Genomic DNA, 57,671 nt, shown 5'->3' with positions numbered 1-57,671 from the left:
TCAATTGCTGCCCGAGCCCCATAAGGCCGCCACCCTCTGGGTCGTCGCCATGATACTTCGCTACTAATTCCGAAGCTCCCGGAATGGCCTCGATCATGCGCGCGCCGGGACCGTCGGCCGCGTGGCTCCGCAGGAAACCCAGCATTAACCCAACGGCCTTCTCTGCGACAGCCGGGCCGATGCCGGCACCAGTGGCGATGCGCGGTAAGATTTCTTCCATGCAGGGTCTCTCTCTGTTTGATTACGTTTACAAGGGGCCGGTCCGGCGCCCCGCGCCTTTGGCCGAACCACAATTGAACTCCACAAAATAGGCCAGCGGAGGTGCTATTGCGCCTAAAACCGCCTCTGTCAACGCAAGCTGCGTCGGACGTGCGTGTTTCCCAAACCGAAGATCATTCCAATTCACTTCATTACGCACTGGCAACCGCACAGTTTGCGGTGGCTCGCTTATGAGCCAATGCCCCGCGCCCGTCAAATGATGACGACAACATGGTCATCGCCTAGGATCTGTGTATCAAGGTGTGAGGCAGTTGCAGCGGGTGGACCTGCTCAAGCGCCGCGCCATCCTCGCGTGATGGGATGTTCGTAGAAGCGGAGCTATATGCCGGTGTGACGATCGATGAAGGCAGAACGGCTATTCCGCTACGACCTCCATACTGTCGCATAGACCGTCGCTGCTTAGGTATTGAAACCGCCATCGCTGGTGACATCACAATGTGCAGTCGGCGGGTGTCGACGAGGCCGATTCACGCAATCAGCAGGTCAGGAGGAACGAATGAACCCTGACGTTTCAGAAGCTCACTTTTCGCAAGGCGTGCAGCGCACATCGTGCAAGAGATTGCCAGTCTTGCGGATGCTGTCGACTTTCTCAACCTTGGCTGGAAGATCGCAGTGACCGAATCTACGAAGCCGCCCTCAGGGCGTGCTTTGATGCATAAAACCGGTTGCCAACCAGGGATACTCCTCCTCCCTGAAGTCCAATCGAGAAGAGCGATCACTTCCAGAGGGTCCCAGCTCAGCTGCGAAAACAGGTGTGAGACCCCGTCCTCTCCCTCAAGCTGATCTAGCTCAGGGCGTTCATGAGCCGCAGATCGCATAATGGCTGCGTGGACGACGCAGGAAGACCAATTATGAAAATCCTATTCAGTACGATGGCTGTCACCTTGCTGGCACCCACCGCCTTTGCTGCGGATTCGATCCCCACCGACCTCAGAGATACGGCATTGGCCACCTTCACGGCTTTGCCATCCACCACGCCGACAGTCGCCAACAACCCGATCACCCCGGAAAAGATCGCTCTCGGCAAGGCACTGTTCTTCGATCCACGCGTCTCGGCGTCAGGCGTCTTGTCGTGCAATTCATGCCACAACCTGGCCACCGGCGGCGACGACAATCACGAAACCTCGATTGGCCATGGTTGGCAGAAGGGACAGCGCAACGCGCCGACTGTACTGAACGCTGTCTTCAACATCGCCCAGTTCTGGGATGGTCGTGCCGAAGACCTGAAGGCTCAGGCGAAGGGACCGGTCCAAGCCGGGATCGAAATGGCCAATACACCGGGCCAACTCATCGCCACTCTCAAGTCCATGCCGCAATATGTCGAGTGGTTCGATGCAGCTTTTCCGGCTGAAGCCGATCGGGTCACCTTCGACAACTTCGCCAAGGCGATCGAAGCCTTCGAGGCGACACTGGTCACACCTGCCCCGTTCGACAGCTTCCTGAATGGTGATGAGGTTGCCATGACTTCCGAACAGAAACAGGGCCTGGTGCTTTTCATGGACAAAGGCTGCTCGTCCTGCCATGCCGGCATCAACGTTGGTGGGCAAGCCTATTACCCATTCGGCCTCGTGGAACGGCCCAGCGCCGAAGTCCTGCCGGACAAAGACAAGGGCCGATTTGAGGTCACCAATGCAGCCGACGATTCCTATGTCTTCCGCGTGGCGCCGCTGCGCAACGTTGCACTCACCGCGCCATACTTTCATTCGGGCAAGGTTTGGGATCTGAAACAGGCCGTCGCCATTATGGGGACCACCCAGCTCGGCGTAGTACTGGCGGACGAAGAAGTTGACCTGCTTGTTGCCTTCCTCAACTCGCTGACCGGAGAGGCACCTGACGTCGCCTATCCCATCTTACCCTCAGAAACGGCGACAACGCCCCGGCCTGTAACGCAGATCTCAGGAAAATAAGGGCCAACTGGCTGCGGACTCGCAATCGAAAATGATTGGCGATTTTTACTTGGCGACACGAATTGCGACGTCCATCTCCGAATTGGCGGGACGCTAGCGATACCCGAACCCTGCCACCTCGCCCGTAGTCTGCGCGATCAACTGGGGGCGGACAGACGCAGCACCATATATTGTCGCTGCCTGAGCGAACGCGCCAAGCAGTCTACTTTGAGAAACGACGCGTGTCCGATTTGTTCGAGGCGCGGGGCCTGTATGTCCCCAAGGAACCGATATTATAGCGTAGTGCCACATTTATATTTCTGCGGGATTAAGACACGTCCGTAGGGAAATTGCGCATTTGCGCCGAGTGGCTCATTTCCAAGAGTGTGATCGGTTTGGCATATTCCCGGCCGACATCCGCCAGCCGGCAACTCCCCACACGGTGAGGAAGAGAAGCCTCACGCCTGCACTTTCTGCCGGAGCGCGCGTGCTGCAGCGACCATGTTAATGAGGGCAGGGCGGACCTCCTCCCATTTGCGTGTTTTGAGGCCACAGTCCGGGTTTATCCACAGTTGGCCGTCGGACAGTCGCTCGCGGGCAAGCATGACTAAGTCCGAAATCTCGCCGACTTCCGGGACGCGTGGCGAGTGAATATCATAGACGCCAGGACCGATTTCGTTCGGATATTTGGAGCTCGTGAAGGCGTCCAACAGTTCCATCTTCGAGCGCGACGTCTCAATCGAAATGACATCCGCATCCATTCCAGCGATCGCGTGAATGATCTCGTTGAACTCCGAATAGCACATGTGGGTATGAATTTGAGTCGCGTCCTTTACACCCGTTGAAGCGATCCGGAAACATTCGACAGCCCAGTCGAGATAGACTTTCCAGTCAGATTGGCGCAGTGGCAATCCTTCGCGAAACGCGGCCTCATCGATCTGGACCATCCTTGCGCCGGATCTTTCGAGATCCGTCACTTCGTCGCGGATGGCGAGCGCGATCTGGCGGCAGGCTTCGGAGCGGGGTACGTCGTCGCGAACAAAAGACCAGTTGAGAATGGTGACTGGGCCTGTGAGCATTCCCTTCACGGGCTTTTCCGTAAGCGACTGGGCGAATTGCCACCAGCGGACTGTCATCGGATTGCGCCTCGATACGTCGCCGAAAATGATGGGGGGACGCACGTAGCGCGACCCATAGCTTTGTACCCAGGCATGCTGGGTGAGCGCGAAGCCGGACAACTGCTCGCCGAAATGCTGTACCATGTCGTTTCGCTCGAACTCACCATGCACCAGCACGTCCAGCCCGATCTCTTCCTGCCAGCGAATTGCAGCCTCGATCTCCTTCTTCAGGAACGTCTCATAGTCGACATAGCTCAGCTGGCCCTTCGCATGAGCGGCCCGCGCCTTGCGTACCTGCGGCGTCTGCGGGAAGGACCCGATGGTCGTCGTCGGGAACGGCGGCAGCCCGAGTGAGCCGGCCTGGACTCTGGAGCGCTCGCCAAAAGCGCTCTCTCGTCGCTTCGCGCTGTCCTCAATGCTAGCGATCCGCCCCTGAACAAGCGGGTCATGGATCCTCGTGGATGTCACGCGCGTGGCGGCAGCCTCGGCAGACGCTTTCAACGCGCCTTCCACCGCATCCCTGCCTTGGGACAGGGCCCGGGCCAGCAAGACCAGCTCGTCGGTCTTCTGGGCCGCGAAGGCGAGCCACGACCTGATGTCCGCGTCGAGTTCCGTCTCCATGCGCAGATCAATCGGCACATGCAGCATCGAGCAAGAAGGCGCGATCTCGACGCGGTCCAAGGGCCAGCCGGCGACGATCGGTTTGATGCGGTCGAGAATGGCGGGCAGGTTCGCACGCCAGACGTTGCGGCCATCGATCAAGCCAAGCGAGAGCACCAGATCCTTCGGAGCGAGCCGAGCCACCGTTTCCAGCTGCTCGGGAGCGCGCACGAGATCAATATGCAGGCCGGCCAGGGGCAGAGAAATCGCGGTTTCGAGATTGTCTCCCAGCGACCCGAAATACGTAGCCAGCATGATCTTCAGCTCGGGCGCGGCTTTCGACAGCTGGCCATAGGCGAATTCGAACGCAGCTCGTTCGTTCGGGTTCAGATCGAGGACAAGCGCTGGCTCATCGATCTGCACCCAGTCGGCTCCCGACAGCTTCAGCCTCTCCAGAAGCTGCTCGTAAACCGGCAGCAGCCGCGGTAGGAGCGCGATGGGACCGAACCCCTCGGCAGGCGATTTCGCCAGCTTGAGGAAGGTGATGGGTCCAAGGATGACTGGGCGTGTGTGAATGCCGAGAGCTTTAGCCTCGAGGAAGTAATCGACCGGCTTCGATGACGAGAGGGCGAACGTCTGATCATCATCGAGTTCCGGCACAATGTAGTGGTAGTTGGTGTCAAACCACTTGGTCATTTCCATCGCGGTTACACCAGGTCCATGAGCCTCCTCCTGGTAACCAGCGTGTCCACAATCCTGCGTCTGACCCTGGTAGCCGCGCGCCATTGCGAAGTAGATGTCAAGTGGGACCTCGCCGCTATTCCAGCCGTAACGGGATGGAACGGCCCCGACCATGGCTGCGGTGTCGAGCACATGGTCGTAAAGCGAGAAGTCGTTCGACGGGATTTTCGACACGCCGCGATCGCGCTGCTCTTCCCAGCTAGCGGCACGGAGCGCCTTCGACGTCGTGAGAAGGTCGCCAGCGGACGATGTTCCGGACCAGTAGCTTTCAAGCGCGAATTTCAGTTCTCGCCGACGACCGAAGCGCGGCACGCCGAGCGTTGCTACAGGAATTTGCTGAGAGACAGTCATGTCATACCCCGATGATTGGGGCGTCGGTGACAAGGAAGGCGCTAGCAGGCCGGCATCAACGCCGGGTTGCAGCGGCCACCGAGACACCCCGCCCGTGGACGTAATTCGCGTGGCAGGTCTCCTGGCTCGCGGGGTCATAGCCTCTACCCGTCTTCCTGAGGGTATTCGCCTCAGTGACATGATTGGGGTTGGCTCGCCGCTAACAGTTGCGGGGGCAGCGCCGGCATCGCACCGGCTTCCCTCTTAGCTCCGCTGCGGCAGCGCCGCACGCGAGAACCACGACACGCAGACAATCACAGCTGTTCGCCCTTTTGTCAATGACGCATAACGAAATGTTTATGTCGTTATGTGATCGCGCTTTTACGCCTTTGTCTAGCATTGTGAAATATTCAGTCTGCTGCCCGCATTCGGCATCGTGGGACGTGATCGCAAGTCAAGTCCGACGGACGCCGCGAGTTCTCCGTTACCTCAGGAACCTTACTGGCCTTCACCAAGCTGAGCTTCTGGAAAATGCTGGTGACGATCTGGATGACGGTGAATGCCGTCATGGCAAGCACGCCTTGCACCGCTCCTCCAGCGAGCTTCACGGCAGCAGCATGGGTCAGTTCTCCGAAGCGAATGGCTGTCGCTATCAGCGAGCTTTGACACAGTTCCGCCACTGCGGTCATCGCGTCAGTAGGGCGGCTGGTTAGTTGCCGGCGCATCTACAGCAACCCAGCCCCTTCCGCCTCGCGGCGCAAATTCTGCCTTGGCCTTGGGCCGATCTGCTGGATCACCAGGCCGGCCGCCAGCGAGCCAAGGTCGCCGCAGGTCTTGAGGTTGCGGCCCTGCGTGTAGCCATGCAGGAAACCGGCGGCGTAGAGGTCGCCGGCGCCGGTGGTGTCGACCAACTCCTTGATGACGGTCGCCTCGATGACCACGGTCTCGTCGCCGCGCACGATCACCGAGCCTTTTTCGGAACGGGTGACGGCGGCAATCTTGCAGTCCTTGCGGATCTGAGCCAGCGCCTCGTCGAAGGATTTTGTCTGGTAGAGCGACTTGATCTCGTGGCTGTTGGCAAAGACGATGTCGACAGTGCCCGAGCGCATCAGCNGCTCGAGGAACTCGTCCCGGTAGCGGTCGACGCAGAACGAATCCGACAACGTCATCGACACTTCGCGTCCGGCCTCGTGTGCGAGCTTCGCCGTCTGCCGGATCGCCTCCTTGGCGCGCGGCGGATCCCACAAATAGCCCTCGAAATAGGTAACCTTGGCGCCGGATGCCTTGTCGGCCTCGACATCCTCAGGGCCAAGCTCGACGCAGGCGCCGAGATAGGTGTTCATCGAGCGCTCGCCGTCGGGCGTGACGAAGATCATAGAGCGCGCCGTCGGCGGCTCGCCCTTGAGCGGCCTGGTGTCGAAGGCGACACCCTGGGCATGGATATCGTGCGCATAGATTTCGCCCAGCGCATCGTTGGAGACCTTGCCGAAGAAGGCGGCGCGTCCGCCGAAGCTGGCTACGCCGGCCGCCGTGTTGCCGGCACTGCCGCCGGAGGCCTCGATCGCCGGGCCCATGCGGTTGTAGAGCAGTTCGGCGCGGCGCGTGTCGATCAGGTTCATCGCGCCCTTGATGATGCCGTTGATCTCGAGGAATGCCTCGTCGCACTGGGCGATGATGTCGACAATGGCATTGCCGATGCAAAGCACGTCATAATCCGGCATCAATGTCTCCGCCAAAAAACCCGAGCCGGCTTCTCGCCACGCCTGCCAGGCGCGGGTCTGCCCGGTGGAAATGGGCTTTCCGCTTGCCAATCCGTTCGCCGGCGGCTCTCACGGGGCGGCGAGTCCTGCCTCGCGACGCAATTCCTCCGCCCTGTCTGTCTTCTCCCAGGTGAAATCAGGCTCTTCACGGCCGAAATGGCCATAGGTCGCTGTATTGCGGTATATAGGGCGTAAGAGATCAAGCATCTTGATAATGCCTTTCGGTCTGAGATCGAACAACTCAAGAATGAGGCGCTCGATCCTGCTTTCCTCAACCCTGGCTGTCCCGAACGTGTTGACCATGACGGAAACCGGACTGGCCACGCCGATTGCGTAAGCAAGCTGCACCTCGCACACGTCCGCAAGTCCGCTAGCGACGATGTTCTTTGCGACATAGCGGGCTGCATAGGCAGCCGAGCGGTCAACCTTGGACGGGTCCTTGCCCGAGAAGGCGCCGCCGCCATGACGACCCATCCCGCCATAGGAATCGACGATGATCTTGCGTCCAGTGAGACCGCAGTCGCCGCGCGGCCCGCCGACTACGAACCGCCCCGTCGGGTTGACCAGAATTCTGATGCCTTCCGTCTCCAGGTGGGTCGGCAGGACAGGCTTTATGATTTCCTCAATGACGCCCTCGCGGACAGTCTCTTGCGAGACCTGCTCGTCATGTTGCGTCGACACGACGATGGTATCCAGGGCGACCGGGCGCAACCCCTCATAGCGCACTGAGACTTGGGATTTCATGTCAGGACGCAACCAGCCAAGCTGTTGTGCCTTCCGGACATACGCCTGCCGTTTCGTCAAGCGATGAGCGAGCTGGATCGGCAAAGGCATCAGGGTATCGGTTTCGCGGCATGCGTAGCCGAACATGAGGCCCTGATCTCCCGCTCCCTGCTGGAGGTCTTGCCCTCTTCCCTCGTCAACGCCTTGGCTGATGTCGGGCGACTGCTCGGTGAGGGCATGAACGACGGAGCAACGCCGGCCGTCAAAGCCGACGGCCTCGTCGTCGTACCCAATGTCGAGAATCGTATCGCGCGCAACTTGGCTGTAATCCACCTGGGCATCGCTGGTGATCTCGCCAGCCAGAACGACTATCCCTGATTTTACCAACGCTTCACAGGCGACGCGCGCCTTGGGATCTGTGTGGAGGATGGCATCGAGGATGGCATCCGAGATGTTGTCGGCCAACTTATCCGGGTGCCCCGCGCCAACCGATTCGGAAGAGAACACGAACTGCCTAGCCATGAATACCTCGCTTCGGATGTTGGATGTGGTATGGGCATTTTGCTTGGCCCACCTTACTTGTCGGAGATGCCCGGGACCTCGAACGCAGCGCACAAGTCGGCAACGTCTCTTCGCACGCAGGCATGGAGATCTTCGTCGTCTGGCCGCTGGAGGACGGAGTCAATGAAGCCAGCAATTTGCACCATTTCCACATCGCGCATGCCCATTGACGTCACTGCTGGCGCCCCCAGGCGAATTCCGCTTGTGACCGCCGGATGCCGCGGGTCGCCAGGCACCATATTAAAGTTTGTGATGATTCCTGCCTTTGCTAGTCGCTCGGCATAGGCCTTGCCCGATAGTGGCCGATCGCGAAGATCAAGGATCAGCATGTGATTGTCCGTCCCCCCGGTAACCAGGTCATAACCTCGCTCAAGCAGTGCATGTGCCAGAGCCTTGGCATTCTTGACCGTCTGTTGGCCGTAGCTTCGGAAGGACGGGTTCGCGGCTTCGTGCAAGGCAACCGCTAGCGCAGCGATGGCATTCATGTGAGGTCCGCCTTGCAGGTGAGGGAAGACCGCCCGGTCTATTCGTCTGGCGAGATTGTATTTGCTCTTTGTATGATACAGGGCCTGATAGCGATCTTCGTTCCTTGACAAAATGAAGCCACCGCGGGGACCGCGGATCGACTTGTGGGACGTGCTGCTGACCACGTCGCAATGGCCCACGGGATTCGGGTGCGCTCCCGCGGCAATCAGGCCGCTGATGTGCGCAATGTCGGCTACGAGATAGGAGTTCGCTTCCAGGGCAATTTCTGCCATTGCCGCGTAGTCAAAGACACGCGGGTAAGCGGTTCCGCCGACCCAAATGAGCCGCGGCCGTTCCCGCTTGGCTGTCTCGCGCAAGCGGTCATAGTCAATCTGCTGTGTCTTTTCATCTAGTCCATAGGGCACGCGTTGATAGTCAGTTCCGGAAAAGTTGATGGCCCAACCATGAGTCAGATGCCCCCCTTCCGGAAGGGGCAAGCCCATGACTTTGTCACCGGGACTCAAAAGCGCACGATAGACAGCCTGGTTGGCCGGCGAGCCGGAATAAGGCTGGACGTTGGCATGCTCGCTGCCAAATAGCGTTTTCAGGCGCCCAATGGCCAGATCCTCAAGCTCATCAACGATCTCGTTTCCAGCGTAGTAGCGCGCGCCGGGGTACCCCTCGGCGTACTTGTTCGTGAAAATCGAGCCGTTCGCTTCCAGCACGGCCGAGGACGCAAAGTTCTCTGAGGCGATGAGCTTGAGGGTCGTCCGCTCCTGCCGCTCCTGTCTCAGAAGCAGCTCGTGGACGCGGCAATCAACCGCGGCCAAGGAAGACCGCCCGTGGGTGTCCGGCTGTGCGATCGCGCCGTCTGCGGAGTTGTCCATGGTAGCTTCGCGCTCCAATTGGATTGACCTATTTCACGATCAAGCACGCGGTCCCTTTCGGCCGCGTGTCTCGTACCGCTTCGAGCCGCTGCAGGTCCTGTTTATGATAGCCGTCGCGATGGGGCAGGAGATCGACCAATAATTGAACCAGCCCGCCGTCGTTGGATCCTGCGTTGAGATGGTACGAGCGCCACGGAGGCTGTTCGTTGCAGCAAAGAAAGTCGGCTCTGGCGAGCAGCCGGACGTGTCGCGCAACCCGCTCTCGACACACGCTCAGAATCTCCGCTAGCTCGCAGACAGTTAGGTCCGCATGCGCACAAAGGCCCAGGATTCGAAGGCGGTCAGGATGCGCTGCCATGCGTAGGCGACTAACCAGTGTCATCATGGCTCAGGACCAAGTCCTACCGAATTTCTCATTTCGCGTTCTCCGCAGAAGTTGCGATTTCGAAGGGTTGTCCAACGACCGGACAAATCTCGGTGGCCGTGACGACCGTCGATATCCTGTGTCGAACAAACAAATGGGCGCTCTTCTTGCCTTTAGCCGAAATTGCAAGCAGTTCGGCCAGTCGAAGACAAGCGGGGCCACGGTTTGGAACCACTGACCTCAGACGTTGCAATAAGCCTACCATTCACAGCGAGCCGGAGTTGCTAAGAGTCTATGAATTTCCTTGAAGGATCTGTTGCAACGTTTCCCCAGCCTGGCCTGCTCCCGGTTTGCAGCGGTCATGGTCAGGCGGTCCATCGCCTCTGCGAGCACGATCAGGAATTTGCCCTGCATCGCATCGCTGATCAGCTCCTGAAGGCCGGGACGCAACAGCGACCCGCCGCAGATCGCGCGGTGGGTATTGCTGTCGACGACTGTCCAGCCTTGCTTTTCAGCACGCAAGCAGCAGAGCCGCAACTGATCCTCGATCGAGACGTCTCGGTGATTGTCAGTTGAGTAGCGAGCGCCAAGCGCGACCTTCATGAGGCGGCCCCTTACTCCGGGACGCGGTCTCGTGTCTGGCTATCCGTTTCGGCTTGAACGAAATCCCGTGCGGCCTGTCGTGCCAGCAGCCGGACCAGATTGACGAAGCGTCGATCGGGCTTCGGCGACGCAGACACAGCCGATTCGCGGGCCGCGCCGGCGACCACACGAAGCTTTTCGGCTGTTGCCGTTTCGGCGCGCTATGATCGCGTTCCTGTCCTGACGCGAAATACTCCGTTTCGCGACAATGATGCCAAGTCAGTGCTTCGACAAGCTGGAATTCTATCAATAGCGCGCGTCGCGCAGGAGCCAGTGCTGGCCGATGACGGGGCACCTTGTGCTCCGAAGAAGCCATGGCTATATATCCGGATAGAGAACGGAGGCACGCGATGGGCAACACTGCACAGAAGAGAGCCATCGAGAATTATCGCTCTCGCCTGGCTGAGCGCGGCATCGCGCGGTTCGAGATCCAGGCGTTCGACGCAGACCGCGATCTGCTGCGAACTCTTGCCCGAAAATTAACGGAGAGCGGGCCGGATGCCCGACAGCTTCGTCGGACCATACAGCAAGCCGTGGCGGGTGAGCCACCGAAAGCGGGCAGCATTCTCGCCGCGTTGCGTCGCTCGCCTCTGGTTGGCTCCAATCTCGACCTCAGCCGGCCGCGCGAAGAGGGGCGCAAGATCGACCTGTGACGCGCTACCTTCTTCATACCAATATCATCAGCAACGTCATAAAGCCGGAGCCTTCGGGCTCGTTGCTGGCCTGGATGGGCGCGCAGAAGGACGAAGACCTCTTCATTGCTTCGCTTACTGTCGCCGAAATTCGCCGAGGCATCCTAGAGAAGCCGAAGGGGAAAAAGCGCAGCAGCCTTGAAACTTGGTTCGAGGGCTCCGAAGGCCCGCAAGCGCTGTTCGCTGGCCGCGTGCTATCGTTCGACGAGAAAGCTGGCCTCGTGTGGGCGCGGCTGATGGCCAACGGCAAAGCCAGAGGCCGTTCGCGGAGCGCCCTAGACACAATCATTGCCGCTGTAGCCGAAGCCAACGAGTGTGTCGTAGTGACCGACAATGAAAAGGACTTCGAGGACGTTCAGATAATCAACCCGCTCCGTAGCTCTGGAAGCCAAGCGGGTGATGATAGCTCCAACGGTCCGGCCGTTTCAATTTGAGGATTTCAGCGGCACGGAGTCCGAACGTCTCGTGTTCGCCTACCTTTAGCGATGGCTGGATTGATCTTACTTAGTTCGGCCAGGGACGTCTCTTCCAGTTCCGCTTTAATGCCATCCCGGTTCATCTAGTCAGCTCGATCTACCAACAGTTCGCACGCACGAGCGCCGCGAACAAGGCGCGATCGCAGGGACTGCGCGATACGCGTGTCGAGCTCGTCCATCTTACACTCGATCTCGTCTTCGAAGGCCCTCTCGCCAAACGCCACTGTAGTCCATCCTGCGTGCGCCTCGGGGGCCTTCTCATCGAGGGTTTCTCGCCACTGGTCTGGCGCGCTACCAATGGCAAGTTCGCCCGCTGGGAACTCGTCGGTCTGCACTCCCAGCTCTGGGCATCCACATCAACTGCGGAGCTCTTCATAGCCGTGTTCTTCCTTTAGCTGGCAGCTCTCGAGCTCGACGAGCAGCCGATCAGCGACACCCGCGACCTCAAGTTCGACCCGGTTGACTCGATAACACCCTATTGGCAGATTCATTCGGGGAGGATCTGCCCACTCCGATCACAAGCCGATCTTTCGACCCCGTGGTCGGGAATTCTCCATGGACCTTCGTGAAGAAGGAATGCAGCGCCGAAAGCCGAAGCGCTTCCGATACATCGAAGCCCCTTCCGAGTCGGAGCCCCGATTAGGCATTCCTGCCACTCTATCTAGCCGACCCCCGTGGCCGCGTTGCCGATCGGTGCGCACTAGTCGCCTACATCGCCCCGGCACGTGAAGATCGTCTCTGCTGATGCTCGTTGAGCAATTCAGGCCGCCTCCGGCTGGCGTTTGATCAGCGTCAGCGTCAACCAGCGCGCGGTCAGCGCCGGCTTTTTCGAGCCCTCGATCTCAATCGTCACGCCCAGCGCCGTCTGCACCCAGCCCGACGGCCTGACCTTGACGTCGGCCAGTACGAAACGGGTGCGGATGCGAGATCCGGTTTTCACCGGCGCCAGGAAGCGCAGCGATTCGAAGCCATAGTTGACACCCATCTTGCAGTTTTCGAGCGGCCGCATGGTCTCGAAAGTCATCGCCGACAAAAGCGAAAGCGACAGGAAGCCATGTGCGATGGTGCCGCCGAACGGCGTCTCGCCCTTGGCGCGCTCCGGATCGCAGTGGATGAACTGGTGGTCATCGGTGGCCTCGGCGAACTGGTCGATCATCCGCTGCGAGACCACCCGCCACGGCGACACGCCGACTTCCTTGCCGACGCTGGCCAGAAGTTCGTCGAGACTGATCGGTTCCACGCTAATGTCCTCCATTTCAACCGTCCGAAGCGCGACGGCTTCATTCCGTGAACAGTGTCAGCCAATGCTGCACCGACTGCCGGCCATCCATCGGCAGGATGGCCCCGGTGAGATGACTGCCGTCCAAGCTGCACGAATAGAGCGTTCCGCCGGCAATCTCATTCGGCGCACCGATGCGGCCGATCCGAACATGGCTGCAGACGAGCCGGCTTGTAATCGGTCGCGGTGCGCGTCCTGCAAGCCGCCGAAAGCAGCTCGTCTTGCTACGGATGATCATTCCGCCGGCGCCGCTATGCGGTATTGTCGCAGATTGATAAAATCAATTGTCTGGATAGGAACCATCCGTGTTTCGAATTTGGAGGAGTCCGGCAGACGGGGTGGCTTGGGGTCCTTGTTGAAGCGCGCCGGCCTCATTCACCGGTAGCACTGAGCCGGCAAGAAGCGCCAGTTCAATGACATTGGGTGTCGACACGGCAAAGCGGCATCAGATGCTACTTCATGATGCGGGATGGCGCTTGCTTCAAGAAGCGCTCGGCCTGACGTGGAAGCCAGCACCGGATCTGGACTGTCGATATGCGCCGATATTCGCGCAGCACAGCGGCAACCGCAGCGACGATGATCTCAGCCGTTGCGAGCATGCCAACCTTGGTGCCGGCCACTCTGTTAGCTTGAAGCGCAGCGCGCATTTGATCCGTCACCAGACCGGGTTGAGTAACTTGGATTTCCAAGGCGTCTTCCTGGGTTTGCACCGTCAGCGCGCTGACAGCAAAGGCAGGTGCGCACGTCAAGGCAAGCGATCGTCTCGATCTCGCGGGCAATTCCAGCCCCACCGCGGGAATCAGACCCTACAACAACGAGCACATGCGGTTCTCGCCCCAGCGCTATTGTTCTGTCTTTCGATCCATTCTCGCGTGCGCGCTTCTGGGGCGTCGTTCAGCGCAAGGTCGGTGACCACGGCTGCGCTTTCGGCGCCAGCCTCGAAAAACGCCTTCGAGCCGGTCAGGTTGAGGCCGCCGATGGAGACCAATGGGATCGGCGCGACCTGGTGCTTCCACTCGCTGATCCGCTCGAGCCCTTGCGACGCCCATTCATCTTCTTGAGGCTAGTTGGATAGACTGGGCCGAGCGCCACATACTCCGGCTCGGCCACTGGCGCAGTTCGGTGTGATCGTGGATCGAAAGGCCGAGCTTCAATCCGGCGTATTTCATCATCAGCATCGGCGGCAGCCAAATCCTTTTGACCAAGATGGATGAGTCGCAGCCTTCCTCATTGCCGTGCGCCAATAGTCGTTGACGCTCACTTGGCAACCATGGACCGTCAGGCGTCGTTCGCGCGGCGGATTTCCGTCTGCAGTCCTTTCTCGTCCATATCCTTTATCCGGAGCTGCAGCAGACTCACGCCGAGCGGCGCCAGCCGGTCAACCCAGCCGGCACGTCGAAATTCAGATAGAAGGGATCGAGCTTCATGAGAAGACAGCCCTGCCGACCTTCGGTGAGTAGCGCGGTTCGAGCATTCCAGTGCTAGCTTCACGAATGGCATCGACCGCCCTTGCCGAACGCACGCGCCATCCCGACCGGATCGGCCGCCCTCGGGACCGCCGTGTTCAGGAGCACGGCGTCAAACCCGAGCTCCATGACGTCGCCGCGTACGACGGCCGTCCGAGCCACGCATCCACAATCAAACGGAATGTAGGGGAAATGTCCGCGCATCAACTGCACCTCGGAGCTCAACGCTTCATCGCATTAGAATGAGCGTTCGAAACGCAGGATACCGCCGACACTGCTCTTCTTGTTGGCATTGGCCCAGTTCACTTCGGAAGCTTTCACCTTTCCGACGGCGGAGCCTCCGTAGCGGTCGTAGTCGAGTTCAGCCGTAACTGTGAAATCTGAAAGAAGCGCATAGGCGACGTTCGCAGCGACACCATAGTTCTTGAGCTGATCACCCGAGAGCTGAAGGTTGAACGAAGTTGTCTCGTTGACCTCGTAAGCGGCGCCAGCCCAGAAAGCCCAGTTCCCGCGCCAAATCTTATAGAAGCCGCGACCATGAGCGTCGATCGCGTTCATGGAGTCGTCGTTGAGCTTGCCATTGGAACCGTAGCCGAACATTCCGAACAGCAACAGTTCGTTGGTGACATTGATGTCGACACGGACCTTGGCGGCTACCGATTCGTAGTTGCTATCATAACCAGCAACGCCGGTGATCGCTCCCCAGCCATGTGTGTATTTCAAGCCGCCGACTATGTGCGGAGCGTAGTTGTCGATTGTGCCCACCACGCCTGAGCCTTCTTCGAGCGAAACCACGGCGGAAAAGCCGTTCGCGGCGTCGAAGTAGTACTGGACCACATTGGTATCCAAAGCGCCGTACGGAACCGGCGTCTGGTTGAGTACGTCACCCGCGCCACCAATAAACATGTCGAAGGCCGACCAGTCCTTACCAACTCGGAGGCCACCAAGCTGAATCCAGGCGAAAGTCAAGATGCTGTCTCCGTTGAAGGCATAGGACCGAGAACTGTCCGAAACCGAAGTGTGGCGGTTACCGAAATTCACGCGGGTTTCGGTGTAGGTCTTCAACGTGCCGAGTTCGGTCTCCTGGCCGGTCCAAGCTTTCAGTGTGAAGCGCGTATTGTTTTGCCATGTACCCTGATCCTCACCAGTCCTCACATCTGAGGTTCTTGCGTGGTCAAACAATCCGACATGGCCCAAGCCGACGTCGTAACTGACATAGCCGCCGATGCGCAGGCAGGCCTCGGTGCCTGAAATGTAGATGTAGCCCGAGCCGTAGACGTCGCAGATCTTGAGGTACTCAGTCGGATCAGGCTCGGGGACGATGATCACGGCGCGAGCGTCGGAAACGGCGACCAGTGCCGCAGTTGAGCCGAGGAGGAGGCTCCCAATGGTCATTGTTGATCTCCGTCTAAATAGTAAAAGGAATCGAGACCGATAAATGATTTTTGCTAAGCAAACGGTTGATAGCGCATCAAGCTGAATTCTAGGAGTGTTGCTGCACCTGTCGTGCTAATGCTCAGGAGAATTTAGAATGTGATTGAGACTTGTTGTCACATATATTAAGTAGTTATCACTCCCAGACGGTCATACAACATTTTTGTACAATCACCCTTTTCACCTCCGCGGCGGGCCTCACAAAGGGTACTACCGCAAATGACGTGCCACCCTGACGACCCAGCTGCGGCTTGAAGCTCAAATGTGCGGGCGGACCTTGGTTCGCGCTTCCGTTCTTTTTGCCTTGCGGATCCACCCAAGCACGAACGGCAAACGTTTCGGCTACGGTTCGTCTGTTCGCTTCGCGACAGTTTGGCTTAATGGCGACGGCATTGTTTGCTGTGAGCCCCGCCGTTGAGGCATCATGCGGCGGCCACCGCTCGGTACGACGCCGTCACTTTGGCGAGCTGATGGTCGATAACCACGCGCAGCAGCCTTGCACCACTGAGTCGGTAGGCGCCAGCCTTGGCATTGCGGCGGACCTGACGGTCGCGTCGAGCAGGTTTTCGTGCTGAAAGCGGCGCGGCACAGCTAATGCTTCTGCCAGCAATTCACACAACGAGCTCATCGAGACGGCAGAGATCATTATGGGCGGCGGTAGCTGGCGTGCAAAGTCTGGACCCAACACCGTATATTGTCTCATCGGATGCTTCATCTGCGCTCAGAAGAGTCTCCCACGCGCAGATGAAGGGAAGGGACGGTGGAACAAAACGGTGCGCGTGAGGGTTTCGGCGGGAACACCATCGTCAGTCGCTGACCGAGTGCGCTCAGACCATCGCTGTCCAGCCAAGACTGAACGGCGCCCATTGCTAAAAAATTTCCAGCCCAAAGCGGAACGGACTGACATAGCGCAAAGACGCAGGCGAGCGCAGCGGTAAGGTTGGATGTTATCAGCATGGGACGGTGACCGTTGCAGACCACGAAATTTCGAGAGGCCCGGCTGCCTTGGTACACTATCTATCCGGCTGTGTCGGAGTTCTCTGGGGCGGTCGGCGCCGAGGCTTATGAGGAATGGCTCAGGAACCTGCCGGCTGATGATCCGGTGTCACTCTATCTGCACGTTCCGTTCTGCCGATCAGCCTGCTGGTATTGCGGCTTCCCAACCACCATCACCCGCCGTGATGCGCCCATCCTCAACTATCTGGCGGCGCTGCGTGACGAGATCCGTCTGGTTTCGGAGCGAGTGCCGAAGACGTTGCCCGTGAGCGACATACATTTCGGCGGCGGAACGCCGTCTCTCATCGGACCAGCCGAGTTCCTCGCTCTGATGGAGTTCCTGCGATGCCGCTTCGCCATCTCGAAATCAGCTACGGTCGCCATCGAGATCGATCCACGCACGCTCACGCCCGAGATGGCGGAAGGCTTGGGAGCGGCCGGCGTGAACCGCGCGAGCCTGGGCGTACAGAGCTTCGATCCCATTGTTCAAAAAGCGATCAACCGAATCCAGAGCGAGGCCCAGACGTCGGCTGCCGTGGAAATGCTGCGCCGGCATGGAGTAAACCGGATCAACTTCGACCTCATCTACGGCCTGCCGCGTCAAACGGTGGAGTCGTGCGTCGAAACAGTGAGGGCGGCGGTCGCCATGCGCCCCGACCGGCTTGCCTTGTTCGGCTACTCGCACATCCCATCCCAAGTAAAGAATCAGCGCCTCATTGAGGCGGAATTTCTTCCCGACAGCGCTGCCCGCGCTGAACAGTATGCGGCTGTCGCCGTGACGCTGATTGCCGCCGGCTACCGACAGATCGGGCTCGACCATTTCGCCTTGCCGGACGACGAGCTCGCGCTGGCACAGGAAACAGGTCGCCTGCGACGTAACTCGTTGGGCTACTCGGCCGATACCTGCAGAACCCTGATCGGTTTCGGCGCGTCGGCTATCGGCCGCATCGGCCAGGGATACGTTCAAAACGAAGTTACACGGGATTCCTACATCCGGCACATCGCAGCTGGCCGACTGGCGACATCGAAGGGCCATCGCCTCACAGACGACGACCGCGTGCGAGCCGCAATTATCGAGCGATTAATGTGCGATTTCGAGGCTGACGTGCCGGCAATCTGTGTCGCCCACGGATCTGATCCGATCCGTCTTCGCGATTCAGATGAGCGTTTGGCCATGCTGGCCAAGGACGGGATAGTGGACTTCGAAAACGGCTTTGTCCGCGTACGGCGGGAGCATCGCTTTGGGATTCGCGCTGTCGCTGCCGCATTTGATGTTTTTAGGGATGGCGTGCAGCTTAATGCGATGCAAAGCACGACATAGTCCGGCATCAATGTCTCCGCTTGGAACCGCCGGCCTACTTGCCACGCCGGCCGGGCGCTGGTCTGGCAAGTGGGCTTTCCGTTTGCCAATGCGTTCGTTCCCGGCCCTCACGGGGCGGCGAGTCCCTGCCGTGAGCGCCTCACCCGCGAGGCTACATGGCGGCCGTGGAGATTACCTCAGCAGCGGCGCCCGATCGGAAACCTTAGCACCTCAGCGCTTTGGCGTGGCTGCTTGAACTCTTCGACGGCAACCGCCTCAATTAGCAGGTCCAAGGCTTCGCGGCCCCTTTGACTCATCGGGTCATCCCCACAAAGGTAGTCATACGCTCGATCTAAATGCACTCGGGCGGCGGAAAAATCGCTTGTCATATCATAGAACCCTCTCTACCCGCCCGCATTGCCGTCTACGAGGTGAAGGTAGTGCAATCGTCAATATATACAGACAAATTTGAATTAAATCGGAGATGATCATGGAGGCCGAGTTCCCTCACCTGATGCCGCCATCGAGCCCGCCGACGACCACTCGCTGGCGCTCGGTTGGTTCATAAATGCCGAGCACCCCGTCCAGAGACCACCTCTGACCTCCCTCCTTCGATGCTAGACGCGTGGAAGACATGGCTGCGCCGCCGCTGCGAGAAAGGCGTGTCCCATCGCGCGGCGGCTGCATAGTGGGCAGCCAGCGCCGGGAGCTAATCGGCAAAGCCGCGTGTGGCGATTTTGCATAGCGGGCGCAGGCGAATCGCCACGCCCGTCCAGCATGTCCGATGCCCTAGGCCGCCAGGATCCCTGAGCGGAGTGCATGCACGATCCCGCGTGATGACAGTGGATCGGCACAGAACAGGCAGTCGCCCGCCGCGACCCAGCGGTCACCGGCGGCGGGATCGATCGTTGCGGTTCCCGCCGCCTTGATCATGCTGGCGGTCTCGATTGCGTTGGGCGGCACGAGCGGCGCGATGGACTGCGTTGCGGCTAAAGCGCGGTACCAATGTCCGGCTTTGCGCAGTTCGCTGCCCAGATCCGGATCGGTGAGGCACGCGCAAGTCGGCGCTGTACCACCAGCCTTCGGGACGCGCCTCGACGACCATGCTGCAATCGCCCGGTGCGCGGTCGAAAAAGCGTGTGTAGGCGGCAAGATGTCCGTGCATGGTGAGCTTGGCGCCGAAACATCGCGCCAGCCTCCAACTGCGACCGGTCGCCCAAACCACGGCGCGGGCAACATCCTTAAGCGTATGTACGGCGGCATGATGGACGCTTGCAAGCATCCAGACAAGATTATCGCGAAGCTAAAATAAGAGGTTCGATCCAATCGGCGATGCGTTAGCCGCGCCATTCTGGTTCAGCCGGGCGTTACATGGCCTCGCCAAGTTGAGGATGTATTGGTCGCGAGCAGCCGCGTGCCAATTTGGAACCCACGACCATATGCAACGATTGGGCACTGTCCGAAAGAAGGCCGAGAACTGTTGAAAGTGCGCTGGATGGAGATATTCTGAATCGGAACGGGGGGCTGGTTCATCGCCAAAGCGAGACATGGATGAAAAGCAGATCGCGCCCAACGCCTGATCCAACCATTGCAACGGAAGTCCCCTGGTCGGAAAGCCTAACCGCATATGATGACAAGCATTTCGAGCTCTATTTGAAGCTCATGGACGCTTGCGCCGACAGTGCCAGCGAAGAGGAGATGGCGCTGGATGTACTGGGTATCGATCCGGTCAAAGAGCCAATCCGCGCCCGTAAGGCCCTTCGCAGTCATCTCAAACGGGTGCTCTGGTTTATGCATGAGGGCCATAAGGAACTGCTTCCAAGCCGACCGCCTCAATAACTGCGGCGCCGAACAAGGTTGCCCGAGAGATCAGGTGGCGCCCTCGGGGGATGCGAGGACACTTGAAAGCCGCAATCGGGTTATCATCTCCATACTGCGTGTGTTCGGCTCCGCACGGCAAGTGCCCTTGAGTCGAGGAGGAATGCACATGAAGAAGAAAGTTCATCTGGAAGCCTGCTGACCGATCCCTTGGGCCCATAATCGGGTCCCAAGTTGTTCCCGACGAGCGTTGCGAGGGGCGGATGCAGGACCAGCCGGAAATCGAGCCAGGGCGTGAAACGGAGTCAACAGGTGCGAGGTTCGGCCTGCTGGGTGTGGCTGTGTTGGCCGTTGGCGCCTTCATCTGGACCGGCTTCGGCGAAGGCATCCAGCAGGGCACGTTCAACGTCGTTCGGACTGTCATCGACAAGAGCATGCAGCGCCTTGGGCTCGGGCAAGCCCCCAACGCTCTTACAGAGGGCGAGTGGTATCTCTCGGTGTACTACGGTCCCGACTTTGCGGATGTCACCCCCGTCGGCCTGGGGCACCCCTTCAAGGTGACATTCACGTCGGCCCCGGATTTGTCTGGCACCTACGAGAACGTTGCAGGGAGCGGCTCGGTAAGCGGCTTTGAACGACCCGGTCAACTCGTAATGACCTACTCCGGAGCAGATGGGATGTCCCATGGAGTTGCCATTCTCCAAGACATTCAGACCCACCTTTCTTCCAACAACGTCGAGCATGATTACGTGGGAGCCGTTTTGGTCCACGCTTGCTATAAGGCGGACACCCAGCAGTGCGATGCCGCCAAATCGCAATATAAATTCTGCAGGGCGATTTTGTCGAAAAACAGGGAACCCGACAAGGATTCTTCCCTCAAGGGTTACCTCGACGAACCATGTTCGGCTTTTCAGAACGATCTTAAGCTGAAGCTTAGCCCGACGGCACAGCTTTAGGCACGAAGGCGCTCACCAGGGTCGCAGCTCAAAGAGAACGGCGCCCTTCGCCGGGGGCCGTCCGTTCCGCATCCCGCCTGACGGCGGCGCGTTGCTGATGCTCCTACGGCCGCCCTGTTGAGCCGGTCTCAGGGCCACGGTCTTTCTCCTAGAGAGGCGCGCGGCCCTCTCTCCCCAGCAAGCCGCCGCGGGCGGGTTCCCCCATCTTCCTCCGCTTCGCTAGGTGCAGACCGGGGAGACCCCTCCGCCCCCGGGACTTGCCCCCCTCGCTCCCCGCTACTCGCCGCGAGGCAGGGGTTCAGGGGACCTGAACAATTCAGGTCAATCCCTGAAATCAACAACGAGCAAGTCGATGAATACCGCTGAAATCACTATCCCGCTCGCAGGTAGGGCCGAACTGGCCGCCACCATCGAGGCCCATGGCCTCATCCATAACCTTGTGACCCGCAAGGCGCCGAAGGGAGCCAAGTTCCAAGTCGTCGCCGGAGGGCGGCGACTGGGGGCCTTGCGGTTGCTGCTGGACGAGGGCCGCACCGTACAGGGCGTGGCTGTGACCAAGGATTGTTCGGTCAGGCGCCATGCAGTCCATTGCGTGGCCGCCCAGGTCATCACGAGAACGATGGTCAGAACGACGGTGATCTGACCCCAGAGGATTCGGCCTCCACGCATACAGGCTCCAATCGGCAAAAATGTCGGAGCCGATCAGAGAATGGGGGATTTCGGGAAGTGCAATTACGAAGATGAGGCTGGCGTGTCGCCGGATAGTATCGGCGGCGAATAGGACGGGTTGGCCCGGTTCTGCCCGGGGTCGCGCGCTATCGCCTCATCGCCTCTGCGAGGTCGAGTAGGTTTCGGAGGGCGGTGCTTCGGTTGAAGGGCGACCACACGGCTGAGAACACTACAGGTTCGGGCTCGTCGGCGATCGGCAGAAAGCGGACACCCGCGACAGGTGACAGGCTCGATGCGGCCCCGAGCAACGTGACGCCGAAACCTTGCCCCACGATCGACAGCAACGACGCACGTTCGACAGCGACACGCAGAATAGACGGTGCCGGCCACCGGCCCGACAGCCGCAGGAGGATATGGTCATGAACTTGTGGTCCGGGGCCGTTAGGGCGGACGAGGAAGGTCTCCCCCGGCAAGATCGGCCCAAGTGACGTGCTCCTGTTCAGCGATCAGGTGGCTGTCCGGCAGTGCTACAACAAGCGGCTCGGTCCACATTCGTCGCGAACGGCAATCAGGCGTGTCTGGCGTTCCGACCACGAATGCGATGTCGAGTTGATCGGCACGCAGTTGCATGAGCGCTTCTCGCGCCGTGCTTTCGGCGACTTCAAGCTCGACACCCGGATAGGTGGTTCGATATCGGCCGATCAGCTTGGCGAGGAAGCTATGCGGGATCAGAACGTGGACGCCCATGCGTAGCCTGCCGCATTCCCCCAGGGCCGCCATGCCGGCCGACTTTACGGCATATTCGAGGTGCTCGACACCGGCTGATAGCCGTTGGACAAAGAGTCGTCCGGCCTCGGTGAGCCGGACGCCGCGTGTGTTGCGCTCGAACAGGAGGATGCCGAGATCTTCCTCCAGCGCTTTGATGCGCGCGCTGACGCTGGACTGGCTGACGCCGAGCGCGTTCGCCGCATGGCGGAAGTTCAGATACTCGGCGACGGCGAGCGTCTGGATGAGTGACGTGAGGGGAATACGCGACCCTAGCGACGACGTCGGCACTCTGCTTCGTCTTTCGGTCATCAGTGCTGAATGCTGTCGTCGTCTCATGTCTCTCTTTTCGCGCCGCTAATCGTTGTGACTCATGTCCCCTACCGGAGAACAGAATCGGATGAATTGCTCCATTGTCCCGACGGCCAGTGAGTAAGGATGTCCCGTTGGAGGCGACTACTAGGCCAACCAGGCTTCGCAATGTCGCGAGTTTCAGAAATTCGGCGACGGCTGTCTGCTGGCGCAGCGTGCCCTCAGCGAAGATGAGTCGTGTGCAGCTTCGCGATCTCGCGGTCGAGCTTGGTTGAAAGGTCATTCCGCTTGTGGGCGATCGACTTTCCGCCCGAGTGTGTGGCCCCGCCGTAGGCCGCCAGAACGGCCCCTGCGAAATAGATCATCAGCCCCGTCATCGTGGCCGGTGCGTAAGCGGCTAGTCGCGACGGGCGGCCGGGATTGGTCGCTTGCGATTCTGGTGCCGAGGAAGCGTATGACCCGGCTGGCCTCCGACAATCTGCGCGAGCCCTTCGGCAACGTGCCTCCGATCGCGCACACGGCCGCCGTCGACATGGAAGGCCCGATCCTGGCGGCGGAGGTGATTGCCTTCCTTCTCCAGCAGCGAAGTCACGCCGGCTGCTTTGACGAATTCGTCGATGTGCTTTGCAGCTATTTCAGCGGCCGAGGGGGCCAGGCGCCGACGAAGGGCGATCTGACGGAAGCGGCGCGGTTCCGCTCCGCGCTAGGCAAGTGGAATGACTGCCTCGCGAAGGGAAAGGCCGTTCCGGCGAACAGCGTCTTGCAAGCCACGTTCGCGGTCCACGAGGCTGCAGCGGCTGTTGCGCTGACTGGACAGCCCGACGGCGACTGGACCGCCATTCGATCGGTGCTTGAGGATGGGGCCTGCACCCGGCTCGCCGAGGTTGCGAAGGAGGCGCGCAACGTCCGGCTTCTCGAACGCGGAACGCAGCTCCGGCAAAGCCTGTCGCAGGACTGGCGCGATACCGGCGGATACAAGAACGCGCTGGCTGTCACCCGCCAAGCGTTCGTGCAGGAGCATTTCGCGACCGCTCACAAGCCGGAGTCGGGTGTCGTCGTGATGAACATGCACAAGGCGAAGGGGAAGCAGTTCGATGAGGTCATCATCTTCGAAGGATGGCCGAAGCGCTACAAGGGCGAGATCGTCGGCAACCCGGATCGTATCGTGGGCGGCAATGTCCGCGCGGGGGCGATGACGCAAGCCCGCCAGAATTTCCGCGTGAGCGTGACACGCGCAAAAACCCGGACGACGATCATGTCACCTAACGACGACGTGTGCGTGCTTCTGCTCTCTGATGAGTGAGGATGGATGAAACTTGGCATTTACAGCGATTGAAAAGACACGATGCTGCGGATAGGAGGGATTTAGTCAGCCACCCCAGTTTGACTCCGGCGTGACTAAATAGCGACCAATTCGGCGATTTTGGCCGCGACTTCCGCCATTGACTCCTCGGCAGTGCTCAACCCGGCTCGGGAGGCTAGCAGGAGGCTGACCTGCTCAAGCTCTTCATAGGTCGTTCCGTGAACAACCGGGACGAGCCGCTCACGTCTGAGGAGCGCTGAAAGCTCTTTGTCTGCGATGCCTTCTGCCGGGAGGCGCCGCAACATAGCCGGGGTCACCAACACGATACCGACGCGCGAATTCACCAAGCCCTTGTCGATCGCCCGCATCATCGGCACCCCGAGGCCAAGGTCCTTCTCACTGAACCACACGCGGACACCGCGCGCTTCGAGCAGATCATGCAGTTCTTTGGCGGAGCCCTGCCTGTCATCCCATGCGTGACAGAGAAACACATCTCGAAGATCAGGCTGTGAGGCCGCTAGGTTCTCTACGTTTTCTCGAACCGGCGTGAGCGCCTGCACTTGTTCAGGCGTGTACAACACAGCCGAACCTACTCCCGACCAGCGCGGCTTTGCGGTGCGGCGCCCCGACCCGCCGCTACTCCGACCGCCGCTACCAGAGGAGGAGTATGAAGGGGACGAGTATGATCCGCGGCTGCCGTAGTCGCCGCCATACCCGCCGTAACCACCGAAACGGCTATAGCGACTCCCGCATGCAGGGCAGTCGGCCGCGGCGGCCGATGAGCGATGCCCCCTTACTGGTGCAGTACATCTAGCCATGCCTTTTCATCTCCTTCATCATTCCGCCAGCTCGCGAATCTTATTGATGCGCTTTGTGGCCCATTCAAATTGACTGATAAATTGCATCGCGTACGTCGAAGGCGAGCAATGCCTCACGCCTTACGCCTTCAATATCTCGGACGGAGGGATGGCAGAGATGATCTTTGAAACCACATCCAATCCTGTAATCGCGACCAATCTTGGAAACACTGACCACAGCCTCCGTTCCATCGGGCATTTTTCCTCGCAGATAACCAATTCGCTTCTCTTTCGACCGAGCCAAGTAACTTCTCCTATACGGGCCGCTAGACACGCGGCGTAATACGCGCTGCCGTTCGAATGTCAGCGATTTGCGTACCAATCGCCTGAAGGCTTTGACGCATGTCATTAAAGACCGGCTTTTCCGCCTCTGGATCGCTGATCGTCAGAATCGCCGTGAAGGGTACGCCACCCTCGGGCATCACCTCACCAGCGCGGGTGAGATACTCAACAAAAAGTCGCCAGTTCGAGGAAGGCCCGACTCCCTGCGGGAAGGTCTTGGCGTGGACCTTTACTGGACTCCATTTCAGGTCATGTTCGATTAGTTCCGCCTCGACCGCTGGCGATTCTCGCGAAGACGGGAGGTACAGCGGATCAAGGCGGCCCTTCCATTTGCCTTCATCCTGCTCCTGTTGCAGGACGGCATTCACGTTGACCCGGACGAACTCGGAACCAAACCGGGCATCCAGCGGCGGCGTGGATACGAGCGTGAGCTTTGCCCGCCCTCGACATTTGCCGCCAGGCCCGACCAGGGATGCCGGCCACGGGAACCGGAAATTGATCTGCTGGCCATGCTGGATACGTGAGGCGAAGACGAGGGTGATTGAATGATCGCCCGTCTCCAGAATACGTTCAGCAGATGGCGGCATCCCAAAGCCGACAAGGTGCCGTGCTACCGGTGCCAACATTTTCGGGCGCAAGGGCTCTGGAATCTCGGCGTGGTGGACCAGCAACCCGATGAGGGTTTCACGAGAGACCTCGCCCTCGATGGCGTGGTCGAGGACCGCCGCCGTCTTGGCGACCAAAGGCGAGGCGTAGCTGGTGCCGCAACCGTCGATTACCGTTCCATCCGGAAGGATGGAGAAAAGGCCATGCCCCAGCGTCGCGTGCTGCGTTCCCGCGCCTCCGATGTGAGCGAGGTCGGGTTTCCCGCCGGACCGAAGCCCAGGCCCCCGACGGCTGAAACGGGCTGGAGCGAACGGCAAACAGCCGCTGTGTCCTGATGGATTCAATGCCGCGACTGCAACATTTCTTGCGCTCTCTGCGGGCGTCAGGAGCCCGTCGTTTCGGGCAAGCGCGAGATTAGAAAGGGCTGTTGCCGCATCGGCCGGCCACTCCGGTCGAAGGTCTTGCGGCTGAATGTTACCGGCGGAAATGAACACGACGGCATTGTTTTCTTCGGCAATCTGATCAAGCCGGACCGCATGGGGGCTGTAGCGATCGGGTGCGGCAGGCTGAAGGATGTTCAGACTCATATTGAAGACACGCACGCCATGCCGTGCGCGCGCATCTGCGACGGCCGCATCCATTTCATCGAAAAACTGAGGGAGGCCGCCCGAATAGTAAGATGCGAAGGCACCGGCCTTCTGCTCATTTGGGAATACAGCTACGTCAACCAGCTCCGCTCCGTCGGGTTCGGGGCAAGTCCCCGCACCATTCATACCGGCTCCAGCGACGGCAAGGCCGCCAATGAACGTGCCATGGGAAAGATCCATGTCTTCGTCAGCAAGCACGTCCCATCGATCGATGACCCAATCGGACAAAGCCGAGCTTATGCCGCCATCGATGATACCCAGCCGCGGATGGGTCCTGCGGCTATCGCGAACTGGCATAATCGCGTGATCTGGTCGAGCACGGCTCGGCGTTGCCGGGCGAGCAGAACGCACCACGATGCCGGGCAACTCGATCCGCCGGACTAAGGGATGCGAGTCTAAGAAGGCCAGCAAACGGCTGTGATGCTGAACATTCGGGTCGAACGGCGCAAGCTCACGGCGCTCCTTTGATGATACGCTCGTCAGCCGTAGGACGGCGCCGTCTCCGGCTCGGTCCAGACGCACGGAAAGCATCGGGAGCCGCTGTCGCCAGTTAGGCAGACGCTCCACTGATAGACTTTGTTCAAGGGCGTTGAAGCCAGCAACGAAGGACTCGACCAGGCGTCTCTGCGCGGGGTCGAGCCGATCCCATTCGGCACGCGGTGGCAATACGTCGAATAATTCGACCTGATACCCGCTTCCCGTCATCGGATTGGCCAGCCATGCAACAGCTTTTTCGACCGAAAAGCTGCGCTTGTCGGACGCGCCATAGAGTTCGATCCGGTCGATCGCTCCGGCCTCGCTCTTTTGCGCTGAGGGGTTGGGTACCTCTTTCCCCTTTTTCTCGTCATAGCGCATCCTGGTCTGCGTTTCGGCTTTGGCAATTTCAGCTTTCACCTGCGCCAATGCCGACGGGCGGCCTTCGACAAGCATCACACCGAGATCTCCACCCCCGACTAGAGGCGCCCGGTCGCTGCGGAAAAGCGCCCCAACCGGCCGATGGCTCTTTGCCCAGGCATCTCGTTTAAGGATGACCTTGACGTAGCCGATTGGTCCCTGCGCTTGCGCCGAAAGAATCCCGGAAATGGCGTCGATTTGCTCGATCAGAGCTGCCTTATGGGCGCCAAATTCCCGATCGCGGTGAGCAAAGAAGTCCTTGCGTCCGCCTCCGCCGCCTGCCTCTCGGGCTTCCTCATAATTGTCCGGATTGAGGACGATCTGGATCGGGCTAGCCATGATTTACACCCCCATCGGCTTTACTGGCTTGTCGCCCGAGTTGACGGCTTACGGTCGATTTATCCCGCCCTGCGATTTCGCCGATGTCGGCCATTGAAAATGCGAGAATGGGGTCGTCACGCATGGCCCGGAACAAAGTGGCGGGATCGTCAAACAACAGCGTTCGACGCTCACTCTGAATGCGAGCCGCGTTGAGAGTCGCAAATTGACGGAGCGTATCCAGTAATCCTCGGCGATCGTGCTCGCGAACCGTGGTGGCCTTTTTGTATGTCCGCACCAGCGCCTCGATCTCCGCTCCGGTTGAACCTTCAGTGAACCACGCAATAAGACGTAGATGGATGTCGGGAGCCGATACAGGCGGCATAAACATGGCGGCGATCGCCTTCCGCACCTCAAAATCGGGCTTAGGGATTTCAAGCTGGACCTCAAAACGGCGCCAGACCGCCGGATCAAGCAGCTTCGAGTGATTGGTAATGCCGATCGTCAATCCTATGTTTTGTCTAACATCCAGATTTTGGAGAAGGGCATTAACAACACGCTTGATCTCGCCGACCTCTTGGGGGTCGTCGCGGACTTTTGCAATCGCGTCGAATTCATCAAGTAGAAGCACGCAGCGATAGCGATTGGCGAATGCGAAGAGATTTCCAATATTGCGCGCCGTCGTTCCGAGAAATGACGAAACAAGGCCATCCAGTTTTACGAGAACAACGGGCAAGTCCAGCTTGCGAGCAATCCAGAGGGCCAGTCGAGTTTTCCCTGTGCCAGGCGCTCCGTAGATCAAACATGTCTTTGACGGCACGATATCGACGGTCGCGAGCGCCTCGAAGTCGGCCCATTCATCGACGATCGTCTCAACTGCCTGCGTCACAGTCGAATTGAAAAGCGGGGCCGCCTCCTCGACTTCCGACGGAAAGATGATCTCCGCCAAGGCGGCAGCCGTTTCACGATCGACAGGAACCGGCGTGTTGCGACCGAGTGTCTCGCCGGAAAGGTTCGCTCGCGAGCGCTCGATTCGGCTCGGGGCCGCCTCTGTTAGGCGATCCGCCGTGGCAAGAATCCCCGCGAGCGACGCTGCTTGCTTTTCCTCACCATCTTTGACGAGAGCATCCCTTAGCCGCTCGATCTGCTTGCGCAGCGCCGGCGTTGGTGCGCCCATCGCCGTTCGGCAGAGCGCCTGAATGATTGAAAAGTGCTCCATGCGCTAAACCTACGATCTGATGCGAGATTGATGACCTATGATGCATGTGTAGACGGCAATTTGTTGCGCGTCAACGGAAAATGTTGCGCCTTGGTTTGATTTCGATGCGCTTCTGGTTGCGAGGGTGCGGGATGAGTGCTGTTTGTTGCAGCGAAGCCCCATGCCGGTTCGGACGCGGAGTCTGGAGAAGCAGCCGAGACTGGTCAGGCATCGAGCAAGGACGGAATATCCATTTGAGGCTAAGATCAAAACCCTCGTTAGGCCGCTCCAGCAGTCGGCAGCACGAAATAACCGCCAGAGGGATCATTGTCGCTGGACAGCATTTCAGCGATACGGTGGCAGCTCGGGCTAAGCTTTATGTCGCCGTGACGGCCGGCGTTACGCCTGCAACATAGAAGAGGGCCTCCAACCGGCATTCTGGCTAAAGGATGGGGCCAGAGGGCTATGGAGGAGATACAGTTGTCATCATCGCTCGGCGCGGCGTGTTTACGCCGCATCGCTCAAACTCGACGCAGTTTCGCTGGAAACGGTCATCGAAGGCGCTCGGGAGTTGGCTGGCCCGCCATGCGCGAGGATCGTGGCAAGAAACGGGGATGAGGCATGATACGCCAGTCCCCCGATGAAAGACTACTTCCGCGCGTACGCGGGTGTTCAGGATAGGGAAGCGGTTTGATCGAGAGTGTTGCCATCATTGATGTCTGGGACGTCGAAACCTTCGACAGCGAGTTGCGCGGCGACCTCGACGCCCACGCCGATGTCATCCGCAATTACATGCTCACCTCGCGCCGCCAATGGCTGGAGCGTGAGGCCTCCGATCACACCATGCCGAATCCCGAAAATCCTTACGCGGGCGAGTTCATGTGGGTGAAGGAGCATATCATGCGGCTGATGGAAGTCCGCACGATCCGCGCCTGGCACTATACTCGCCTGACCGACGCAGAAGTCGGCATTCTCCGGCAAGGCGGCATTTATCCATCTAGCCTCGACACCATTCAATCACGCTTCGCGGCGCAAGTCGCTGCTGGCGCATTCAGCCAAGAGGTCGCCGATCGCTTGTTCGCTGACAGCCCGTACCAAAGCGATCAGCTCGACTCCCGCTCCAACAAATTCTGGATGGTCTCGCATCCCGTCGACGTCGAAGACGGCGGCGTTGAATTGCTCCTCGAGATTTGGGGCGGCGAGTCAGCCTATTTTTGGCAGCGAGATGCGGCGCTTCAGGAGATGCTGAAGCAGATCGGTCGGCCGCGTGTCCTGGAGGTCGCCATGCCGCTCGTCCATTCCCGTCATGGCTATTCGGCGGCTGAAGCAGTCGTTGCCACTTATGGCCGGATGCTCGGCTGCCGGCCCGACAAACATGTGTTCGACCTCTACACACATCAGCCACTCGGTCCTGAGCATGTCCTCGTCGTTCATAGCGAAGGCGAATCCAATTTCGGCGTCGTGGCTCGGGGCTACCCGGCCGGCTTCGTCGACGTGAACCTCGGCCGGTGGGACGAGGAATGAGCGGAGTGGACACTGCCCCCGACGCGGTAGTCTTCCTGCGCGAGATTGCTGGAGAACTCGCCGATATCGACAGCGGCAGCGACTATTCACTCTGGCGCGGCGAGGCAAAGCACCGCGTCGATCAATATCTCTTGCGCGCGGAGCCGTTCTCCGATTTCGCGACGTGTTGGGCGTTCAGTGGTGACGGCGGCGGCTCTGTCGTCGGGGGCCGCTTCGGTGAATGGGCGATTGACCGGCTCGTCGAGAAAATAGCGCCGGAAGATATCGTTGCACTCTTCACGGACGAAGTGGCGCGGAATACCGCAGTCTACGAGGACGTTTCTCCGGTGCTTGGCATCGAAATCAACGAGCCTTGTGAACTGGGTGATGGTGTTCGCCTTGTGCCGCCAGGGGCCGACATCTTCAGCGGATTCGACTATCCTTGGCGATATTCGTGGCCGAGCATGCCCACCGGAACCGGCTTCCTCATCCAGTCCTACAAGGTAACGCCAGCCTTCGAGCAACACCCGGCTGAAGCAAATGGGCCAGCCGGGACCAGCATAACACAGCCCGCCTCATCGGCGCGTGATGCAATCCGCCGCCGTCTCCGGCTCGCCTGTTTGCTTGGCTCCAACGGCGGGGTCGAGTTGCCGATGTCGGTAATTCTGTCGGATCGCCGCGCATTGCTGTCGGCCGGTGGCACTATGTCAGGCTGTACGTTTGCGGCTCACCCGCTCGTGGCGTTCCCAGCGGACATGGCGATGATCAAGACCGTCTTTGGGCAGTTCGCGGCATTCGCCGAGGGAGATAGTCTTACCCGTGCAATCGACCGCCTCGGGCGCTCGCGGTTGGCGATCCATCCTGTCGACCGCGCTCTCGATTTGGGCATGGCGGCGGAAATCGTGCTGATGCACGATCTCGGAACGTCGACCGAAATCACCTATAAGATTGGCAGTCGCGCCGCATGGCTCCTGGGCGAGAGTGCCGCCGAGCGCACCAAGATCTTCGATGAGATGAAGCATCTATATAAGGCCCGGTCGGACGCGGTCCACTCGGGTGTGCTTCCGCCGAAGTCCAAGGTCGATCTCGATCTCGCCGATCAACTTGTCGTCCGTGTCGTGCAAGCCATCCTTCAACGCGGCAGTTTTCCGGATTGGACGAGCCTGACGCTGGGGGGCGAAGGCTGACGCAATCTTGTTCGATCGACAGCAATAAGACATCGGCTGCTCTAGCGGCCTACGAATGACTCTATAGGAATCGGCTATGCGCTCTCTTACGGATTTCCTTGCTGGCCTGCCTGACATCATGCCCATTAAGACGAGAAAGCTCGTCCTTGAAGGAGGTGTTCTGTCGAAAGCTGAGCGCGCCGACATCTACATGCGCGAAAGGAATTGGCTCGATCTCGTTCTTGAGGTTGGTCCTGATGCGGCCGCGGCGATCCTGTCAGCCTACAAGGACGGACGCCTTCCGATGAAGAGAGGCTGCACGCCAACGGATGCGCCGGAAGCAGAAGCTTATCTTGCCGAAGGAGACAAACTTAGGGAGCAGCTCGCGGAGAGAAGGAGGAGGGAGCAAGCGGTTAAAAACCCATCGCTCATTCTGGAACGCGATCTCATGGATCACCCTCTGATCGACAGCGTGTTTATTGCCAATATTGGCACCGGATCAGGTTCGATGGTGATAGCGGGCATCACGGTGCATAAGCAAGTCATCGGCTACAAGAGCAATAGCGGCAAGAGCACTGGTTGGCGCGTTCGGTTTGACTGGACAGGATCGGATGGTCAGCCCCGGCACTCCGAGACGGTCCCGCCGGAGGCCGACAATCGACGCAACGACCCCGATCGAAACTGGGGCTTGCATGAATGATGGCGCGACCAAGTGGCGATCGAGCAGGCCAGTGACAGAGACCTTGGCTCGCCCTCACGACGAAGGATAACCAAAGGAGGGCATTAGAGGGCAATGGCGGAGATGTAGTTGTCATCATCGCTCGGCGCAGCGCGCCAGATGTTCCAATTAGTTACACAACATCCAGACTTGTGAATATTTCGATGTAACCTTCATGTAACGGATATCCGACCACTGGAAACACTGGGTATCAAACGGGTTCCTCGTAGGATGCACGGCGAGGCAATACTTCCGACCGATGGTCGCTGCGGTACATATTTCTGATTTGGGGGAGGCATCATGGCACGTATACGGTTGATAGAGATTGTAAATTTCCGGGGGATCAAGGAGCTTACATGGGCTCCATCCGCTGGAATCAATTGCCTGATCGGCCCCGGGGATAGCTGCAAAAGCTCAATTCTCGACGCCATTGACCTTTGCCTCGGTGCGCGCCGCAATCTCCAGATAACCGACGCTGACTTCTTCAACCTGGACGTGACGCAGCCGATTTCGATCTCGTGCACCATCGGGGCATTAACCGACCGATTGAAGAACATCGAGGCTTACGGACTATATGTCCGCAATTTCATCGTGGAAACGGCGCAGCTGGAGGATGAGCCGGAGGCGGCGGGCGAAACCGTGCTTGCCGTCAATCTCAGTGTCGATAGTGATCTCGAGCCGGTCTGGACGCTCATCTCGAAGCGCGCGGCCGATGCAGGCCTGGTCCGGAACCTGGTGTGGGCTGACCGGCAGGCGATCGCGCCCACACGCATCGGTGCGTTTGCGGACGGTAACCTCGCCTGGCGCAGAGGGTCCGTGCTGAACAAGCTCTCAGAAGAGAAAGCCGACATCTCGGCAGAATTGGTGAAAGCCGCGCGCGAGGCACGTGTCGGCTTCGGCGACCGTGCCGGTGCCCAACTGGGCGCGACACTGGCAGTCGTGAAAGACACGGCCGATGAACTCGGTATCCAGGTGGGCGACAATGTAAAAGCCATGCTTGACGCCCACTCGGTGTCCTTCAGCGGCGGCAGCATTTCTCTGCACAGCGACACTGGGATTCCCCTTCGTGCTCTCGGCGTGGGCTCGACGCGCCTTCTGACAGCAGGCCTGCAACGCAAGGCCGCGGCAGAGGCGACTATGGTGCTTGTCGATGAACTCGAACATGGCCTAGAGCCGCATCGCATCCATCGGCTGCTGGGATCTCTCGGAAGCAAGGACACCAATCTGCCTTTGCAGGTATTCGCGACGACACATTCACCGGTGGCTTTGCAGGAGCTTAGCGGCACACAATTGATGATCGTCAGGCGCAATGGCGGTCAGGTGTCGGTACAAACCGTCGGCGCCGAAGATGACGTCCAGAGCACCATCCGTCGTGATCCGGAAGCATTCCTTGCTCCGTCCGTCATCATCTGTGAAGGGGCGAGCGAGGTGGGGCTGCTGCGAGGGCTCGATCAGTTTCGCGTTGCGCAGGGCGAGCAGTCACTGACGGCACTTGGCGTCGCGCTGCTCGATGCCGGCGGGGTTGCCAATATCTATAAACGGGCCAATGCGCTGCTAAAACTTGGCTATCGTTGTCACGTGCTTCGAGATGACGATGTTGAGCCGGATGCCGCCGACGAAGCGGCGTTCCTGGCAGGAAGCGGCGCGGTCACGAAATGGCCCGCCAAGCGCAAACTCGAACAGGAGCTGTTCTTAAGCCTCGGAGAGAATGCCGCAGGTAATCTCGTCGTTTATGCCGTCGAGTTGCACGGCGAAGACCTTATTGATGAGCATATCAAGTCGAAGTCCGGCGGGTTGACGACCTACAACGACGTGGACACCGCGCTCCTACTTGGCGATTTCGACCAAGCCACCCGTGAATTGCTCGGCGTGGCTTCCAGCACACGTAGCAATGGCTGGTTCAAGCAGGTCACATTGATGGAAAACGCCGCGCGTCTTATTATCGCACCGGGGCTTGAACACGCGGACGCGTCTTTTGTCGCGATCATTGACGCGCTTTTCGCATGGATGCGCAATGGCCGCTGAAATTAATCTCTTTGCGGTCATGCGAGGGTCAGTTACCGCACCAGCTGGCTGTGGCAAGACCCACCTCATCGCGGTCAACTTGCTGGAACATGATTATGCAAAGCCGGCACTCATACTCACACACACAGTTGCCGGTGTGGTTGCCTTACGGGGCCGGCTCCAGCAACTCGGCGTGCCCTCGGCGGCCTACCGGCTTATGACGCTGGATGGCTGGGCCATTAGGCTGGCAACCATGTTCCCGGCTCGCTGTGGTGTTCCACCCGAGGTGTTGCGCATTACGAATGCCCGCACCGATTACAAGACGATCCAGAAGGCCGCCGCCGAACTCGCGAAAGCCGGTCACGTCGATGATATCCTCGCCGCCAGCTTTTCGCGCCAGATTGTTGATGAGTATCAGGATTGTTCCCAGTCACAGCACGCCTTGGTCTATTATTCATCCCGCCGCTTGCCGACATGCGTCCTCGGTGACCCCATGCAGGCCGTATTCGGCTTCAGCGGGCCGCTGCCTGACTGGGATACCAACGTTCTCAAATATTTCCCGAGCGCGGGCGAGTTGACAACACCATGGCGCTGGATAAACGCAGGCACGGAGGCGTTCGGCCGATGGCTACTTGACGTCCGGAAAGCCCTGAAAGACAGGCAAATGGTTGATCTGACGGGCGCACCGCCCGAGGTTCGGTGGGTACACCTTGATGGCACGGAGGATCACCAGCGGCGCCTGCGGGCGGGGCTGTCCAAGGTGGAGGGCGGCCAGGGGACTGTGCTCATCATGGGTGACAGCAAGAACCCGCCGGGCCAGCGATTGTTCGCCAGCCAGACGCCAGGCGCGGTTACAGTCGAAAGCGTTGACCTGAAGGACTTCATCCAATTCGCGCTGAAGTTCAGGCTCGATGCACCTGACGCGCTAAGCCAGCTTCTCGGCTTTGCCGAGAGCGTCATGACGAATGTAGGAGCGGCCGACCTTCAGCAGCGCGTCACGACCTTGCTGGCCGGGCGCCAGCGGAAAGAGGCGACGGAGACGGAACAAGCCGCCATTGCTTTTGAGCAAGAGCGCACATTCAAGAGTGCGGTCGAGCTGCTGGTTGAGGCGAACAGACGCCCGGGCACACGTCAGCACCGGCCCACCGTGATGAGCGCATGCATCCGGGCGCTTAATTCAGCAATTCAAGACGATCCGTCGTCATTGCATGAAGCAGCAATCCGTGCACGCGAGGAAAACCGTTTCCGCGGGAGGCCGCTTCCGGCGCGTGGCGTCGGGAGCACGTTGACACTCAAGGGCTTGGAAGCCGACGTTGCGGTCATCCTCGATGTGACAGAGATGGATGCCAAACACCTCTATGTTGCGATGACGCGAGGATCGAAAATGCTTGTCGTCTGTTCGGCATCGCCTCAGCTACGGCCGGTGGCTGCTTCATGAGTGAGAGATCGATACCAAGTCCTGAAATGAAACCGTTGACCAAACCGCTCAAGACCCCGAAGAGAGTGCCTCGCGCCGGAGGCGGCGGTCCTGCTGCCATGGGCGGCCTAAACTTCCAGGCAGCTGCTACAGCAATTGCACTGGTGGCCTGCGCTACCGGGCGGTCCCTGGATTGGTGGGCGGCACAGTCCACAATACCCATTGATGTCTGGTCCGAAACCGGAGGAGCGGGCGACGACATACGCCTCGTCCTTACCGACGGCCGCAAGGCGGAAGTCCAGGCCAAGCGACGCCTTCGCGTTGGAGCGGACATGTGGGAGGCGATCATGAAGCTCGCTCGCGGCGTCCACCATGGCGATATCGCTCTTGGGCTGCTCGCCGTGTCGTCGGGGACAAGTCAAACTATCGCTCACGGCCTAGCGGAAGATATTTTACGGATCGCGGCGGGACGAACAGACGATCTGACTGATACAGGCCAAGCGTTCCTGCAGCGACTCCTCGAGGCCGACCTGTCATCGACCAAGGTTTGCCAAGGCCTCGCGATACAAAACATTGCAGCGCTCACCTCCGACGCCGCTGATATTCGAGCTGCAGTCAATCGTCTCGAGAGCTTGATGACCAATCCCGCCGACGCTACGCGTGCGTGGTCGGTATTGCTTGCTGATGCCGCCCTACTCATTGAGCGGCGAAGCGCTCGTGACGCCCTTTCGATCGGAAGGCTGCTGTCGGAGCAGGGCCTTGGCATCACACTTGGCGATATGCGGATGCCCACGGTCGCCGCCGCTGCGCTATCCGCTTGGACGATCGAGAACAACAGCAAGTTCCGGATTATCGGAGTCGGCCATGCGCTCTCATTGGCGGATGCATGGATTCCGGTGTCTTGCCGGGTAAAATTACCAGAGACGGAAACGGAGACCGCGGGCCTTCAGGAGGCCATGCGCCGCTATCACGGCTGGAATGACCGCAATGTCCGGGACGCCAAATTCATCGATCCACTAACCCTCGGCCGCTTCTACCGCAAGGCGGTGGTGGTCGCCGGGCCGGGAATTGGCAAATCTACAGTATTGAAGCGTTTGGCGGCGACATATGCTTTTGACAATGTCCCGGTTGCACGCGCATCGCTGAAATCCGTTGCAACGCGCATGCGCGACAGGGGCGAGACCTTCGCCGAGGCGTTCTTCCAGATCGCCTTGGGCGACTCCCCTGTACCAAGCGCGGAACGCCTCCTGCCCGGACCCTAGGTGCTGCTTTGCGATGGGCTCGACGAATGCGGATCGATGCAGAGTGCCGTCGCAGAAGGGCTGCTGGCGTATGCAACTGCGCATCCCGGTGCCCGCCTCGTTGTCGTCACCCGACCAGTCGGCTATCAACCGGCGGCCCTGGTCGAATGGAGGCACTATGAGTTGACGCCTTTCGACGATACAAGCGTAACGCCAAATCTTGCCAGCCTGCTAGACGAAATCCTGCGGCCATCCAGCAGGAGCCTCGCGGACTCCTACGCGTTTGTTGCCGAGAAGATCAAAGGCTCAAAGGCGGGAAAGCTAGCCGCCCGAAGCCCCATGCTACTCGGCCTGTCGGCATCGTTGTTGGCCCGCAAGGCTACACTGACAGGTCGCCGCGGCGACCTCTACCGCCAGATCGTCGATCTCATCGAATCCGAGCCTTCGCCTCGCCAGACTAGCTCGATTGCCCCGGGGATACGCGCATGGGTGCTGGACTTTCTGGGCTATCAGCTCACCCTCCATCCTCTAACCACGGCTCAGGCAGTCGAGGATGCCTGTGCGTAGGCGTTGTCTATCGATTTGAGCGTGCCCGTCCTTTCCGCGCGCGAGAAGGTCGACGAAGCGATTACGCATTGGGAGGCGCTCGGCGTCATAGAGCGGTTACACCATGACGGCGAGCAGGCTTTCACGTTCGTTCACAAGACCATCGGAGAGTATGTGGCCGCCCGGTATGTGCTGAGGCTGAAAGAAATGGCTCGTCGCACGGCTGTTGCGGATATGGCACAAATCCCGGAATGGTCGGAGGTGCTGGAGTTCGCGGCGACGCTTGGGGGCGCGACGGAGGTCTGCCAGGCCTTGCTGGAGGCCGTTGAAGGCGATGCTGGTTACAAGGGCGTACTCCAAGCGCTGGCAATCGCCATGGACCCTCTCGGGTCGGTTCCCATCAAACTTCGCCAAGATCTCATCTCGAAGACAGTTGAACTCATTCAATCGCCTATCCGCTCTAGACCTACTGCTGAAACGGCCAAAATTACTAACGCCTGATCGACTTGCGCGACTTCTGACGTGGTACGACAGCCCAGTGGCGGGAAAGCGAGAAAGGGTAATCTCACTGCTGAAGGAGCCCTTCATGAGCAGAAACGACATCTTACTTGGGCATATCGTTTACGGGAGGACGAGGACTTCCATATTCGCGAGGCCGGTCATCGCCTGTTGCGTGAGCATAGAGTTTCCTAAGCCCCGGAGCGGAGCATCCAGACGGGCATCTGTCTGGTGCCAGTCAGGCGGGTGAAGATCCGGGATCGCGGCGCGAATGGCGAGGTTGATCGGGTGCGGTTCGCCTCATCGATCCTGCCGAAATCGGCGCGTCGGACGCGAAGTCTGGATGCGCTGCTTCCCGTTCTCTACCTGCGCGGTGTTTCGACGGGCGATTTTCAGGAAGCGCTGAGCGCGCTTGTGGGCAAGGACGCGCCGAACCTTTCACCCTCGGTGATCACGCGGCTGAGTGGAACGCCGATTACGAGCGTTGGCAAAAGCGCGATCTTTCGGCGCGCCGCTATATCTATGTGTGGGCGGACGGGGTCTACCTGCAGGCGCGGATGGAAGACCAAGTCGAATGCATGCTGGTCCTGATCGGCGCCACGCCCGAGGGCAAAAAGGAACTCGTCGGCTTCCAGACCGGCATTCGCGAGAGTGCGCAAAGCTGGCGCGAGCTGCTGGTCGACGTGAGGCGGCGTGGCCTGAAGATCGCGCCCGATATTGCCGTCGGCGATGGCGCGCTTGGCTTCTGGAACGCGCTCGACGAGGTCTTTCCCGGCACTAGGCACCAACGCTGCTGGGTGCACAAGACCGCCAACGTCCTGAACAAGGTGCCGCTCTCGGTGCAGGCCAACATGAAGACGGATTTGCGCGAGATTTACGGCGCCCCGGCACGCTCAGCAGCCGAAATGGCGATCGAAGTGTTCGCCGAGAAATACGGCGCGAAGTACAACAAGGCGGTCGACTGCCTGAAGAAGGATCGCGAGACGTTGCTGGCGTTCTACGATTCCCCCGTCGAACACTGGGATCAACTGCAAACGTCGGACCCGATCGAGAGCGTCTTTGCACCGTTCGCCGCCGAACGGTACACACGAACGGCTCCCTATCGTCGAAGACCGCCAGGCTGATGGTCTTCAAGCTCGTCATGGCCGCCGCCAAATACTGGCATCGATTGAAGGGACAAAATCAGTTGCCGAAGCTGCTCGCAGGTGCCAGGTTCCAGGACGGGATCGAGGTCATCAAATGAAGCCGCAAAGCGCCGCTTGATCAACCCCGTCACCCCAAAATCCGTCATAGCTCATTTTCCGGCGCCGTGCTTGTTGAGGTTGACCACCAACCGGCACGCATCGAGCGTCTTGAAGTAGTCCGTGCTTCGGACTTTCCAGCCGAAACTTTCCAGGAGGCCTGCTTGGCGAATCCGCTAACAGACCTTCGCAGCTGCCGTATCCCCTCGATGCCAGTTTCGTAATTCGCGGACCAGCCAGTCCCGCAGCTGTTTGTCCCACTCGTGGAACATCCCTGCGGTGACACTCAACCGGGTTTGGTCGCGTATGCCGCTCAGGAGCTGGTAGAACTCAACGCCGGCGTCGCGAGCAGCCTCGTAGAAATCCCCGGAATCGTCTCAAACCGGCCTTTGCTTTGCTCCAGCACTGCAGGGCCAGGTCCGGCGGCCTCCGCCGCGCTTAAATGCCTCGCTCCTGTGGCCTCACACTCGCCAGGAGGCACGGGTGCATCCCCATGCCTGACTGGCCAGTGCGCTTCGCCGCAGGAAGAGTCCCGTGACTTTCCCGGCCTGGCAGGGCAGCTTGTCTCGGCGCCGCTGAATTCCGATCTGTAAAGCAGCCTCATCCGTCACGCCCTGTGATAAAAGGGCAGGAGGGCTACCGCTTCCATTTCAGCGTCAGCCGCTGAACGCTTGAGCCGGCTCTACGGCTATTCGGCTGGGGTTTTCCGAAGCTTTTCTAACACAAAGAGCTTGCCCTGGCGCACGGCGTACTCGATTGATTGCGCCTTCGCCAGATGTGCCGCAATCGAGCTGGCCAGCATGCAGCCCGTCCCGCGCATCGATGCGGCAAGACGCGGCGTGTCAAAGCGGACTGGTTCGTGATCGGGGCGCAACAGAATATCGGTTGATTGCGGTCCCGTTGCATGGCCGCCCTTGATCAGCAGAGCCCGCGCGCCGGCCGCCAGCAATTCTTGGCCTTGCCACACTACGCCGTCCTCATCCACTGCCCGCTCAGAGCCAACAAGGAGTGCCAGCTCGAAGAGATTGGGGGTGACCAGACGGCAAAATGGCATCAGATCGCATTTCAGGGCGGCGATGGCGCCGGCTTCCAGGAGCGCCCGGCCTGACGTCGACGCCAGCACCGGGTCGAGCACTGCCGGGACCTGCGGATTTTCGCGCACCACTCCGGCAACCGCAATGACGATCTCGACCGTGGCGAGCATCCCGATCTTGATGGCCGCCACTTTGTTGGCCTGCAACCCCGCACGCATCTGACCGGCCACCAGACCGGGTTGCATAGAGTGAATTTCCATGACCGCATGGTGCGTCTGCACCGTTAGCGCGGTGACAGCAAGGCAGGTGCGCACGCCAATGGAAGAGATCGTCTCGATATCCCGTGCTATTCCGGCTCCGCCGCTGGAGTCCGAACCGCCGACCACGAGCACATGCGGTTCCCGCCCTAGCGCCATCGCTCTGTCTTTTCGATCCATTGCCGCGTGCGCGCTTCGGGATCGGCATTCAACGTGATGTCGGTCACCACTGCCGCGCTGTCTGCGCCAACCTCGAAAACGCCGTCGAGCCGATCAGGGTTGAGGCCGCCAACGGCGACCAACGGGATCGGCGCCACCCGGCGCTTCCATTCGCCGATCCGTTCGAGCCCTTGCGGCGCCCACTTCATCTTCTTCAGGATGGTGGGATAGATGGGGCCGAGCGCGATATAGTCGGGCTCGGCAGCGATGGCCGTTTCCAGTTCGAGATGATCGTGCGTGCTGAGCCCGAGCTTCAATCCGGCGTACTTAATCGCCAGCAGGTCGGCCGCGGCCAAATCCTCTTGGCCGAGATGGACAAAACCGCAGCCTTCCTCAATTGCGAGCCGCCAATAGTCGTTGACGATCAGTTGGCAACCATGGACCGCGCAGACGCCGTTCGCGCGGCGGATTTCCGTCCGCAGCGTGGCCTCGTCCCTATCCTTGATGCGCAGCTGCACCAGCTTGACGCCGAGCGGCACCAGCCGTTCGATGCAGGCAGCGCTGTCGACGATCAGGTAGAAGGGATCGAGCTTCATGAAAATACTGCCCTGCCGATGGTCGGTGTCGATGGCATGGCGACGTCGCGCGGTTCGAGCATTCCCGAGCTGAAAGCTTCACGACCGGCCTCGACCGCCTTGCCGAACGCGCGCGCCATGCCGACCGGATCGGCCGCCTTGGCAACCGCGGTGTTCAGGAGAACGGCATCAAAGCCGAGTTCCATGACAGTCGCCGCGTGTGACGGCCGCCCGAGCCCTGCATCCACAATCAGAGGTGCCTCAGGGAAATGTGCGCGCATCGAGCGCAGCGCCGGAATGTTGACCGGCCCGAGGGCGGAACCGATCGGTGCACACCAGGGCATCAAGACCTTGCAGCCCGCCTCCAGCAGCCGCTCGGCGACGACAAGGTCATCTGTGGTATAGGGGAATACAGCAAAACCGTCCTCGCACAGGATGCGGGCGGCTTCGACCAGACCGAAAACATCCGGCTGCAGCGTGTCATGGTTGCCGATCACTTCGAGCTTGATCCAGCTCGTGCCGAAGACTTCTCGCGCCATCTTCGCGGTCGTGACAGCTTCCTTGACGGAGTGGCAGCCAGCAGTGTTGGGCAGGATTTTGACGCCGAGCGATCGGATCAACGACCAGAATTTTTCGCCGGCCCTGCCGCCTGCCATCTCACGGCGCAACGAGACGGTCACCACCGCCGTGCCCGATGCCCTGACCGCATCGGCAAGGATGGCCGGCGAAGGATATTGAGCCGTGCCGAGAAGCAGTCGGGAGGGAAGCGTCGTTCCAAGAAGGTCGAACATGCTAGCCTCCCTGCATGGGCGAGAGGATTTCGATCCGGTCGCCGTCGTTCAATTGGAATTCCGCCCGGTTGGCTTTGTGCACGAGGTCGCTGTTGACGGCCGTCGCCAGCCAATCGCCCTCATAGTCAAGCGCGGCAAGCAGCCCGGCGAGCGTGGTGGCGGCAACCTCATGCGCTTCGCCGTTGACCATCAGTTTCATGAGCAAGCTCCTTGGTTCTGTCTTGACTGAAAACCAGGTCGGCAGCCTGGCGCGCCATGGCGGGAGCCAGGAGAAAACCGTGACGATAGAGCCCGTTGATCGCGATGATTTCACCGTTCGTTTCGACGCGCGGCAAATTGTCGGGAAAGGCTGGGCGGACGCCGACACCGGTTTCAACGATCTCGGCCTCGCCAAAGGCCGGGTGGAGGGCATAGGCGGTACCCAGCAGCTCCATCATGGAACGCGCCGTCACCGGTCCGGCGCTCTGGCTTTCAATCATCGTCGCTCCGATCATGAAACGGTGATCGGTGCGCGGCACTGCATAGAGTGGAAAGCGCGGATGCAGCAGCCTGACGGGGCGCGACAGTGAGATATCAGGGGTACGCAGGGTGAGCATTTCGCCGCGAACACCGCGCAACCTGCTATCGGCGGCTGCCATTCCCGTACAGTCGATCTGACGATCGAAACCAAAAACATGCTGCGCATCGGCGCCGAAGTGGAATTCAACACCCATGGCCGCGAGCTTGTCATGAAGTGCTGCCATCGCCTGGCGCGGATCAAGATGGCCCTCATCGGGAAAGAGCAATCCGCTGCGGAAGCGGCCGGCTAAGTCGGGCTCCAGCAAGGCAATTTCATCTTCCTCGACGCGCCGATAGCCCGTCGTGCGGCTGGCGAACCGGTCGAGCTCGCCCGCATCGCGCGGCGAGGCCAAGACCAGCGTTCCCCGTCGTGCTACCAAGCCGTGCGTTGCGGCGTCCCACCAGTCGGCGGCGTCGCGTCCGAGATCCAGCACCGGCTTCTCGGCGCTTTCACGCTCGCACCACGGCGCCAACATGCCACCGGCGAACCACGACGCATTGCCCCCAAGGGCAGGCCTTGTCTCGGCAACGGTAACCGCCGCGCCGCGTGCGGCGAACTCGAAGGCGGCGGTGAGGCCGGCAACGCCCCCTCCTTTGACCAAGACCTTCATGATGGCTCACGTGGCTGAGGTATGAGCGGTGCGCCGGTCTCGTCCGCCGGCAGGTAGAGATCACCGCCCTCGCGGTATTTCGCCGCCATCGCCGCCATGCCCTCTTTCTGCGCCTCGGCACGGATATCGTGAGAGATGCGCATCGAGCAGAATTTCGGTCCGCACATCGAGCAGAAATGCGCCACCTTGTGCGCTTCCTTGGGCAAAGTCTGGTCGTGGAAGGACCGCGCGGTTTCCGGGTCGAGCGACAGATTGAACTGGTCCTCCCAGCGGAACTCGAAGCGCGCGCGCGAAAGCGCATCATCCCTGACTTTCGCTGCCGGATGGCCCTTCGCCAGATCGGCTGCATGGGCGGCGATCTTGTAGGTGATCACGCCAATCTTGACGTCGTTGCGGTCGGGAAGGCCGAGATGCTCTTTCGGCGTGACGTAGCAAAGCATTGCGGTGCCGAACCAGCCTATCATGGCAGCACCGATGCCGGAGGTGATGTGGTCATAGCCCGGCGCGATGTCGGTCGTCAGCGGGCCAAGCGTGTAGAACGGCGCCTCACCGCAGACGGCGAGCTGCTTTTCCATGTTCTCCTTGATCTTGTGCATCGGCACGTGGCCGGGGCCTTCGATCATTACCTGGCAATCCTTCGCCCAGGCGATCTGCGTCAGTTCGCCGAGCGTTTCCAACTCGGCAAATTGCACCGCGTCGTTCGCATCGGCGATCGAGCCTGGACGAAGACCGTCGCCGAGCGAGAAGGAGACGTCGTGGGCTCTGGCGATGTCGCAGATCTCGGCGAAGTGCTCGTAGAGGAAGCTTTCCCGGTGATGGTGCAGGCACCATTTTGCCATGATCGAGCCGCCGCGCGAGACGATACCCGTGACCCGGTCAACGGTCAGCGGGATGTAATGCAGCCGCACGCCGGCGTGGATGGTGAAATAGTCGACGCCTTGCTCGGCCTGCTCGATCAGCGTGTCGCGGTAGACCTCCCAGGTCAGGTCCTCGGCAATGCCGCCAACCTTCTCGAGCGCCTGGTAGAGCGGCACCGTGCCGATCGGTACCGGCGCGTTGCGGACGATCCATTCGCGGATGTTGTGGATGTTGCGGCCGGTCGACAGGTCCATCACCGTATCGGCGCCCCAGCGGATCGCCCAGACCATTTTTTCGACCTCTTCGGCCATCGATGATGTGACGGCGGAGTTGCCGATGTTGGCGTTGATCTTGACCAGGAAATTGCGGCCGATGATCATTGGCTCGCTCTCGGGATGGTTGATGTTGGCGGGGATGATCGCCCGTCCGCGCGCCACCTCGTCACGCACGAATTCGGGCGTGACGAAATCGGGCAGCGTCGCGCCGAAAGCCTCGCCGTCGCGCTCAAGCTTGCCGCGTAGGATCTCGCGACCAAGGTTCTCGCGGATGGCGACGAACTCCATTTCTGGCGTGATGATGCCGGCCCGCGCATAGGCAAGTTGGGTCACCGCCTTGCCCTGCTTGGCCTCGAGCGGCCGATTGCGTATCGGAAATTCCGGTGTCAGGCGCTCGCCGGTGGCGAATCCGTTGTCCTCCGGCCGGACATGGCGGCCGTCGCAGCCCTCGACATCGCCGCGCGCCAAGATCCATTCGTGGCGAAGCCGGGCCAGGCCTTTTTCGATGCTGGTTTCGACAGCCGGATCGGTATAGGGGCCCGACGGATCGTAGACGGTGACGGGCGGCTCGCCGGCTGTCGGATGGACAGAGATTTCGCGCATCGGCACCCTGATCTGCGGGTGGATGGCACCGGGCTTGTGGATCTTACGCGAAGCAGGCAGCGGTCCCGTCGACACGGCGGGGGTAAGGGCATTCATCGTGAGGCTCCTTTGCTCATGCATTGGAGACCCAGTTCTGTGCCGGAAGGATGAAAAGACGCTTCTGTCGACCTGCCGAAACAGGACCTCGGGCGTAAACTCCCGCAAAGCGCTTGCACCGTCCCTACGCCAGTATGAACTGGATCAGGTTCAACGGGTCACTGCGCCGCGAAAGCCAGCAGTATCTCAGCCCCTTGCCGGGACTCCCCTGGTGAATGCCTCAAGTTGAACGGGCCGGGGTTGTCTTGTCAAGCGCATGTTCATCCTGCGGCGGCGGTGGGCGGCAATCAAATTGGTCCCAAATTGGGCCGACGGCCTCGCCATGGGTCGCGGAGAAGTTCTGCGGGAGACAAGGCAGGTGTGGCCAAAGCTGCATTTGCCTCGTCAAACTTGATGTGACATTGACGTAGACGGAACTGCTGCGTTTCAAGGATCTTAAGCCGTCAATGCCTGATCGGAACAGAACTGGTGGGCCGCCCGAACGCCCCACAAACATCGTGCTCTCGATCACCTCCTATTGTCGCCGGAAAAGGGGTGATCGACCAATCGATCAAGTCGCCGCTCGCTGAAGGGCGCCCTCGGTTTCAGCACGGCTGGGCGAAGTGGCAATGGCATGTCCAATCCAGTCTCGGAAATCCCCCTTCCTGACGATCGGTGTCTTGGGTTCAACATTCAATTTGACCTCGGCCACACCTGATATAGCAGCTGCCTGAGTTTCGCCACCAATCCAGTCCAGGGTGCCATCTTGATCAGGAAGCAGGAATCGCGCGGCCGCAGTATGCGAATGCTTTTTGCGCAGATCCCATTCCTCGCCGATGACAAGCTTGATGTGCTCGGTGACGAGGTCGACACCGTAAGCTAACTGGACCAGTTGAGGGTCGGGCGCGCCACTAAGACGCGGATTGACTTCAATGACAACTGGGCCGCGTTTCGTGCACCGGAGTTCAATGTTAGTTGGCCCCCAGCCAAGGCCGAGAGCCCGCAAACAGCTCAGCGAAACATCGGCGATGCGCTCACGCTCCTGATCGGTTAGCAGGGCCGGATACGTCACCTCACGTATGACGAAATGGGGGAGGGGACCAAAGTCATTGGCGCAAATCGCAACGACCTCATTCCCCATAACATTAATGCTATAGAACGGGCCCTGTGCGAATTCTTCGACGAGTATTTTCGGTGTAGACCGCCATATGTGCTTTCCGCCCAATAGGTCGTATGTTCGGCTACGTCTTCGAGGCTGCGGCACAATCGGACACCCATGCTGCCGCTGCCTACTGCCGGCTTAAGAATCACGGGCGGGCCGATCTCTGCAGCCGAGCTTTCTACCTCCGCCGCATTTGTTGCCAACCGATAAGCCGGTATTGGAACGCCGGCCTGCGCGAGGAGTTGGCGTTGCTTGAATTTGTCGCAGCTTCGTTCAATCGATTCAGGGTTCGGTCCCGGTAGATCGAAATGCCGGCAAAGCTTGCCAACTGTCGCATAGATCGATTCATGGTCCCCGGCAAAGCCAGTAATGCCAGCAATGTCGTGGGTAGCACGCAGCCGCGAACTTTCGCGGACCAACGCTTCGAGATTGCCAGTGTCGACACGGATTGCCTCAACGTTTTCCGCCGAAAGATAGTCGTACCGAGGTGGATCAGCCGTCAGAGTAATTGGATGAAGACCAAGACACTGAGCCGCTTGGACGTATAGCTGACCAGTACCCCTATGGCCTTCGACCAATATGAGCGCTCTTCTTCTTACCATTGCTGTTAATCCCGATGTTGCGTGCTGGCGGCGGTCCGAGGGTACCGGCGTCACTTTTGTAGCCGTGCCGGACCTCAGACTCGCGGTGCCGTACCATTGTCAACGACTGATCGGTTGTAAAAATCTTGCAAATTGATTTGAAGGATCTGTTGCAGCGTTTTTGATTAGGGCGGCGTCGGAGGCTTGCTCCGTTCAAACCAGGTTAGCTGGGGTTGGTGTGTGATCCCGTGGGCCTGGGCGTGACCTACCCCTCGGGTAGGGCACGCCACATCAAACTGGTAGTGTGCTGAGAGTTCTGCAAATTCGCTGAGAGAGGGCGGTCATGGCAGGCTGGTGATGTTCAACGTCACCGATTCCCGCGAAGGAACGCCACCATGACCAAGACAGAAGGTAAATCGACCAGCGCTGCCGTCAAAGACATTCTGCTTTCGAACCCGGAGGGGCTGCACGAAGTGATCGTGCAGTAATGCAGGAGGTTCTCGAGGCCGAGATGGGGGAGGCGCTGGGTGCTTCGAAGGGCGAACGGACGCCCGAGCGCCTTGGGTATCGCTCGGGTTACTACGGCCGTACCCTTGTGACGCGGGTCGGCAAGCTCGAGCTGCGGGTTCCACAGGACCGGGCGGGTCACTTCTCCACCGAGCTGTTCGAGCGCTACCAGCGTTCGGAGCGGGCCTTGGTTGCGACGCTTGCGGAGATGTATGTGCAGGGCGTGTCGACCCGCAAGGTCAAGGCGATCACGGAAGAGCTGTGCGGTCATGCGTTCTCGGCTTCGTCGATCTCGGCCATCAACAAGCGCTTGGACGAGAGCCTGAAGGCGTTTGCCGAACGACCGCTTCAGGAGCCATTCCCCTACCTCATTCTCGATGCCCGCTACGAGAAAGTGCGCGAAGCCGGCATCGTGATGAGCCAGGCGGTGCTGATCGCGGTCGGCATCGACTGGGACGGGCGCCGGCAGATCCTGGCCGTGGAGATGGCCAATCGCGAGAGCCGCTCGGCCTGGAAGGACTTCCTCGTCGGCTTGAAACGACGCGGTCTCAAGGGCGTCGAACTGGCCGTGTCCGACGACCATGCCGGCCTGGTCGCGGCGATCGGCGAGGTGATCCCGGAAGCAGCATGGCAGCGCTGCTACGTCCACTTCCTCAGGAACGCGCTCGATCACCTGCCCAGGAAGCACGGCGACGATTGTCTGCAGGAACTGCGCTGGCTGTACGACCGGCGCGATCTCGCCGAGGCCAAGGCCGATCTCGCCGCGTGGCTGTCCAAATGGTCCGCCCGCTACCCGCGGCTGACCACCTGGGCGGAAGAAGCCATAGAACAGACGCTGACTTTCTTCCGGCTGCCGCGTCAGCATCACAAGCACCTCAAGTCCACCAACATGCTTGAACGGCTCAACGAGGAAATCCGCCGGCGCACCTATGTCGTGCGCATCTTCCCGAACGCCGAAAGCTGCCTGCGCCTGGTCAGGGCGCTGGCCGTCGAAACCAACGAAAACTGGATGGAGGCCAACCGCTATATCAACATGGATGATCTGCGCGAGCACAAGAAGCTCGCTCTACGCCAAGCCGCATGACCAGTTTCATGATCGCCCATTTTGCAGAACTTGACGCACACAACCTCGTGCGGTGCCCGGTTAGTAGTGAAGCGCCGTAAAATGTCGACATAGGGGTTGGTGAACTGGACCGAACGACGAGAACGGCCTATCCAGTGTGTTGTCGGCAGTTAGTTCGAAAGTCCTGCTACACCCGATCCGATGCCTCTCAACGCCGAGGCCGCACCTCCGTGCCGAAGCCGGCCTTCCCAATGGTGGGTCGAGCCGTCGCTTACCCCGTGCTTGCCTCACAGATCCGCGACCGAGAACCCAGCCACATGCCTGCCGGGGCCTAGGTCCATCAAGCATGAAGGAACACGTCGGAACCTGGGATATCGCTTGCCCGGCCGGGCGGCGATAGCCTTGTCGGGGCAGCGAGGAGCCGTGGCCGATGATGAACGCACAGGAGAAGTCTGGCGTGAATGGGGCGATGATTGTCAAGCTTTGCTCTCGAGTCATCTCGTCAACCATCTTGCGTGACCGATTGGCGACCATCTCCTCGTCCCGACCTTATATTACCCGTCGCCTGTCGCCGCCAGCGCGCAGTGACTTGTCAAGGATGGAGGCCCGCAGACCCCATCGCGCGGCGACTTGTCCTTGACAGTCACGAGCACGGCGGCAGGTTTGCCGTGGTCGGGGAGCCTTCCTTGAGCGGAAGCCGACGACAGTGTTCGAGGGGAACTCGCCATGAGCCGGGTGCGCAGAGATCGTCCGACGCTCTTGTATTTGCTGGATCCCAGCCGGCTCCGCCTCCGACTGCCTCGATAGCTCGGTATCCTGAGCGCGTTGGCGGCATCATGCCATTATCATCCTACGAATTGCATGCTCCATCGTCCTGGACGAGACCGGTTTGGCTAGCCAAAGGACGAAGGTCTGATTACCAGATGTGATCGGCATGGGGTCGCTTCCACCAACGACGATGATGGGCACCGTCATCAGGGTGGTACGTACGGCTTCGGGCTGTCCTGGCCCGAGGAAAGTCGCTTTATCGAAAATTAGGAGGTCGGCTGCCTTCCCGCTCTCGATCCAGTCGCAAAGACTCTCGAAGGTCGCGAAGCCGACCGGCTTATAACCCAGCGCGGCGATCTTATCCTTGTAGATCTCCAACGCTGCTGGATCGGGGTCAACGACTGCAATGATTTCTCCGTTGCCAAGTGATCCATGGCATGGGCCGAAAGCGCTATCAGCTCTGACCTGCTCCTCAGCGCAGGCCGGTAAGTAGAGATCGAAGCGTGTACCTCGGCCAACAGCCGAGGTGACGTCAAGGCATCCTGCGAGCGCGCTCACATGGCGGTCCACTGCAGCAAGACCCAGTCCGGTCCCGCCGACGCGAGAGCGCGTGGTAAAAAAGGGCTCAAAGATATGCGGAAGCACCGAACTTGCGATTCCTTGGCCATCGTCGCTGATGGAGAGGAGAACGTAATCTCCCGGTTTCAAGGTGCCCTTAGCCACGGGCTTCGTTTGACAGACGTGAGCGCGAGAAACGCTAATCTCGACACGGCCCTCATTCAAGAGAGCCTCCGACGCGTTCTTGCATAGATTCATAAGGATCTGCTGTATCTCGGTCGGGCTGCCCTCGATCACCGTTTGCCACTCGTTGATCTTGAAGTTCAACTGAACATCCGCACGAAGTGTAACCCGCAGCAATGGCGCGAGATCCATTACACTCTCCGAGACGTCGAAAGGCATCTTCACGCGCTTCCGATTTCGGCTTAGTGACAAAATTTGATCAATAATCAGTTTGGCTCGGTTGCTGGCCAAGATAATTTGGCCGATGTGGCCCCGAATTCTCGAGGGGCGACGCACAAGACCTTTAGCCATCTCCGCGTAGCCGACTATTGCTCCTAGAACATTATTGAATTCATGTGTAACGCCGCTTGCGATTGTGCCGACAGCCGTCAGCCTTTCCGCATGCTCCCATCGACTCTCAAAAAGGTTACGTTCCGTGTGTACACGTTGCATTTCAAGATGGTTGCCTAAACGCACAGTAGCGCTCGCCAGAACCAGGAGGTCGTCTGTGGAGGGTGGTGAGCGATCTCCTTCAAAAACAAGGATACAAACGGCAGCCTGCTGATCGGAGGCCCTGCAACCAACAATTTGACAAACACCGGTAGTGCCTACGGCAGTCCGAACCACTTCCGACGCCGGAACGACGCGAAACACTGGCTGTTCCGGGTGTACAAGTGAGACGACTTCATGGATTAGCGTGGCGTTCCAGACGCGCATGCGCTTGTTCGCGACAAAGTACTCGGTATTCCTGCTGATACTCGGATCCACCAGAGCAAGCGCGCATTGATCTGCATCGAAAACGCATTGAATGAGTCTAAGCGCTGCTTCGGTGGAGAAGCGCCGCGAAGCCTTCGTTGCTTGACTGTCGATGAAACAAGCTTCGATCTCACTCATCGCCGCTTCAAGCTCTAACCGCCTTTCCAACCGGTTCGTCCGCACATGCAGTGTGGAGGCTCGAATGGTCGCAAACAAGCAGAGGCATATGGACACCAAGCCAAAGAAAAGTCGTGTACGCTGCGCTTGCGCGCTGGCGAAGCTGTAGGCTTTCAGATGTTCTCGCTCCAATTCGGCAGCCTTGGCGAACGTGTCGAAGGATGGGATCCGATTGACAGCGCGGTCCAACCTCAACATTGAGGACAGGATAGCGCGGCCCTCGCGGGCAACATCCTCCGTGACTTGGTCCTGGCTAGGAGGAAGTCGGCGGAGAGATTGATCGATTTGTAATGCGAGGCTGAATCCCGGTCTGGCCGAAAATTGAAGGATCAGATTGGAAAATTCAGGCCTGTTCGACAATCCCCCCCGAAGGCGATTAGCCGAGCGAGCAAAGCGTACGAGAGAGCTTTGCAGAAGCTCATTTTGCGCGGCCGAGGCCGAGATGGCAGCTTCTGTGTTTTCGAGGGAATTTTTGAGCTGTGCAACCAACCTGGAGTGCACCCCGGAGCTCTCATTGGGCGAAATCTCAACAAGGCGTTGGTAGTTTTGAAGGTTCCTTTTTAATGCTTGCCCGGTAGAAGCAACGGAACGGAAGTCCAATACCATGTCGGCGCGGGCGACGTCTCGCTGGAGCAATGCGTAGTTGATCTGAATCGTCCGCAGTTCGCTTAGGACCGCCTCGTTGATCTGGGGGTCTTGCCACTGTATCGCGACCAAGAGCGCGACCGAGGCCACTAGGGCCATTACAGAAGCTTTGTCGGTACTGAGCCATTTTTCCCAAACGAACGGCGTTTGATCCGCGGTGCGTGCCTTGCGAAGGTCCGATTTGAATTCTAGCTCCCCATCGCGTCGGTGTGCGGCCGGATGCTGCTGGAACAGGAAAGCCAAGTGTACCTCTCCCCTCAAATAGGCGGTGTAGACGCCGTTGCACTCTGCCCCCATGGCCCGCTGACCTTCCATTGATTCGCGGGCGTTTCGACCTCGACGGCGAGGCGGCAGCACAAGGCGGGCAACTGATCGCAGTTTTCGGAACTGGTCTTCCGAGAGATCATCGAAGGGGCATACAAGCGCACGCCTGCAGCAGCCGAGGATGATACCGGTCGGTCAAACGCAACTGGCGAGGGCCGGATCTGCTGTTGGCTGGCAGCTAACACTGGCGGGGCGGCGGCCTCAACTCCGGCGTGCCTAGAGCCGGCTGCTGCGAAAGCGTCCGACACGCTTCCCTTGGGGTCATCCCGTCCAGCGGGCATCCTTGGATCGCTGAAAAAAGACGAGGCGGCTTGATGATCCTGCCCTCGCTGAAGCACCTCGCGAAACCCCTTTTCCAGTCGCAGAAGCTCCTCTGGACCGGTAGGCGGCTCGTCAGCTCGACCATCGAACAGCGGCCGGAGCGCCTCGGACACGTGCTGCTCAAAGCCCACTCGCCGGGCCTGGACCGCTTGCCCGTCTTCCAAGCCGGCGTCCTGCACCTGCGACAAAGCTGTTACACGGGATGGATTACTATTTCGCGGGTTCATACTAGCCTCACATCAAACTGTATCGTCAAAGTCCTGCGCCAATTCACACAGCGGGTCATCGAGTTGAGATTCTGCGGAGAGCGCCTCCTCTGCTCCCGTCAAGGGCGCCGGCTCCGGGAGGGCGCCTGTCTGGCTTTCAAAGATGCGTTTCAGAATGCGATCCGAAAAATATCGCACCTTCCTCAATTTTAATGGTGGCAGACCTTTGATGAGAACAATCTCGTAGTCGTCATCGAGCAGCCGAACCTGTTCGGGACGCAATAGCGGTGCACCTTGATGTGAATTCTGAATGNCTCGTAGTCGTCATCGAGCAGCCGAACCTGTTCGGGACGCAATAGCGGTGCACCTTGATGTGAATTCTGAATGTTCCAATCGAACGTTCGCGCCTGGCTGTAGGAAATCGATCGGGCTTGAAATGTGAATCCACCGATAGCTTTGGAAATGTAGTTCGGAGTCTCGTCATCTACCTCGATGTTCCTAGAAGCGCGCCGGCAGCCCGGGCGGGGGGCTTGGGGTTAGACTGCCAGCGCACGCCACTCATAAAGAGCGGCCCCTTTTCGCGGTTCGGACACCCATAGTCAACCCGGCAACGTCTGGATGCCCGCTGTGCTTTTTGCAGAGCGGCGATGCCGGGCATATCGGCCGATCCTGTCTAGGATGGTGTGGCCACTCTCGTCGGCCGAGTTGATGCTCCAGCCAGTATCGCCTTGCCGACCAGCATGAGTTCGCCGTTAGCAATCCATCGTTGCGAGCCGAGACCGAGGTAAAAAGCGCGTGTTATCGACTATGTAGCTGACGCTCCCGCTGACGCAGGGTTCCCGCCATTGCCTCGAGGACTACCTCGAAATGAAATACCTCTGCACGGGCGGCATCTGAAGCATGGGCTTGCAGGGCTCGCACCGGTAAACCAGCGAGCCATCTCCAAATATGTGAATTGTGGATTGCTCCTCGACGGGAGCTGAGGGGCGGCTCCGCAAGCCTTACGACGCTCTTTGCGAGCCGTAGCTGCCGAGCTGGCAAAAGGCCGGGCTACGTCGCGCCAGCGCAATCGGCGCGCAGAAAATTAGGCCTACCCGCTCCGGGACCGCGGACCTCGTCAGCTTCTCGTAAGTATGCCCGAGTAGTTGCTCAGCTGATCTGTGGACGTGAGGCTAGCGTGAACCGGCACAAATTTGACCTATCCAATGTAACAGGTTGGCGGCAGGTGCAGCCCCCGGCATCTCAAGAGCAAGCGGCACAGGCCGGGCAAGAGGGCTTTGAGCAGCGCTCGGGCGAGGCGCGCCAAGCCGCTGCCCAAATTCCCGCCCCCGGCGTTCCGGCTCTGCCAGACCCGTTCCATCCTCATCCGTCTCAGGGAGACCTGAGCCTCATCGAAGGCGCGGCCCCATGGGAAGCGCAGCCCATGATGCAAGGGAGCGGACAAGAACACGCCGCGGCGCCGTACGCCGGAGGCAGTGGGTCGATGCTNTCAGTGGTTGATCTGAATCCCCCCGCACCGTCCGAGTTGCGTGACCATGCTCGTTCTGTGCCGGCGGCGGTGCAGCAAGATCCTCCAATAGTGGTCTCCGACGGTCGCGGCTGCAAGCGTCCTCTTTATTCCAACGATGCGACCGTTGTCGAAGGGCTGAGGTCACTCTACGCGGGTAAGGCCAAGGAGGACACGGTCAAGCGCCATGTAAATTCTCTTTACGGCTTTGGTCGTTGGCTCTTTAAAAATAACAAGCCGGGATTTGCTGCTCGGCTTCACGAGGAGTCGCTGGATGAGGATCTCAAGGAGTACGAGAGCAGTGGTGGCTCCTCGACTGTGGCTGTGGCACTGCGTCGTCTCAGAGAGTCGGCGGGCGGAGTGCCAATGGTGGGCCGCGCTGTCCTGAATCCCGACCCTGCCGACGCCGTGCTCATCAAAGAGTACAAAGCGGCTCTCATCAAAGAGTACAAGGGAGCGCCTGCGACCGGGCCGAATCGCCAAACCATTCACGACTATGGAGCTACTCTTAGACGTTTCAGTGAATACCTGGTTGAAAACAACAAGCGGGGGATTGCGGCTCGGCTTCACGAGGAGTCGCTGGATGAAGATGCCAAGCGCTATAAGGACTCCAGTGGTGACCGGAGGATCATTGCACTAGCTCAACTCCGGAAGTTCCTGCCGTCCGCCGCACTCGGGCGCGAAATTGCCCTTGCTGCTCGTCCGGAAGACGCAGTCGGCATGGAGGCTCGTGCCATTGGGGACGCNCGGGCGCGAAATTGCCCTTGCTGCTCGTCCGGAAGACGCAGTCGGCATGGAGGCTCGTGCCATTGGGGACGCCGCTGCGCAGCACAGCGGGCCGCAGAAGGCATTGGGTCGGCCAGAGAAGCTCCATGGGGAAGCTAATGAAGACGCCGCTGTTCTGCCATCGTCTTTCGTACCAACTGGGCACCATCACCAAGCCTCGGATCCCGCAGAGTCCTTTCGTCCCCTGATCTGGCGCGACGGCGACCAGCGCGCGCCGGACGAGCGGATCGCTGCACAGGACAGGAGCAACCTGCTACCAAGCGAGGAGGTGCCACTGAGGCCACCGGAATTCGCTCCGCCCAGCTTGCGGGCGGGGAATTCCGCCTCGCCAGAGCTCTTTCCTGAGGGGATGTCCCCCGCGGTCGAAGGGTTTTTTGGTGTTTTCGGCGACCCCAGCGGGCGGGTGCTCGGCGCATTGCAATTGCTAGGCGACGAACATATCCACAGGGATTACCAGCTCCTGGAGCAGGAGTTGCAGGGGAACAATCCAGAACTCGCCGCCCGGACGCGGTTCGTGGATCCCCTCGTAGCCAATTATCATCTGCGCTTGGGCTCCGAGAGCGACAAGCTAAGCGCATTCCAGCGCATCGTCCATAATCAGAACGGTAACGACACAGCCGATTTCCTGTTCGTGCCAGTGAGCGATGGCGGTAAGACTCTTGCGGAGCGCGGCAAACATTGGTCGCTGCTGTTCGTTGATCGCAGCGACCGGGAACGGCCGGTTGCCTATCATTATGACTCCGTCAGCGGATGGCATGACAAGCTTGCAAAACACCTCGCAGAAAGGCTGGGCGCCAGCCTGGAGACCCGCGTGGACTTACCCCGCATCGCCCAGCAGAGCAACGAGTGGGATTGCGGAGTCTACGTGGTGAACGGCACGCGGGCGCTGGTTGGGCGATTGCAAAGATGGCAGCCAGACCTGCCAGACCTGCCAGACCTGAACCTCAACAACCTCGTCGTCAATCGGCAGGCACTACAAACCCGACTCATGGGTGACGATACATCTGGAACGGCAAATTATCTCACGAACTTTGAACTCATGGACCGACAGGCGCGAGACGCGGTTAAGGAAAGCCCCGTTGGGACGTTTCACCAGCGGATCAAGCGGCTCGGCCAGTCAGCGCGAGCGTTGCACGACAGAGCCCTGGCTCCAGTCGCGCCGGACCAAGGCAACCCAGACTCGGTGTTCGTACGGGACTTTGTTCCCGGGGAAACACGCCATCATCATGCGCCGGATTCGTCAGTGGTTGATCTGAATCCCCCCGCACCGTTCGAGTTGCGTGACCATGCTCGTTCTATGCCGGCGGCGGTGCAGCCAGATCCTCCAGTAGTGGTCTCCGGTCGCGACAAGCGTCCTCTTTATTCCAACGATGCGACCGTTGTCGAAGGGCTGCGGTCAGCACTCTATGCCGGTAAGGTCGGGGAGCGCACGGTCACGGACCATGTAAATTCTCTTCTCGGCTTTGGTCGTTGGCTCTTTGATAATAACAAGCCGGGATTTGCTGCTCGGCTGGACGATCCGTTGCTGGATCAGGATCTCAAGGAGTACCAGCGCGAGAGTGGCTCCTCGAACGTGGCTAGAGCACTGGGTCGTCTCAAAGAGTCGGCGGGCGGAGCGCCAATGGTGGGCCGCGCTGCCCTGAATCCCGACCCTGTCGACGCCGAGCTCATCAGAGATTACAAAGCGGCTCTCATCAAAAAGTACGAGGCAGAGCCTGCGACCGGGCCGAATCCCAAAACCACTCAGGACTATGCGGCTACTCTTAGACGTTTCAGTCAATACCTGCATGAAAACAACAGGCCGGGGATTGCGGCTCGGCTTTACGAGGGGTCGCTGGATGAAGATGCCAGGCGTTATTTGGACTCCAGTGGTAACCGGTGGATCAGTGCACTAGCTCATCTCCGGAAGTTCCCGCCGTACGCCGCACTCGGGCGCGAAATTGCCCTTGCTGCTCGTCCGGAAGACGCAGTCGGCATGGAGGCTCGTGCCATTGGGGACGCCGCTGCGCAGCACAGCGGGCCGCAGAAGGCATTGGGTCGGCCAGAGAAGCTCCCTGGGAAAGCTAAGCAGCTGAGCGAGATCGGCAATTCAGGCGCTCGCGTGCTGATGCAGGCCCCCACCCATCAAGTGGGTGCATTGCCATGGGAGGCGCAGCCCATGATGCTGGGGGACGAGCACCTGGCACCGCATACCGGAGGCAGTGGGTCGATGCTGGGTGCCTCGGTGCTGCAGCCGGGTCACTCAAGGGCGCGCCATCATGATGCGCCGGATTCGTCAGTGGTTGATCTGAATCCCCTCGCACCGTTCGAGTTGCGTGACCATGCTCGTTCTGTGCCGGCGGCGCCTGCCGGGCCAGCGTTCGCCAGGGCTGAGGAGACGCCCTCCGCGGTTNGGCGGCGCCTGCCGGGCCAGCGTTCGCCAGGGCTGAGGAGACGCCCTCCGCGGTTGGCGAGGCCGCGGTGGCCGAAACGCTGGCTCGGTCGCAAAAGCAGATGGTCGACGCTGATTTGTCGGGATATTTCGACTCGATTCCGCACGCGGACCTTCTACGATCGCCATGGGAGGCGCAACTCATGACGCAAGGGAGCGGACAAGAACACGCCGCGGCGCCCTACGCCGGAGGCAGTGGGTCCATGCTGGGTGCCTCGGTGCTGCAGCCGGGTCACTCAACGGCGCGCGATTCGTCAGTGGTTGATCTGAATCCCCCCGCACCGTNATGCGCCGGATTCGTCAGTGGTTGATCTGAATCCCCCCGCACCGTCCGAGTTGCGTGACCATGCTCGTTCTGTGCCGCCGGCGGTGCAGCCAGATCCTCCAATAGGGGTCTCCGGTCGCGACAAGGGTCCTCTCTATTCCAACGATGCGACCATTGTCGAAGGGCTGAGGTCAGCATTGGAGAGCACGGTCAAGCGCCATGTAAATTCTCTTCTCGGCTTTGGTCGTTGGCTCTTTGATAATAACAGGCCGGGATTTGCTGCTCGGCTTCACGAGGAGTCGCTGGATCCGGATCTCAAGGAGTACGAGAGCAAGAGTGGCTCCTCGGACGTGGCTAGAGCAGTGGGTCATCTCAAGACGTGGGCGGGCGGAGCGCCAGTGCTGGACCGCGCCGCTGTCCTGAATAATCCCGACCCTGCCGACGCCGCGCTCATCAGAGATTACACAGCGCCTCCCATCAAAGAGTACAAGGCAGCGCCGACCGGGCCGAATCCCGCTACCATTCAGACCTATGGATCTGCTCCTAGACGTTTCAGTGAATACCTGGTTGAAAACAAAAAGCCGGGGATTGCGGCTCGGCTTCACGAGGGGTCGCTGGATGAAGATGCCAAGCGCTAT

Annotated in this window: 41 protein-coding genes, 8 pseudogenes and 2 riboswitches (1 of these 51 running past the window's edge); of the genes and pseudogenes, 20 read left to right on the top strand and 29 right to left on the bottom strand. The window is 59.9% G+C overall.

The window, feature by feature from the left end:
- Positions 1-220 carry the 5' portion of a hypothetical protein gene (locus X727_RS136835; protein WP_023671848.1) on the bottom strand. Its footprint begins 134 nt before the window's first position, so only the first 220 of its 354 coding nucleotides appear in the window; its start codon is at positions 218-220; its stop codon lies beyond the left edge, outside the window.
- 910 nt (positions 221-1,130) lie between these two features.
- Here X727_RS136835 and X727_RS136840 point away from each other — a divergent pair.
- On the top strand, positions 1,131-2,186 hold the full coding sequence (locus tag X727_RS136840; protein WP_023685632.1) for a cytochrome-c peroxidase: 1,056 nt from the start codon (positions 1,131-1,133) through the stop codon (positions 2,184-2,186).
- A 437-nt stretch (positions 2,187-2,623) separates the two neighbouring features.
- On the opposite strand, the gene metE is transcribed toward X727_RS136840, so the two are convergent.
- From metE to X727_RS136870, 6 genes are all read right to left on the bottom strand, one after another.
- Positions 2,624-4,975: a 5-methyltetrahydropteroyltriglutamate--homocysteine S-methyltransferase gene (gene metE, locus X727_RS136845; RefSeq protein ID WP_031204787.1), complete on the bottom strand. Its 2,352-nt coding sequence runs from the start codon at positions 4,973-4,975 to the stop codon at positions 2,624-2,626.
- Between the two features lie 93 nt (positions 4,976-5,068).
- Positions 5,069-5,271: riboswitch (cobalamin riboswitch) on the bottom strand.
- Between the two features lie 408 nt (positions 5,272-5,679).
- The gene (locus X727_RS136855; RefSeq protein ID WP_023835312.1) at positions 5,680-6,675 is read right to left on the bottom strand and encodes an adenosine kinase; all 996 of its coding nucleotides are present in this window, start codon (positions 6,673-6,675) and stop codon (positions 5,680-5,682) included.
- Between the two features lie 108 nt (positions 6,676-6,783).
- Positions 6,784-7,959, bottom strand: a complete 1,176-nt coding sequence (gene metK, locus X727_RS136860) for a methionine adenosyltransferase (protein ID WP_023724681.1) — start codon at positions 7,957-7,959, stop codon at positions 6,784-6,786.
- A gap of 53 nt (positions 7,960-8,012) precedes the next feature.
- Complete coding sequence (gene glyA / locus X727_RS136865; RefSeq protein WP_023671842.1) at positions 8,013-9,350, bottom strand: serine hydroxymethyltransferase; 1,338 nt, start codon at positions 9,348-9,350, stop codon at positions 8,013-8,015.
- A 28-nt stretch (positions 9,351-9,378) separates the two neighbouring features.
- Complete coding sequence (locus X727_RS1000000167260; RefSeq protein ID WP_245261427.1) at positions 9,379-9,708, bottom strand: winged helix-turn-helix domain-containing protein; 330 nt, start codon at positions 9,706-9,708, stop codon at positions 9,379-9,381.
- A gap of 264 nt (positions 9,709-9,972) precedes the next feature.
- Positions 9,973-10,317: a recombinase family protein gene (locus X727_RS136870; protein ID WP_023835311.1), complete on the bottom strand. Its 345-nt coding sequence runs from the start codon at positions 10,315-10,317 to the stop codon at positions 9,973-9,975.
- A 389-nt stretch (positions 10,318-10,706) separates the two neighbouring features.
- On the opposite strand from X727_RS136870, the gene X727_RS136875 reads away from it, so the two are divergent.
- Complete coding sequence (locus X727_RS136875) at positions 10,707-11,009, top strand: hypothetical protein (protein WP_023671839.1); 303 nt, start codon at positions 10,707-10,709, stop codon at positions 11,007-11,009.
- The gene (locus X727_RS136880; RefSeq protein ID WP_023685624.1) at positions 11,006-11,482 is read left to right on the top strand and encodes a type II toxin-antitoxin system VapC family toxin; all 477 of its coding nucleotides are present in this window, start codon (positions 11,006-11,008) and stop codon (positions 11,480-11,482) included. Before X727_RS136875 ends, X727_RS136880 begins: the two co-directional genes overlap by 4 nt.
- Before the next feature lie 802 nt (positions 11,483-12,284).
- Here X727_RS136880 and X727_RS136890 read toward each other — a convergent pair.
- The 5 genes and pseudogenes from X727_RS136890 to X727_RS136905 all read right to left on the bottom strand — a co-directional run bounded on the left by X727_RS136890 (position 12,285) and on the right by X727_RS136905 (position 15,664).
- Positions 12,285-12,779: a MaoC family dehydratase gene (locus X727_RS136890; protein ID WP_031197366.1), complete on the bottom strand. Its 495-nt coding sequence runs from the start codon at positions 12,777-12,779 to the stop codon at positions 12,285-12,287.
- A 476-nt stretch (positions 12,780-13,255) separates the two neighbouring features.
- On the bottom strand, positions 13,256-13,552 hold the full coding sequence (locus tag X727_RS1000000169280) for a bifunctional hydroxymethylpyrimidine kinase/phosphomethylpyrimidine kinase (protein WP_023827447.1): 297 nt from the start codon (positions 13,550-13,552) through the stop codon (positions 13,256-13,258).
- Positions 13,553-13,602: 50 nt separating this feature from the next.
- Positions 13,603-14,230: pseudogene (locus X727_RS1000000169850) on the bottom strand (thiamine phosphate synthase).
- Positions 14,227-14,482, bottom strand: a pseudogene (locus X727_RS136900) (thiazole synthase); the annotation flags it as partial. The pseudogenes X727_RS1000000169850 and X727_RS136900, both read right to left, overlap by 4 nt.
- A gap of 24 nt (positions 14,483-14,506) precedes the next feature.
- Entirely contained in the window at positions 14,507-15,664 is a 1,158-nt protein-coding gene (locus X727_RS136905) for a porin (RefSeq protein WP_023835308.1), read from the bottom strand.
- A 1,009-nt stretch (positions 15,665-16,673) separates the two neighbouring features.
- Between X727_RS136905 and hemN the strand changes: the two genes are divergently transcribed.
- Positions 16,674-18,020 (top strand): oxygen-independent coproporphyrinogen III oxidase, encoded by a 1,347-nt coding sequence (gene hemN, locus X727_RS136910; RefSeq protein ID WP_023835307.1) that lies wholly within the window; start codon positions 16,674-16,676, stop codon positions 18,018-18,020.
- Positions 18,021-18,196: 176 nt separating this feature from the next.
- Here hemN and X727_RS1000000169270 read toward each other — a convergent pair whose 3' ends face one another.
- Complete coding sequence (locus X727_RS1000000169270) at positions 18,197-18,388, bottom strand: hypothetical protein (RefSeq protein WP_023727257.1); 192 nt, start codon at positions 18,386-18,388, stop codon at positions 18,197-18,199.
- Positions 18,389-18,788: 400 nt separating this feature from the next.
- Complete coding sequence (locus tag X727_RS1000000168210; protein ID WP_023827448.1) at positions 18,789-18,932, bottom strand: hypothetical protein; 144 nt, start codon at positions 18,930-18,932, stop codon at positions 18,789-18,791.
- 618 nt (positions 18,933-19,550) lie between these two features.
- On the opposite strand from X727_RS1000000168210, the gene X727_RS1000000167240 reads away from it, so the two are divergent.
- The 3 genes and pseudogenes from X727_RS1000000167240 to X727_RS1000000169265 form a co-directional block, all read left to right on the top strand.
- Positions 19,551-19,838 (top strand): hypothetical protein, encoded by a 288-nt coding sequence (locus tag X727_RS1000000167240; protein WP_081726247.1) that lies wholly within the window; start codon positions 19,551-19,553, stop codon positions 19,836-19,838.
- 242 nt (positions 19,839-20,080) lie between these two features.
- The gene (locus X727_RS136930; protein ID WP_023835305.1) at positions 20,081-20,773 is read left to right on the top strand and encodes a hypothetical protein; all 693 of its coding nucleotides are present in this window, start codon (positions 20,081-20,083) and stop codon (positions 20,771-20,773) included.
- Positions 20,774-21,125: 352 nt separating this feature from the next.
- Positions 21,126-21,281, top strand: a pseudogene (locus X727_RS1000000169265) (ParB N-terminal domain-containing protein); the annotation flags it as partial.
- A 602-nt stretch (positions 21,282-21,883) separates the two neighbouring features.
- On the opposite strand, the gene X727_RS01000000165200 reads toward X727_RS1000000169265, so the two are convergent.
- Together X727_RS01000000165200 and X727_RS1000000168205 are read right to left on the bottom strand one after the other, a co-directional pair.
- Entirely contained in the window at positions 21,884-22,519 is a 636-nt protein-coding gene (locus X727_RS01000000165200) for a LysR family transcriptional regulator (protein WP_348524536.1), read from the bottom strand.
- A 221-nt stretch (positions 22,520-22,740) separates the two neighbouring features.
- A complete protein-coding gene (locus tag X727_RS1000000168205) occupies positions 22,741-22,884 on the bottom strand; it encodes a hypothetical protein (protein ID WP_155922533.1) in 144 nt (47 codons plus the stop codon).
- A gap of 89 nt (positions 22,885-22,973) precedes the next feature.
- Here X727_RS1000000168205 and X727_RS136940 point away from each other — a divergent pair, with 89 nt between their 5' ends.
- Entirely contained in the window at positions 22,974-23,822 is an 849-nt protein-coding gene (locus tag X727_RS136940) for a hypothetical protein (protein WP_245274227.1), read from the top strand.
- A gap of 95 nt (positions 23,823-23,917) precedes the next feature.
- On the opposite strand, the gene X727_RS136945 is transcribed toward X727_RS136940, so the two are convergent.
- The 4 genes from X727_RS136945 to X727_RS136955 all read right to left on the bottom strand — a co-directional run bounded on the left by X727_RS136945 (position 23,918) and on the right by X727_RS136955 (position 28,645).
- Positions 23,918-24,640 (bottom strand): toll/interleukin-1 receptor domain-containing protein, encoded by a 723-nt coding sequence (locus tag X727_RS136945; RefSeq protein ID WP_023747641.1) that lies wholly within the window; start codon positions 24,638-24,640, stop codon positions 23,918-23,920.
- 64 nt (positions 24,641-24,704) lie between these two features.
- A complete protein-coding gene (locus X727_RS1000000168200) occupies positions 24,705-24,923 on the bottom strand; it encodes a hypothetical protein (protein ID WP_155923628.1) in 219 nt (72 codons plus the stop codon).
- Between the two features lie 22 nt (positions 24,924-24,945).
- Positions 24,946-27,447, bottom strand: a complete 2,502-nt coding sequence (locus X727_RS136950; RefSeq protein ID WP_023835303.1) for a S8 family peptidase — start codon at positions 27,445-27,447, stop codon at positions 24,946-24,948.
- Positions 27,440-28,645, bottom strand: a complete 1,206-nt coding sequence (locus X727_RS136955; protein WP_023835302.1) for an ATP-binding protein — start codon at positions 28,643-28,645, stop codon at positions 27,440-27,442. Before X727_RS136955 ends, X727_RS136950 begins: the two co-directional genes overlap by 8 nt.
- Positions 28,646-29,371: 726 nt before the next feature.
- Between X727_RS136955 and X727_RS136960 the strand changes: the two genes are divergently transcribed.
- The 9 genes and pseudogenes from X727_RS136960 to X727_RS01000000165195 all read left to right on the top strand — a co-directional run.
- Complete coding sequence (locus tag X727_RS136960) at positions 29,372-30,148, top strand: hypothetical protein (protein ID WP_155923627.1); 777 nt, start codon at positions 29,372-29,374, stop codon at positions 30,146-30,148.
- Positions 30,145-31,314 carry a HEPN domain-containing protein gene (locus X727_RS136965; protein WP_023835300.1) on the top strand — a complete coding sequence of 390 codons (1,170 nt, stop codon included), beginning with the start codon at positions 30,145-30,147 and terminating at the stop codon, positions 31,312-31,314. The genes X727_RS136960 and X727_RS136965 overlap by 4 nt, the downstream gene beginning before the upstream one ends.
- Positions 31,315-31,390: 76 nt before the next feature.
- Positions 31,391-31,993, top strand: coding sequence for a hypothetical protein (locus X727_RS136970; protein WP_023835299.1), 603 nt, complete (start codon positions 31,391-31,393; stop codon positions 31,991-31,993).
- Between the two features lie 318 nt (positions 31,994-32,311).
- On the top strand, positions 32,312-34,036 hold the full coding sequence (locus tag X727_RS136975; RefSeq protein ID WP_023835298.1) for an ATP-binding protein: 1,725 nt from the start codon (positions 32,312-32,314) through the stop codon (positions 34,034-34,036).
- A complete protein-coding gene (locus X727_RS136980) occupies positions 34,026-35,453 on the top strand; it encodes a UvrD-helicase domain-containing protein (protein WP_023835297.1) in 1,428 nt (475 codons plus the stop codon). The genes X727_RS136975 and X727_RS136980 overlap by 11 nt, the downstream gene beginning before the upstream one ends.
- Before the next feature lie 311 nt (positions 35,454-35,764).
- Positions 35,765-36,694 carry a hypothetical protein gene (locus tag X727_RS136985; protein ID WP_155923626.1) on the top strand — a complete coding sequence of 310 codons (930 nt, stop codon included), beginning with the start codon at positions 35,765-35,767 and terminating at the stop codon, positions 36,692-36,694.
- 36 nt (positions 36,695-36,730) lie between these two features.
- Positions 36,731-37,240 carry a hypothetical protein gene (locus tag X727_RS136990; RefSeq protein ID WP_023835295.1) on the top strand — a complete coding sequence of 170 codons (510 nt, stop codon included), beginning with the start codon at positions 36,731-36,733 and terminating at the stop codon, positions 37,238-37,240.
- A 3-nt stretch (positions 37,241-37,243) separates the two neighbouring features.
- Positions 37,244-37,720, top strand: coding sequence for a hypothetical protein (locus tag X727_RS136995; RefSeq protein ID WP_023835294.1), 477 nt, complete (start codon positions 37,244-37,246; stop codon positions 37,718-37,720).
- A gap of 195 nt (positions 37,721-37,915) precedes the next feature.
- A pseudogene (locus X727_RS01000000165195) lies at positions 37,916-38,960 on the top strand (IS256 family transposase); the annotation flags it as partial.
- A gap of 686 nt (positions 38,961-39,646) precedes the next feature.
- Here X727_RS01000000165195 and X727_RS137000 read toward each other — a convergent pair.
- From X727_RS137000 to X727_RS01000000165190, 7 genes and pseudogenes are all read right to left on the bottom strand, one after another.
- Complete coding sequence (locus X727_RS137000; protein WP_023835293.1) at positions 39,647-40,408, bottom strand: hydroxymethylpyrimidine/phosphomethylpyrimidine kinase; 762 nt, start codon at positions 40,406-40,408, stop codon at positions 39,647-39,649.
- Positions 40,399-41,004 carry a thiamine phosphate synthase gene (locus X727_RS137005; RefSeq protein WP_023835292.1) on the bottom strand — a complete coding sequence of 202 codons (606 nt, stop codon included), beginning with the start codon at positions 41,002-41,004 and terminating at the stop codon, positions 40,399-40,401. The genes X727_RS137000 and X727_RS137005 overlap by 10 nt, the downstream gene beginning before the upstream one ends.
- Complete coding sequence (locus X727_RS137010; protein ID WP_023835291.1) at positions 41,001-41,774, bottom strand: thiazole synthase; 774 nt, start codon at positions 41,772-41,774, stop codon at positions 41,001-41,003. The genes X727_RS137005 and X727_RS137010 overlap by 4 nt, the downstream gene beginning before the upstream one ends.
- A 1-nt stretch (position 41,775) precedes the next feature.
- Positions 41,776-41,973, bottom strand: coding sequence for a sulfur carrier protein ThiS (thiS, locus tag X727_RS137015; protein ID WP_023835290.1), 198 nt, complete (start codon positions 41,971-41,973; stop codon positions 41,776-41,778).
- A complete protein-coding gene (thiO, locus tag X727_RS137020) occupies positions 41,942-42,943 on the bottom strand; it encodes a glycine oxidase ThiO (RefSeq protein ID WP_023835289.1) in 1,002 nt (333 codons plus the stop codon). Before thiO ends, thiS begins: the two co-directional genes overlap by 32 nt.
- Positions 42,940-44,775, bottom strand: coding sequence for a phosphomethylpyrimidine synthase ThiC (gene thiC / locus X727_RS137025; RefSeq protein WP_023835288.1), 1,836 nt, complete (start codon positions 44,773-44,775; stop codon positions 42,940-42,942). The genes thiO and thiC overlap by 4 nt, the downstream gene beginning before the upstream one ends.
- A gap of 103 nt (positions 44,776-44,878) precedes the next feature.
- A riboswitch (TPP riboswitch) is annotated at positions 44,879-44,995 on the bottom strand.
- Between the two features lie 223 nt (positions 44,996-45,218).
- Positions 45,219-46,518, bottom strand: a pseudogene (locus X727_RS01000000165190) (acetyl-CoA carboxylase biotin carboxylase subunit family protein).
- A 374-nt stretch (positions 46,519-46,892) separates the two neighbouring features.
- On the opposite strand from X727_RS01000000165190, the pseudogene X727_RS01000000165185 reads away from it, so the two are divergent.
- Positions 46,893-48,088, top strand: a pseudogene (locus tag X727_RS01000000165185) (IS256 family transposase).
- An 813-nt stretch (positions 48,089-48,901) separates the two neighbouring features.
- Here X727_RS01000000165185 and X727_RS137030 read toward each other — a convergent pair.
- Entirely contained in the window at positions 48,902-51,436 is a 2,535-nt protein-coding gene (locus tag X727_RS137030) for a two-component system VirA-like sensor kinase (RefSeq protein ID WP_031204782.1), read from the bottom strand.
- 641 nt (positions 51,437-52,077) lie between these two features.
- Positions 52,078-52,529: pseudogene (locus X727_RS1000000169260) on the bottom strand (type IV secretory system conjugative DNA transfer family protein); the annotation flags it as partial.
- Between the two features lie 2,157 nt (positions 52,530-54,686).
- On the opposite strand from X727_RS1000000169260, the gene X727_RS1000000165760 reads away from it, so the two are divergent.
- Entirely contained in the window at positions 54,687-56,915 is a 2,229-nt protein-coding gene (locus X727_RS1000000165760; protein WP_245274226.1) for a Ulp1 family isopeptidase, read from the top strand.
- Positions 56,916-57,071: 156 nt separating this feature from the next.
- Positions 57,072-57,671, top strand: a pseudogene (locus tag X727_RS1000000168180) (hypothetical protein); the annotation flags it as partial.

The sequence above is a fragment of the Mesorhizobium sp. L103C105A0 genome (assembly GCF_000502215.1).
Taxonomy (GTDB): Bacteria; Pseudomonadota; Alphaproteobacteria; order Rhizobiales; family Rhizobiaceae; genus Mesorhizobium.
Note: the sequence above shows the minus strand (reverse complement) of the source record. Positions and strands in the feature narration are given on the sequence as shown.

Bases quoted from the DNA above. Each gene is read 5' to 3' on its own strand.
- X727_RS136840 (WP_023685632.1), top strand. From the start codon at position 1,131: ATGAAAATCCTATTCAGTACGATGGCTGTCACCTTGCTGGCACCCACC.
- metE (WP_031204787.1), bottom strand. From the start codon at position 4,975: ATGACTGTCTCTCAGCAAATTCCTGTAGCAACGCTCGGCGTGCCGCGC.
- metK (WP_023724681.1), bottom strand. From the start codon at position 7,959: ATGGCTAGGCAGTTCGTGTTCTCTTCCGAATCGGTTGGCGCGGGGCAC.
- glyA (WP_023671842.1), bottom strand. From the start codon at position 9,350: ATGGACAACTCCGCAGACGGCGCGATCGCACAGCCGGACACCCACGGG.
- X727_RS1000000167260 (WP_245261427.1), bottom strand. From the start codon at position 9,708: ATGGCAGCGCATCCTGACCGCCTTCGAATCCTGGGCCTTTGTGCGCAT.
- X727_RS136870 (WP_023835311.1), bottom strand. From the start codon at position 10,317: ATGAAGGTCGCGCTTGGCGCTCGCTACTCAACTGACAATCACCGAGAC.
- X727_RS136875 (WP_023671839.1), top strand. From the start codon at position 10,707: ATGGGCAACACTGCACAGAAGAGAGCCATCGAGAATTATCGCTCTCGC.
- X727_RS136890 (WP_031197366.1), bottom strand. From the start codon at position 12,779: ATGGAGGACATTAGCGTGGAACCGATCAGTCTCGACGAACTTCTGGCC.
- X727_RS136905 (WP_023835308.1), bottom strand. From the start codon at position 15,664: ATGACCATTGGGAGCCTCCTCCTCGGCTCAACTGCGGCACTGGTCGCC.
- X727_RS1000000169270 (WP_023727257.1), bottom strand. From the start codon at position 18,388: ATGACAAGCGATTTTTCCGCCGCCCGAGTGCATTTAGATCGAGCGTAT.
- X727_RS1000000168210 (WP_023827448.1), bottom strand. From the start codon at position 18,932: ATGATCAAGGCGGCGGGAACCGCAACGATCGATCCCGCCGCCGGTGAC.
- X727_RS1000000167240 (WP_081726247.1), top strand. From the start codon at position 19,551: ATGAAAAGCAGATCGCGCCCAACGCCTGATCCAACCATTGCAACGGAA.
- X727_RS136930 (WP_023835305.1), top strand. From the start codon at position 20,081: ATGCAGGACCAGCCGGAAATCGAGCCAGGGCGTGAAACGGAGTCAACA.
- X727_RS01000000165200 (WP_348524536.1), bottom strand. From the start codon at position 22,519: ATGACCGAAAGACGAAGCAGAGTGCCGACGTCGTCGCTAGGGTCGCGT.
- X727_RS1000000168205 (WP_155922533.1), bottom strand. From the start codon at position 22,884: ATGATCTATTTCGCAGGGGCCGTTCTGGCGGCCTACGGCGGGGCCACA.
- X727_RS136940 (WP_245274227.1), top strand. From the start codon at position 22,974: ATGACCCGGCTGGCCTCCGACAATCTGCGCGAGCCCTTCGGCAACGTG.
- X727_RS136945 (WP_023747641.1), bottom strand. From the start codon at position 24,640: ATGGCTAGATGTACTGCACCAGTAAGGGGGCATCGCTCATCGGCCGCC.
- X727_RS136950 (WP_023835303.1), bottom strand. From the start codon at position 27,447: ATGGCTAGCCCGATCCAGATCGTCCTCAATCCGGACAATTATGAGGAA.
- X727_RS136955 (WP_023835302.1), bottom strand. From the start codon at position 28,645: ATGGAGCACTTTTCAATCATTCAGGCGCTCTGCCGAACGGCGATGGGC.
- X727_RS136965 (WP_023835300.1), top strand. From the start codon at position 30,145: ATGAGCGGAGTGGACACTGCCCCCGACGCGGTAGTCTTCCTGCGCGAG.
- X727_RS136970 (WP_023835299.1), top strand. From the start codon at position 31,391: ATGCGCTCTCTTACGGATTTCCTTGCTGGCCTGCCTGACATCATGCCC.
- X727_RS136975 (WP_023835298.1), top strand. From the start codon at position 32,312: ATGGCACGTATACGGTTGATAGAGATTGTAAATTTCCGGGGGATCAAG.
- X727_RS136980 (WP_023835297.1), top strand. From the start codon at position 34,026: ATGGCCGCTGAAATTAATCTCTTTGCGGTCATGCGAGGGTCAGTTACC.
- X727_RS136985 (WP_155923626.1), top strand. From the start codon at position 35,765: ATGTGGGAGGCGATCATGAAGCTCGCTCGCGGCGTCCACCATGGCGAT.
- X727_RS136990 (WP_023835295.1), top strand. From the start codon at position 36,731: ATGCAGAGTGCCGTCGCAGAAGGGCTGCTGGCGTATGCAACTGCGCAT.
- X727_RS137000 (WP_023835293.1), bottom strand. From the start codon at position 40,408: ATGGCGCTAGGGCGGGAACCGCATGTGCTCGTGGTCGGCGGTTCGGAC.
- X727_RS137005 (WP_023835292.1), bottom strand. From the start codon at position 41,004: ATGAAGCTCGATCCCTTCTACCTGATCGTCGACAGCGCTGCCTGCATC.
- X727_RS137010 (WP_023835291.1), bottom strand. From the start codon at position 41,774: ATGTTCGACCTTCTTGGAACGACGCTTCCCTCCCGACTGCTTCTCGGC.
- thiS (WP_023835290.1), bottom strand. From the start codon at position 41,973: ATGAAACTGATGGTCAACGGCGAAGCGCATGAGGTTGCCGCCACCACG.
- thiO (WP_023835289.1), bottom strand. From the start codon at position 42,943: ATGAAGGTCTTGGTCAAAGGAGGGGGCGTTGCCGGCCTCACCGCCGCC.
- thiC (WP_023835288.1), bottom strand. From the start codon at position 44,775: ATGAATGCCCTTACCCCCGCCGTGTCGACGGGACCGCTGCCTGCTTCG.